This window comes from Roseibium sp. MMSF_3412 (genome assembly GCF_030733265.1).
Taxonomy (GTDB): domain Bacteria; phylum Pseudomonadota; class Alphaproteobacteria; order Rhizobiales; family Stappiaceae; genus Roseibium.
This window is the reverse complement of sequence record NZ_JASHJI010000005.1, coordinates 57,672-114,377: the sequence shown is the minus strand read 5'-3', so window position 1 is coordinate 114,377 and position 56,706 is coordinate 57,672. Positions and strand designations below refer to the sequence as shown.

General features: G+C 57.7%; 55 protein-coding genes and 1 tRNA gene (2 of these 56 running past the window's edge). 36 read left to right on the top strand and 20 right to left on the bottom strand.

What is annotated here, in order from left to right; translation table 11 throughout:
• Both RBB49_RS11330 and RBB49_RS11325 read left to right on the top strand, forming a co-directional pair.
• Positions 1–220, top strand: partial view of a DUF3291 domain-containing protein gene (locus RBB49_RS11330; RefSeq protein WP_306142895.1) — the 3' portion only. 131 nt of this gene lie to the left of the window's left edge; 220 of the gene's 351 nt are visible here — the last part of the coding sequence; its start codon lies off the left edge, out of view; its stop codon occupies positions 218–220.
• A 133-nt stretch (positions 221–353) separates the two neighbouring features.
• Positions 354–962, top strand: coding sequence for an MliC family protein (locus tag RBB49_RS11325; RefSeq protein ID WP_306142894.1), 609 nt, complete (start codon positions 354–356; stop codon positions 960–962).
• Positions 963–1,025: 63 nt separating this feature from the next.
• Here the strand turns inward: RBB49_RS11325 and RBB49_RS11320 are convergent, their stop codons facing one another.
• The gene (locus RBB49_RS11320) at positions 1,026–1,505 is read right to left on the bottom strand and encodes an ester cyclase (protein ID WP_306142893.1); all 480 of its coding nucleotides are present in this window, start codon (positions 1,503–1,505) and stop codon (positions 1,026–1,028) included.
• Positions 1,506–1,596: 91 nt separating this feature from the next.
• Between RBB49_RS11320 and RBB49_RS11315 the strand changes: the two genes are divergently transcribed.
• The gene (locus RBB49_RS11315) at positions 1,597–2,538 is read left to right on the top strand and encodes a LysR family transcriptional regulator (protein WP_306142892.1); all 942 of its coding nucleotides are present in this window, start codon (positions 1,597–1,599) and stop codon (positions 2,536–2,538) included.
• Here the strand turns inward: RBB49_RS11315 and RBB49_RS11310 are convergent.
• The 5 genes from RBB49_RS11310 to RBB49_RS11290 form a co-directional block, all read right to left on the bottom strand.
• Complete coding sequence (locus tag RBB49_RS11310) at positions 2,483–3,106, bottom strand: LysE family translocator (protein ID WP_306142891.1); 624 nt, start codon at positions 3,104–3,106, stop codon at positions 2,483–2,485. The genes RBB49_RS11315 and RBB49_RS11310 overlap by 56 nt on opposite strands.
• A 53-nt stretch (positions 3,107–3,159) precedes the next feature.
• Complete coding sequence (locus tag RBB49_RS11305; RefSeq protein WP_306142890.1) at positions 3,160–3,744, bottom strand: HD family hydrolase; 585 nt, start codon at positions 3,742–3,744, stop codon at positions 3,160–3,162.
• On the bottom strand, positions 3,745–4,494 hold the full coding sequence (locus RBB49_RS11300; RefSeq protein WP_306142889.1) for a pyridoxine 5'-phosphate synthase: 750 nt from the start codon (positions 4,492–4,494) through the stop codon (positions 3,745–3,747). It abuts the gene before it with no gap.
• 136 nt (positions 4,495–4,630) lie between these two features.
• Positions 4,631–5,236: a DUF4166 domain-containing protein gene (locus tag RBB49_RS11295; protein WP_306142888.1), complete on the bottom strand. Its 606-nt coding sequence runs from the start codon at positions 5,234–5,236 to the stop codon at positions 4,631–4,633.
• Positions 5,229–5,636 carry a thiol-disulfide oxidoreductase DCC family protein gene (locus tag RBB49_RS11290; RefSeq protein ID WP_306142887.1) on the bottom strand — a complete coding sequence of 136 codons (408 nt, stop codon included), beginning with the start codon at positions 5,634–5,636 and terminating at the stop codon, positions 5,229–5,231. Before RBB49_RS11290 ends, RBB49_RS11295 begins: the two co-directional genes overlap by 8 nt.
• Before the next feature lie 229 nt (positions 5,637–5,865).
• On the opposite strand from RBB49_RS11290, the gene RBB49_RS11285 reads away from it, so the two are divergent.
• Together RBB49_RS11285 and RBB49_RS11280 are read left to right on the top strand one after the other, a co-directional pair.
• A complete protein-coding gene (locus RBB49_RS11285; protein WP_306142886.1) occupies positions 5,866–7,080 on the top strand; it encodes a GTP-binding protein in 1,215 nt (404 codons plus the stop codon).
• The gene (locus tag RBB49_RS11280; RefSeq protein ID WP_306142885.1) at positions 7,077–7,700 is read left to right on the top strand and encodes a DUF1826 domain-containing protein; all 624 of its coding nucleotides are present in this window, start codon (positions 7,077–7,079) and stop codon (positions 7,698–7,700) included. The genes RBB49_RS11285 and RBB49_RS11280 overlap by 4 nt, the downstream gene beginning before the upstream one ends.
• Before the next feature lie 38 nt (positions 7,701–7,738).
• On the opposite strand, the gene RBB49_RS11275 is transcribed toward RBB49_RS11280, so the two are convergent.
• The gene (locus RBB49_RS11275) at positions 7,739–8,587 is read right to left on the bottom strand and encodes a hypothetical protein (RefSeq protein WP_306142884.1); all 849 of its coding nucleotides are present in this window, start codon (positions 8,585–8,587) and stop codon (positions 7,739–7,741) included.
• Between the two features lie 132 nt (positions 8,588–8,719).
• Between RBB49_RS11275 and RBB49_RS11270 the strand changes: the two genes are divergently transcribed.
• The gene (locus RBB49_RS11270) at positions 8,720–9,160 is read left to right on the top strand and encodes a hypothetical protein (protein ID WP_306142883.1); all 441 of its coding nucleotides are present in this window, start codon (positions 8,720–8,722) and stop codon (positions 9,158–9,160) included.
• 46 nt (positions 9,161–9,206) lie between these two features.
• On the opposite strand, the gene RBB49_RS11265 is transcribed toward RBB49_RS11270, so the two are convergent.
• Both RBB49_RS11265 and serA read right to left on the bottom strand, forming a co-directional pair.
• Entirely contained in the window at positions 9,207–9,518 is a 312-nt protein-coding gene (locus RBB49_RS11265) for a multidrug efflux SMR transporter (protein ID WP_306142882.1), read from the bottom strand.
• A 165-nt stretch (positions 9,519–9,683) separates the two neighbouring features.
• Complete coding sequence (gene serA / locus RBB49_RS11260; protein ID WP_306142881.1) at positions 9,684–10,928, bottom strand: phosphoglycerate dehydrogenase; 1,245 nt, start codon at positions 10,926–10,928, stop codon at positions 9,684–9,686.
• Between the two features lie 284 nt (positions 10,929–11,212).
• Between serA and RBB49_RS11255 the strand changes: the two genes are divergently transcribed.
• On the top strand, positions 11,213–11,956 hold the full coding sequence (locus tag RBB49_RS11255) for a hypothetical protein (RefSeq protein ID WP_306142880.1): 744 nt from the start codon (positions 11,213–11,215) through the stop codon (positions 11,954–11,956).
• Positions 11,957–11,980: 24 nt separating this feature from the next.
• Here RBB49_RS11255 and RBB49_RS11250 read toward each other — a convergent pair whose 3' ends face one another.
• The 3 genes from RBB49_RS11250 to RBB49_RS11240 all read right to left on the bottom strand — a co-directional run bounded on the left by RBB49_RS11250 (position 11,981) and on the right by RBB49_RS11240 (position 15,623).
• Positions 11,981–12,787, bottom strand: coding sequence for an arylamine N-acetyltransferase (locus tag RBB49_RS11250; RefSeq protein ID WP_306142879.1), 807 nt, complete (start codon positions 12,785–12,787; stop codon positions 11,981–11,983).
• A 462-nt stretch (positions 12,788–13,249) separates the two neighbouring features.
• A complete protein-coding gene (gene ilvN / locus RBB49_RS11245) occupies positions 13,250–13,822 on the bottom strand; it encodes an acetolactate synthase small subunit (protein WP_306142878.1) in 573 nt (190 codons plus the stop codon).
• 25 nt (positions 13,823–13,847) lie between these two features.
• Entirely contained in the window at positions 13,848–15,623 is a 1,776-nt protein-coding gene (locus RBB49_RS11240) for an acetolactate synthase 3 large subunit (RefSeq protein ID WP_306142877.1), read from the bottom strand.
• 609 nt (positions 15,624–16,232) lie between these two features.
• On the opposite strand from RBB49_RS11240, the gene RBB49_RS11235 reads away from it, so the two are divergent.
• Positions 16,233–16,308 (top strand) — tRNA-Lys (locus RBB49_RS11235).
• 56 nt (positions 16,309–16,364) lie between these two features.
• On the opposite strand, the gene RBB49_RS11230 is transcribed toward RBB49_RS11235, so the two are convergent.
• Positions 16,365–16,694, bottom strand: a complete 330-nt coding sequence (locus RBB49_RS11230; RefSeq protein ID WP_306142876.1) for a hypothetical protein — start codon at positions 16,692–16,694, stop codon at positions 16,365–16,367.
• A gap of 54 nt (positions 16,695–16,748) precedes the next feature.
• Positions 16,749–17,012, bottom strand: coding sequence for a hypothetical protein (locus RBB49_RS11225; RefSeq protein ID WP_306142875.1), 264 nt, complete (start codon positions 17,010–17,012; stop codon positions 16,749–16,751).
• Positions 17,013–17,447: 435 nt separating this feature from the next.
• On the opposite strand from RBB49_RS11225, the gene RBB49_RS11220 reads away from it, so the two are divergent.
• From RBB49_RS11220 to RBB49_RS11195, 6 genes are all read left to right on the top strand, one after another.
• Complete coding sequence (locus RBB49_RS11220) at positions 17,448–18,755, top strand: ABC transporter substrate-binding protein (RefSeq protein ID WP_306142874.1); 1,308 nt, start codon at positions 17,448–17,450, stop codon at positions 18,753–18,755.
• 126 nt (positions 18,756–18,881) lie between these two features.
• Entirely contained in the window at positions 18,882–19,769 is an 888-nt protein-coding gene (locus RBB49_RS11215; RefSeq protein WP_306142873.1) for a carbohydrate ABC transporter permease, read from the top strand.
• Positions 19,770–20,582 carry a carbohydrate ABC transporter permease gene (locus RBB49_RS11210; RefSeq protein WP_306142872.1) on the top strand — a complete coding sequence of 271 codons (813 nt, stop codon included), beginning with the start codon at positions 19,770–19,772 and terminating at the stop codon, positions 20,580–20,582.
• On the top strand, positions 20,579–21,625 hold the full coding sequence (locus RBB49_RS11205; RefSeq protein WP_306142871.1) for an NAD(P)-dependent oxidoreductase: 1,047 nt from the start codon (positions 20,579–20,581) through the stop codon (positions 21,623–21,625). The genes RBB49_RS11210 and RBB49_RS11205 overlap by 4 nt, the downstream gene beginning before the upstream one ends.
• 11 nt (positions 21,626–21,636) lie before the next feature.
• Positions 21,637–22,641 carry an ABC transporter ATP-binding protein gene (locus tag RBB49_RS11200; RefSeq protein ID WP_306142869.1) on the top strand — a complete coding sequence of 335 codons (1,005 nt, stop codon included), beginning with the start codon at positions 21,637–21,639 and terminating at the stop codon, positions 22,639–22,641.
• Positions 22,642–22,661: 20 nt separating this feature from the next.
• Positions 22,662–23,687, top strand: a complete 1,026-nt coding sequence (locus RBB49_RS11195) for a LacI family DNA-binding transcriptional regulator (protein WP_306142868.1) — start codon at positions 22,662–22,664, stop codon at positions 23,685–23,687.
• A gap of 15 nt (positions 23,688–23,702) precedes the next feature.
• Here the strand turns inward: RBB49_RS11195 and RBB49_RS11190 are convergent, their stop codons facing one another.
• From RBB49_RS11190 to RBB49_RS11165, 6 genes are all read right to left on the bottom strand, one after another.
• Positions 23,703–24,686, bottom strand: a complete 984-nt coding sequence (locus RBB49_RS11190) for a LacI family DNA-binding transcriptional regulator (protein ID WP_306142867.1) — start codon at positions 24,684–24,686, stop codon at positions 23,703–23,705.
• Positions 24,687–24,753: 67 nt separating this feature from the next.
• Positions 24,754–25,686 carry a ribokinase gene (locus tag RBB49_RS11185; RefSeq protein ID WP_306142866.1) on the bottom strand — a complete coding sequence of 311 codons (933 nt, stop codon included), beginning with the start codon at positions 25,684–25,686 and terminating at the stop codon, positions 24,754–24,756.
• Entirely contained in the window at positions 25,683–26,093 is a 411-nt protein-coding gene (gene rbsD, locus RBB49_RS11180; protein WP_306142865.1) for a D-ribose pyranase, read from the bottom strand. The genes RBB49_RS11185 and rbsD overlap by 4 nt, the downstream gene beginning before the upstream one ends.
• A complete protein-coding gene (locus tag RBB49_RS11175) occupies positions 26,090–27,088 on the bottom strand; it encodes an ABC transporter permease (RefSeq protein WP_306142864.1) in 999 nt (332 codons plus the stop codon). The genes rbsD and RBB49_RS11175 overlap by 4 nt, the downstream gene beginning before the upstream one ends.
• Positions 27,085–28,653 carry a sugar ABC transporter ATP-binding protein gene (locus RBB49_RS11170; RefSeq protein ID WP_306142863.1) on the bottom strand — a complete coding sequence of 523 codons (1,569 nt, stop codon included), beginning with the start codon at positions 28,651–28,653 and terminating at the stop codon, positions 27,085–27,087. Before RBB49_RS11170 ends, RBB49_RS11175 begins: the two co-directional genes overlap by 4 nt.
• Positions 28,654–28,733: 80 nt before the next feature.
• Entirely contained in the window at positions 28,734–29,654 is a 921-nt protein-coding gene (locus tag RBB49_RS11165; RefSeq protein WP_306142862.1) for a sugar ABC transporter substrate-binding protein, read from the bottom strand.
• A 461-nt stretch (positions 29,655–30,115) separates the two neighbouring features.
• Here RBB49_RS11165 and RBB49_RS11160 point away from each other — a divergent pair, with 461 nt between their 5' ends.
• The 22 genes from RBB49_RS11160 to RBB49_RS11055 all read left to right on the top strand — a co-directional run.
• Positions 30,116–31,882, top strand: a complete 1,767-nt coding sequence (locus tag RBB49_RS11160) for a substrate-binding domain-containing protein (protein ID WP_306142861.1) — start codon at positions 30,116–30,118, stop codon at positions 31,880–31,882.
• Between the two features lie 27 nt (positions 31,883–31,909).
• Positions 31,910–33,124, top strand: coding sequence for an ABC transporter substrate-binding protein (locus tag RBB49_RS11155; RefSeq protein WP_306142860.1), 1,215 nt, complete (start codon positions 31,910–31,912; stop codon positions 33,122–33,124).
• A gap of 74 nt (positions 33,125–33,198) precedes the next feature.
• The gene (locus tag RBB49_RS11150; protein ID WP_306142859.1) at positions 33,199–34,086 is read left to right on the top strand and encodes a carbohydrate ABC transporter permease; all 888 of its coding nucleotides are present in this window, start codon (positions 33,199–33,201) and stop codon (positions 34,084–34,086) included.
• Complete coding sequence (locus RBB49_RS11145; protein ID WP_306142858.1) at positions 34,083–34,910, top strand: carbohydrate ABC transporter permease; 828 nt, start codon at positions 34,083–34,085, stop codon at positions 34,908–34,910. Before RBB49_RS11150 ends, RBB49_RS11145 begins: the two co-directional genes overlap by 4 nt.
• A 64-nt stretch (positions 34,911–34,974) precedes the next feature.
• Positions 34,975–35,754 (top strand): enoyl-CoA hydratase/isomerase family protein, encoded by a 780-nt coding sequence (locus tag RBB49_RS11140; protein ID WP_306142857.1) that lies wholly within the window; start codon positions 34,975–34,977, stop codon positions 35,752–35,754.
• Between the two features lie 3 nt (positions 35,755–35,757).
• Positions 35,758–36,516: an SDR family NAD(P)-dependent oxidoreductase gene (locus tag RBB49_RS11135; RefSeq protein WP_306142856.1), complete on the top strand. Its 759-nt coding sequence runs from the start codon at positions 35,758–35,760 to the stop codon at positions 36,514–36,516.
• Positions 36,516–37,619: a hypothetical protein gene (locus RBB49_RS11130; protein ID WP_306142855.1), complete on the top strand. Its 1,104-nt coding sequence runs from the start codon at positions 36,516–36,518 to the stop codon at positions 37,617–37,619. Before RBB49_RS11135 ends, RBB49_RS11130 begins: the two co-directional genes overlap by 1 nt.
• Positions 37,606–38,652, top strand: coding sequence for an ABC transporter ATP-binding protein (locus tag RBB49_RS11125; protein WP_306142854.1), 1,047 nt, complete (start codon positions 37,606–37,608; stop codon positions 38,650–38,652). Before RBB49_RS11130 ends, RBB49_RS11125 begins: the two co-directional genes overlap by 14 nt.
• 2 nt (positions 38,653–38,654) lie before the next feature.
• A complete protein-coding gene (locus RBB49_RS11120) occupies positions 38,655–39,536 on the top strand; it encodes an SMP-30/gluconolactonase/LRE family protein (protein ID WP_306142853.1) in 882 nt (293 codons plus the stop codon).
• Positions 39,533–40,687, top strand: a complete 1,155-nt coding sequence (locus tag RBB49_RS11115) for an extracellular solute-binding protein (protein ID WP_306142852.1) — start codon at positions 39,533–39,535, stop codon at positions 40,685–40,687. The genes RBB49_RS11120 and RBB49_RS11115 overlap by 4 nt, the downstream gene beginning before the upstream one ends.
• Complete coding sequence (locus RBB49_RS11110) at positions 40,684–41,886, top strand: CaiB/BaiF CoA-transferase family protein (protein WP_306142851.1); 1,203 nt, start codon at positions 40,684–40,686, stop codon at positions 41,884–41,886. The genes RBB49_RS11115 and RBB49_RS11110 overlap by 4 nt, the downstream gene beginning before the upstream one ends.
• Before the next feature lie 1,340 nt (positions 41,887–43,226).
• Positions 43,227–44,207 (top strand): LysM peptidoglycan-binding domain-containing protein, encoded by a 981-nt coding sequence (locus tag RBB49_RS11105; RefSeq protein WP_306142850.1) that lies wholly within the window; start codon positions 43,227–43,229, stop codon positions 44,205–44,207.
• 3 nt (positions 44,208–44,210) lie between these two features.
• Positions 44,211–44,597, top strand: coding sequence for a hypothetical protein (locus RBB49_RS11100; RefSeq protein WP_306142849.1), 387 nt, complete (start codon positions 44,211–44,213; stop codon positions 44,595–44,597).
• 1,218 nt (positions 44,598–45,815) lie between these two features.
• Positions 45,816–46,910 carry a sugar transferase gene (locus tag RBB49_RS11095; RefSeq protein WP_306142848.1) on the top strand — a complete coding sequence of 365 codons (1,095 nt, stop codon included), beginning with the start codon at positions 45,816–45,818 and terminating at the stop codon, positions 46,908–46,910.
• Positions 46,911–47,244: 334 nt separating this feature from the next.
• Positions 47,245–48,510 carry a lipopolysaccharide biosynthesis protein gene (locus RBB49_RS11090; RefSeq protein ID WP_306142847.1) on the top strand — a complete coding sequence of 422 codons (1,266 nt, stop codon included), beginning with the start codon at positions 47,245–47,247 and terminating at the stop codon, positions 48,508–48,510.
• A 13-nt stretch (positions 48,511–48,523) separates the two neighbouring features.
• The gene (locus RBB49_RS11085) at positions 48,524–49,417 is read left to right on the top strand and encodes a glycosyltransferase family 2 protein (RefSeq protein ID WP_306142846.1); all 894 of its coding nucleotides are present in this window, start codon (positions 48,524–48,526) and stop codon (positions 49,415–49,417) included.
• Positions 49,414–51,552 carry a hypothetical protein gene (locus tag RBB49_RS11080; protein WP_306142844.1) on the top strand — a complete coding sequence of 713 codons (2,139 nt, stop codon included), beginning with the start codon at positions 49,414–49,416 and terminating at the stop codon, positions 51,550–51,552. The genes RBB49_RS11085 and RBB49_RS11080 overlap by 4 nt, the downstream gene beginning before the upstream one ends.
• Positions 51,540–52,835: an O-antigen ligase gene (locus RBB49_RS11075; RefSeq protein ID WP_306142843.1), complete on the top strand. Its 1,296-nt coding sequence runs from the start codon at positions 51,540–51,542 to the stop codon at positions 52,833–52,835. Before RBB49_RS11080 ends, RBB49_RS11075 begins: the two co-directional genes overlap by 13 nt.
• Positions 52,832–53,629, top strand: a complete 798-nt coding sequence (locus tag RBB49_RS11070; RefSeq protein ID WP_306142842.1) for a polysaccharide lyase — start codon at positions 52,832–52,834, stop codon at positions 53,627–53,629. Before RBB49_RS11075 ends, RBB49_RS11070 begins: the two co-directional genes overlap by 4 nt.
• A 134-nt stretch (positions 53,630–53,763) precedes the next feature.
• Positions 53,764–54,909, top strand: a complete 1,146-nt coding sequence (locus RBB49_RS11065) for a hypothetical protein (protein WP_306142841.1) — start codon at positions 53,764–53,766, stop codon at positions 54,907–54,909.
• Entirely contained in the window at positions 54,906–56,075 is a 1,170-nt protein-coding gene (locus RBB49_RS11060) for a glycosyltransferase (protein ID WP_306142839.1), read from the top strand. Before RBB49_RS11065 ends, RBB49_RS11060 begins: the two co-directional genes overlap by 4 nt.
• Positions 56,072–56,706, top strand: partial view of a glycosyltransferase family 4 protein gene (locus RBB49_RS11055; protein ID WP_306142837.1) — the 5' portion only. The gene runs 496 nt beyond the window's last position; the window shows 635 of its 1,131 coding nt (coding positions 1–635); it begins with the start codon at positions 56,072–56,074; the stop codon falls past the right edge of the window. Before RBB49_RS11060 ends, RBB49_RS11055 begins: the two co-directional genes overlap by 4 nt.

Here is a 56,706-nt window from a genome sequence, read left to right as displayed (position 1 = left end):
GCTCAAACGCAATGGTGTTCACCACACGCTGACAGTCTGGGAGAGCGAGACGGCCATGAAGCGCTTTCTTTATCGAGGCGCACATCGAAAGGCGATCAAGGCGTTTCCGAAAATCGCGACGGGAACGACCTGGAGTTATGCTTCGGACGAGATACCCTCCTGGCCGGATGCGTTGGCCCAGCTTGAGAGGCATGGCAAAATCTACTCGGCGCCAAAATAGCGTGACGGTTGCTCTCGCGCCGGACGCTTCGCTGTTCTTGGAGATCATGGCAGGTATCAGGTCTCGTAAGACCTGCCAATTGACCGCAAAACCGCACGTGTGAAAATGCCGATCAATTGGAGGAGATTTACAAATGCGCCTGTCATTTTGGGGACCCGTTCTTGCCGCTTTGATTTTGCCAGCGGGTGCATCCCTTGCCGCCGAGCCTGCCTTTGATTGCGCCAAGGCGGAAAGCTCGGCGGAAGAACTGATCTGCTCCAACGAGGATCTGGCAGAACTCGACCGGAGCCTTGCCGATGTCTACGGCAAGGCGGTTGCGGCGATCGAAACCTTTGCGGACAAGGATACAGCACTCAAGGAGTTCAAGGCGTATCAGCGCGGCTGGATCAAGGGCCGCGACGAATGCTGGAAAGCGGAAGATGAACTGGCCTGCATCAAATCGGATTACGAATTCAGAATTGCCGAGATCACGGCGAAATACGGGCTGATCGAGGGGCAGAAGCCGGTCTTTTACATGTGCAACGACAACCCGGCAGACGAGATCGTCGCAACATATTTCCCGACAACACCGCCTTCCGCACGTCTGGAACGCGGCGACAGCACCGAAATTGTTGTCGAAGGACCAACGGGATCGGGCGCACGCTACCTCGGCAATTTCGGTATCGTTTTCTGGATCAAGGGTGACGAGGCCATGGTGGAATGGCCGCAGGGTACCTCATTCGACTGCAAAGTGCGCAGCTGACAAAAGCTGATTGTGGAACGGGCGGCCACGCACGATCTGGCGCGGCCGCCGGATGCATTTCGCCTAGTCGGCCTTCAACTGGCGAATTGCGGTGGCCCACTCTTCCACGTGGTAAGACTTCACGATCTTTCCGCTTTCGACCGTGTGTATGTCGATCGACATGATTTCAAAGCTCTTGCCCGTTGCCGGATCGATCCCGAAAAACGCACCCTGCGGCGTTCCCGTGGCCTTGCCGCGCACGATGAAACGGTTGCCGTCCTGAAGGATCTCCTGCGGCTCCCATTTCAGGTCGGGAATGATCGCGCCGAAACCTTTCAGCGTCTTGTGAAATCCTTCTGCACCGGCGCCACCACGCGGCGTCGGAACAGATACCCAGTCTTCCGAGACGACAGAGCGCACCTGGTCGGCGGTCACGTCGGCGGGTGTTGTCAGCAGTTCGGAATAGAATGACTTGACGACGTCCAGATCGTCGGCAGCAGCTGCCGCAGAAAGGATTGCGAGAAAACCCGCAGCGAGGGTGGCCTTGAAAGAGGTTGTGAGCATGTTGTGCATCCTTCAAATGTGAGAATGCTTGCAATCTGGGTGCAATCGATATTATTCGGTAGAGTAGAAAAAACGAATTGAATATTAGATTATGCCGAATAAAAATAATCTGCCGTCCGCACAGACCCTGCGCCGCATGACCTATTTCGCGGCGATTGCCGAAGCGGGCTCCATTCGTGGAGCGGCAGAGCAACTCAACGTTTCCGTTCCGGTTGTTTCAGAAGCTCTGTCCGATCTTGAAGACGAACTCGACGTGACGCTGGCCGTGCGGACGACGCGCAAGCTGCAACTGACGCAGACGGGCGTGGAGCTTTACGCTGCAGTGACAGAAATGCTGTCGGCGGCGCGCAAGGCCCTCGACACTGTCGCACAGGACCGGCCTGTCTCCGGAAAAATCTCAATCACGCTTCCTGTCGAACTGGCGGCGCATTGGCTGCCGGATCGCATCGCGTCGTTTCAGCAGGTGCATCCGGAGGTCGCGTTCAAAATCGAGGCCAACGATCAGGTCACCGGTCTGAAAGGAAGTTCTTTCGACATGGCAGTGCGCGCCGCTTACGCACCACCGGGCAGAACCGAACCTGGTTTTGAGCAGCTGCCGCTGGTTGCCGTCGCCAGAACCGTTCCGCAGATCAGCAGCGAAGCCGGCGTCAAACGCGTGATCTCTCTTCCGTTTCTGAAAGCCTATGGCGTTGAGAGGATCGACATTGAGGATGCGGATAGCGGGCAAATGTTCCAGCTCATCTCGGAACAGGTCATCGAGATCAACAATCGCGATGCGGCCATCGCCATGGCGCGGAAAGGGCTTGGTTTCGCCCTTGTCACGCGAGCGGCTGTTGCAGAAGATCTTGCGCCCGGCAGGCTCTTGAATATCCTTCCGGGCGCAGATTTCGGGCAGGTTGCGTTGCGCTGTCTGATGCGGGACCGTTTACCGTCGCCAGCAGCCGAGGCCTTCCGGGAATTTCTGACGGGTCCGCACCCTAGCGGCTCGCGGTCGCCAACGCGGACCCGAAACCGACAAACAAGCCGCCGGTGATGCGCCGGACCCATCTTGCGCGGTTCGCAGACGTCAGGAACCGGCGCAGGTGTCCGCCGGCGAAAGCGATAAACGCATGGTTGGCAAAGCACAGGATTGCATAGGTGAACGACAGGATGCTGATTTCCAGCAGGTCGATCCTTCCCGAACGCATGAATTGCGGAAAGAGGGCGGTGATCACAAGGATCGCCTTCGGGTTGGTGACGGAGACAAGCAAAGCTTCCAGGAACAGTTTCCACCCGCTCGTGCCGATTGCCTGGCCGGTGTCAGTTACGTGGAAGCCTGATTTGTCGCGCCAGATCTTCAGACCGAGATAGATCAGGTAGGCCGCACCGATGAATTTCAGCACGGTGAATGCCAGTGCAGACGTCGCCATCAGCGCGCCGAAGCCGAAGGCAACCGCATAGCCGATGATAACGAGGCCTGCGGCATTGCCCGTCGCCGAGGCAAGTGTCGCATTTCTTCCAAAGCGCAGCGTGTTGCTGATGGCGAGCATGACGCCCGGGCCTGGACTGATGGCAGGTAAAAGAGAGACGGCTATGAAAACAAGCCAGAGTTCAAACGACATTATGGTAGTCCTCTATCAGGCGGGACCGCTTCAAGCGGCAGTCGAGGAGCGGATCAAGGCAGCAGCCGGCCGGCTTTCACGGCTTGATCCAGAAGGCTCTGGGCATAGTCCCAGAGCTGCGGGAAGGGACTGAGACGGGCTTCCTTGGTTTCGCGCAAGTCAGCCACGGAAATCGGAGCATGGGTCGGGTCATCAAGGCCCGATGCGAACACCAGAACCATCGGATGGAGGGCGTCCATCGCATTTGCAAAACGCGCTTCGGCCGTTTCATTGGCTTCAAATTCAAGCCAGAGATGTTTGAATTCCGACCCTTGTGTCTCCGGGAGCAGCGCGAACAGGCGTTCGGCCGCCGCGTGTTCCCGAGACTTGACGGCTTCGTAGTTGGTGTCGTCCACCCAGTGATCTCCCGCATCGATCTCGACGAGGTCGTGAACGGTCAGGAGCTTGAGCACATGGTGAATGTCGGTGCCGTCCGGGGCGTGATCCGCGAAAGTCAGCGTCTGGAGGATGACGTGCCAGCAATGCTCAGCCGTACCTTCCCTTCGCGTGCCGCTGGCAAGCTGGTTGAGACGAACGACGTCCTTCAGTTTGTCGGCTTCAAGCAGGAAGGCGACCTGACGGGCAAGCGCATCGGGCATTCAGACTTCACCCATTGCTTTGCGGAACCTCTTGACGCTCTCGGCAAACCCGTAAATCAGAGCTTCGGCGGTAAAGCCGTGTCCGATCGACATTTCCCGGATAAACGGCGCCCTGGCAATGAGGGCGGGGATGTTCTCAACGGTCAGGTCGTGACCGGCATTCACGCCGAGCCCGCATTCGCGGGCGGCGGACGCCGTCAGCGCGATGCGGTCCAGTTCCCGTTCCGCCGTGACCTTGTCATCGTAACAAGCTCCATAAGGGCCGGTGTAGATCTCGATCCGTTCCGCACCGACCCGTGCAGCATGTTCGGGAACAGCCGGATCAGGGTCGCAGAACAAGGAAACGCTGATGGCCCATTCTTTTGACGCTGCGATCGCCGTCTCAAGAAGGCCGATGTCACCGCTGAAATCCCACCCGTGATCGGAGGTCGACTGCTCCGGGTCGTCCGGAACGAAAAGGACCTGTTCAGGCCTTGCTTCTTCCACAAGCCGCATAAAGTCCTCGGATGGGTATCCCTCAAGGCACAGCTCCTTGTTCGGGAAGCGATCCTCGATCAGTTCGGCCAGATCAAAGACGTCGCCCTTGCGGATATGCCGTTCGTCGGGACGCGGGTGGACCGTGATGCCTTTTGCTCCGGCCTCCATCGCAATGGCGGCAAGCCCCGTCACGCTCGGCCACGGCAGGTCCCGCCTGTTGCGCAGCATAGCAATGGCGTTGACATTGACAGACAGGCGAGAGACGGCAGACATGGCTGAAGTTCCGGTTGAAACGGTTCACAATTTGATTCAGGGAGTTGGGTCGAGGATGCAGAATTGTTGCAAAAGCTATTGAAGTCAAACAGGAAATTGTCTCTAGAGACAATGTAATTTACCCGGCCGCTTGCAATCAGACGTCAGATTGCACCGGACTCAGGTGCCCCTGATAGCGCACCAGAACCCCAACGCCCGGCAAGGAGACCTGGACGTCGAAGTGGAAATGGCCGTCGGTTTCGAATTCACTTGCCTGACTGACCGGTAGAACCGCCCTTGGCATCGGTAGCCCCAGGATCCGGCCACGCGAGACGGGAAAGTGCAGCCGCCCGTCCTCCAGTTGCAGGTCAATGTCGAAGGCCATGACACCGAAACGTTCGGTGATATGACCGCGTTGTTCGGTGTCCCGCAGGCACAGGACGGACTTGAACGCGTTGCCGCCGAAATCACGGCACCAGACCTCCGTGTGGCCCCGGCGCTCGATCGTCACGGAGACCGGAATGTCGACTGCTTCGGGAGGAAACCCGACGATGCGGCAGATCAGGCTGCCGATCCCCGACTTTCCGCGTGTCACGCTTGCGCGGCCCTGCCAACGCTTCTCGTCCGTGATCGTGTGAAGGTCGCGAACGGCTTGCGGCAGGTCATCGAAACGCGCTCCGAGTGCCCGATGAAACAGGCACGGCGTATCATCGGCGTCTGTGCCGGAAGCGAAAGTCAGAGCCGCAGCGGTTCGGTCAGTCAATAAACCGGTCCTTCAGTTCGCTGGAGGGGAGCGGACAGGATCTTTTGCCGAAGGCATAGCGGTTTCGCGCGATCCGGTCGTAGATCCAGTTCGCCAGGGAAACCGGCAAGAGGTTCACAATGGCAAGAAGCGACCAGGGTGTGCCGAGGCTTCTCATGGACGCGGCGAACGAGGCCATTTTCGTATAGGCCTGGCCATCCAGAACCACGATGTTCGTCTCTAGCGCATCGGGGTCGAGGCCGTGTTTCACATACAGCCTTTGTCCCAGGTCGGATCGGGCGCTTACAAAGCGGAATTCTGCCTGCTTGTCATGCTTTGCCATGAACCGGGCAAAGCCGGAGCAAAAGATGCAGTCGGCGTCGAAAATGATCAGATTTGCTTCGTCCGAAAGGTCTGCCAAGCGGTTTGCTCCCGTAGCGATGCTCACCCTGTTTCATGGTCGACGGCACAGTGGCGCAATTCGGAAGCTGCATCCACAAGCGTTTCGTCGCAGACGTCATTCCCTGTGGTTTTCCACCGGGCCGCTTCGCAGTTTTCCAATCCCGGCAAACGTGACTTGTACGAGATCCAAATCTGGCTATGTTGTCCAGTAATGTTATTACATTACTGATATCGAGCCAGGAGCTTCCATGCCAGATACCCGTTTGCCGGTCACCGTTCTCTCCGGATTTCTCGGAGCGGGAAAGACCACCTTGCTCAACCGTGTTCTGAACAACCGGGACAATCTCAAGGTCGCTGTCATCGTCAACGACATGTCCGAGGTCAACATTGACGCCGATCTTGTGCGATCCGGTGGTGCGGAACTCAGCCACACGGACGAAACGCTGGTCGAGATGTCCAATGGCTGCATCTGCTGCACGTTGCGGGACGATCTCCTTCAAGAGGTGCGCCGGCTGTCGCAGGAAGGCAAGTTCGACTACCTGCTGATCGAGTCCACGGGGATCTCCGAACCGCTTCCCGTTGCCGCGACGTTCGACTTCCGGGACGAGGACGGCGAGAGCCTGTCGGACGTTGCGCGCCTTGATACGATGGTCACTGTCGTTGATGCGGTTAACCTGCTCAAGGACTTTTCAAGCCATGACTTCCTGCATGACCGGGGAGAGACGCTGGGTGAAGAGGATGAGCGCACGCTTGTCCATCTTCTGACAGACCAGATCGAGTTTTCCGACGTGGTCGTTCTGAACAAGGTCAGCGCGGCCACGTCCGGTCAGGTGGATGCGGCGCGGAAGATCATTCGCAGCCTGAACGGGGATGCGCGTATTCTTGAGACCGACTATAGCGAAGTCGCGCCGGCGGAAATCCTGAACACGGGCCTGTTCGATTTCGAAAAGGCGCATGAACATCCGATGTGGGCCAAGGAGCTTTACGGTTTTGCCGACCATGTACCGGAAACCGAGGAATATGGCGTTGCCTCTTTCGTCTATCGTGCGCGCAGGCCCTTCTATCCGGACAAGATCCATGGGCTTCTCAACGGGGCTCTGCCCGGCGTTATCCGGGCCAAGGGTCATTTCTGGATCGGCAGCCGTCCGCAGTTTGTTATGGAGTTTTCGCTTGCAGGCGCCCTGTCCGGCGTCGCTCCGATCGGGACATGGTGGGCATCGGTGCCGCCGAACCGCTGGCCGCAGGACCAGCGCGCCATCGAATATGCCAGGTCGCACTGGGTTGAGCCCTTTGGCGACCGGCGGCAGGAGATCGTGTTTATCGGTGCCGGCATCGACTGGCCGGCCCTGAAATGCCGTCTCGACGAATGCCTGATCGCCGAAGAAGACGGCGATGACCTCAGCCAGTTCAAAAATCTGCCGGATCCCTTTCCGGAGTATCGGTTGGCGGAGAGAGCGGCATGAGTCTGGCGCAGACAAGCTACCAGCCGCAGCTTCACGCGCGCGATGTTCTTATGGGGCGGGAGCCGGAAATTCTGGAAGACATCAACCGGCCTGGCATCGCAGCGTCGATCTGGACGCGAACCTGCAACCAAGACTTTCAGGATTGGGTTGACAGCCTGCCGATGGAACAGCTGCCGGAGTTGCGCACGGTTGTTCCCGTCCATCTTGCCGAAGCCGCCGCGATTGCCGCCTGCGAACAGGCTCAACTCTCGCCTTCGCCGGAACGGGACATGCTCACCGGCGATGTCGGTGCGCTGGCCCTGATCGTTTCGAAAGCTCTCGACGTGCAGCAAGTCCGGATCAGGCTCGATGTTTCGGATGAGGTCATGTGTCCGAAGTTTCACGTCGACAACGTACCGGCGCGGCTGTTGTGCACCTATCGCGGGGCGGGAACGGAGTATGTTCCGGCGGGCGCGGAAGAGGACGCTCGGCAAATCAGCAAGGTCAAGCGCGGTGCAGTTGGCCTTTTCCGGGGCGGTGCCTGGCCCGGGGACGAACGCACCGGGCTCTTGCACCGCTCTCCCGATCCGGCGGCCGGTGGGGGAGCGCGCCTGCTTCTCGTGATCGATCCGGTTGATTAGAGACCTGCGACGGATGACTGCCTTGCTCCCTGCGGTGTCTATTTGGTCATCCGGCCGCCGCTCAGGGCGTCCGGATCGGCACAACCGATGATCGCGTGAGGCCCGGGGGCAAGGGCCATACGGGCGCAAACGGCTTCGGACGGCGCGTTGCCGGGTTCCACGCCTGTCATGAAATTGCTGAAACCAAAATTGCCGTGCATCTCCAATACCACATGCGCACCCAAAATCAGCGAGAGGTGGCGTCCGCGATGTGCGGGGGCCGTTGCCAGCATGCCCCACCAGGCCTGATGCGCGAGCGTTGAGTGGTTTTCATGCGCAAACGCACAGGATGATGCACAGGATACAACGTTTTCGTCGGAGTCGATCGCAAGGAGGCAGATTGCTGGCCTCAGCAGTCCCCGCAAAACCTCGCCGCTGGGCGGCAGAACTCCGCAACTCAGAGCCAGTTCTGCCATCGACGCCATCAGTGGTCCCGAGGTTGACGCATCGATCTTTGCAATGTGGAGATCATCCGGCAGCGAAAATGCATCCAGGACAGCACGCGCAGCAGAAAGAACAGGCGACGCGCCTTCCCACTTTGCGTAGTGCATCGGTATAAGGCCGCGGGATCTCAACGCGCCTTCAACTGCCTCCGTTTCGGACAGGGAAACGGCAGCGTAATTCGAATTGCCCTGAACCTTTGCCAGCGCGGCGAGCTGATCAAGATCGCCATCATCCGGTGTGACAAGTCCGACGGTACGTCCGTAGTAGCTGTATTTCGGATCTTTGCCGAGCAATTCCGCCATCGCGCGCCCGCGTTTGAGAACAGCGCGCTGGTCATCATTTCCGAAAAACTCGTCCCTCATCATCCTGCGCACCCACCGCCATGCCTTTGTGTTTCGGATCAAGACTTGCCTTTTCCTGCCCGGATGTCCAAGGCAAAGTGGCTGGATGGTGGTGGCCAGGTTCGGCAACAGGTGACTCGGAATGCGCAAAGATGCTTTCTGGACATTTCGTGGCGCAACGCTAGGTCAAATAGAATGACCACTCATATGCTGCGAATATTCGTCTTCTTGTTGCTGTCCACCTCGTCCGCGTTCGCGTGGGAGGCCAAGCTGGGCCGGATCTGCGAGTTGATCCACGACGGCGACACGGCGTCCGTCCGTGTCACCTTTGACCCGGCGATCCCGGAATACGCCATTTCGATCACGCCGAAAGGCGCCTGGCAGCAGGGACCGCTTTTCGCCATGCGCTTCGACGGGCCGCGCGGGCTGACCATCACGACCGACCGGCATGTGCTGTCCGGAGGCGGCGCGACCCTGACCGTAACGGACAGAGGCTTCGGTAATGTGCTTAACGGGCTTGAGTTCAACCACACGGCAACAGCGCTTCTGGGAGACCGGTCGGTTGCCGTCCCACTGGCCGGTGCCGCTCCGGCGGTGCAGGAGTTTCGCGCCTGTTCCGCCGGATTGAACGCCTGACCGGCACCTGAACGGATCTGCTGCCGGCAAGGGCGCCGGCTGCAGTTCAGGCCAGTTTCATCGTGACGATGCCTGCGACGATCAGCAGCGCGGCGACAGCGCGCTGCACGCTCACCGTTTCTCCCAGGAACCAGTACCCGACGACAAAGGCACCAACCGCGCCGATCCCGGTCCAGATCATGTAGCTGGTCCCAAGAGGTAGGGTGCGCATGGACAGCGACAACAGTCCGAAGGAGGCCACCATCGCGGCCAGCATGACCAGGGTCGGGACAAACCTTGTGAAACCATGCGATTCCTTCATCGCAAAGGCCCAGACGATTTCAAGAAGACCGGCGGCAAACAGGAATATCCATGCCATGGCTATTCTCCACTGCGGGCCGTCCCGACTTGTTGTTTGAGAGTAAGTGGAGGCCGTCCCCCATCCCTCAGATGGGAGAGCGAAATGCCGATGCAAATGAAACATCGGTAAGCTTGACCGTTCAGCCCCGGTGTCGACCGGGGCCATTGTCGCGACGGTCCGGGCTCAAACCCGGTTGAGCAGCCTTGCGCGGATGGTGTTCGGCAGGGCGCGGATTTCCTCCAGGATGCGGACCGGGTCCTCGACGGGGCTGTCGACATCGAGAACCACATAACCGATGTCGAGATGCGACTGCATGAACTGGGCGTGGATGTTCAGGTTGTGCCGTGTGAACAGGTCGTTGAGGGTGCGCATCGCGCCCGGTGCATTATGGTGCACCTGAATGAAGCGGGTCGCGTCGGTGCCCTTGGGAAGCTGAACCTGCGGGAACTCAACGGCACCGATGGTCGAGCCGACATCGGAATATTCGACCAGCCGCTTGGAGACCTCTTCGCCGATCCGGGCCTGGGCTTCTTCCGTGGAACCTCCGACATGGGGTGTCAGGATGACGTTGTCGATGCCACGCAGGGGCGAGGTGAACTCGTCCTTGTTTGATTTCGGTTCTACCGGGAAGACGTCGATCGCCGCACCTGCCAGATGACCCGACCTGAGCGCCTGTGCCAACGCCTCGATATCGATGACCTTTCCGCGTGCGTTGTTGATCAGAAACGCGCCCTTTTTCATCTTGGCGATTTCTTCGGCGCGGAACATGTTGCGTGTTTCCGGCGTATCGGGAACGTGCAGCGACACGACATCAGCCTGGCCCAGCAAGGCATCCAGGCTTTCCGCCGGTGCGACGTTGCCGTGCTGCAGCTTGTCGACCATGTCGTAATAGATGACGCGCATGCCCATGGCCTCGGCCAGGTTGGAAAGCTGTGTGCCGATGTTGCCGTAGCCGACAATGCCAAGGGTCTTGCCGCGGATCTCGTGAGACCCGGCAGCACTTTTCAGCCAGCGCCCCTCGTGGGCGGCCGCCGACTTTGTGAAGACACCGCGCAGCAGCATGACGATTTCGGCAATCGTCAGCTCCGCAACCGAGCGCGTGTTGGAGAAGGGGGCGTTGAACACCGGAATGCCCCGGTTCAGGGTGCCGGCGAGATCGACCTGGTTGGTGCCGACGGAAAAACAGCCGACCGCGACAAGGCTCTTGGCAGCTTCCAGAACCTCCTCCGTGACCTGGGTGCGTGAACGGATGCCAAGGATCTGCACGTCCTGCAGCTTTTCGATCAGAGCGTCCTTTTCCAGTGCGCCGGGCAGCACTTCCACGTTAACGTAGCCTGCCTTTTCAAGAACGGCGCGGGCAGTTGGCGAAATCCCCTCCAGCAAAAGCCAGCGGATTTGGTTTTTCGGCCGGGACAGACCGTGGATCATGGGCTTGAAGCCTTCTTCTGAAATCGGGATGCTTTCAGCGCCCGCGAGGCGGGTAGCGCCGGTGTCGTATACGCGCTGATCCGTGTCGCGTCTAGGCCGTCGGCGCCAAGAATTGTTCCCGCATTGCCGATGTGATCAAGGACGTATGACGGGGGTACACCCGCCAGTTCAAAAGGGTGCCTGTTTCGGTTTTGTGTGGGCAGTGCAACGCTAAAGTTGCAACAAATCCGGCTGCATTGTAGGAGTGTCTCATTCTTCGGCAGGCATGAAAGGTGCATGTCCGTATGCTACGTTTTGATCACGCTGTTTTCGACTACGAACCCTATCCGATCTGTTATTCGACAGACATTCTCGACGCGCAGACCTATGAGCGGCTCGTGGAAACCTATCCCGATCGGGAGCTTTTCGAATACAAGCCGAACCTTGGGCACAAATACTCGCTTTCCGAGGTCAACAACCCGGTCAACTACCAGGATTTCCTGGACAACAGTCCGGTCTGGAAAGACTTTTATCAGCACGTGAAATCTCCGGGATTTGTCGGCAACATTCTCGCGATGCTTGCTGCCAACAACATCGATCTCGGCTTGAGACGCATTCGTGTCCTGCGCGGAAAAAGCAAACGAAAAGCCAGTCTTCTGAGCCGTATCCGGCGGCAAACAGAGTTGAATGCCCGGTTCGAATTCTCGATGATGCCCGCAGACGGTGGCCAGATCGTTCCGCATACCGATGCGCCGGACAAGCTCATCACGTTGGTGATTTCGATGATGGAACCCGGCGAGTGGGACATGGGCTGGGGCGGAGGGACCTCGGTCTGTCTGCCGAGCGACAGGACCCGTGTCTTCAATCATATGAACAAGGCCTTGCGTTTCGATCAGGTGGACACGCTGAAAACGTTTCCGTTCGAACCCAATCAATGCGTCCTGTTCGTCAAGACATACAACTCCTGGCACCATGTTGCGCCGATGAGCGGGCCGAAAGACTCACCCTTGCGGAAAACCCTGACGATCAACATAGAAAGCCGCGTGTGAGGGCGGAGCGAGCAGACCGGATGCTCAGAAAAGCGACCTCAGCCGGTCCGCGATCGCCTGAATGGCCGGATCGTCGTAACCGAGCCCGAGATCGGTCTTCATGAAGTCCCTCAACTCGGCTTCTTCCCGGATCTGCCACTCGCGGCTTTCGCCGCCGTCGACGCAACGGGCGCGGCCGTTCAGAAAGCTGAAGAAACCCGTCTGCGTAAGCCGGTAGAATTTCAGGCTGCCGGCAAAGGACTGCATCGGTGACAGCGCGCACACAAAGTTGGCGGCCTCGATATCCTCGCGGCGCACGTCGACACGGTCGAAACCATAGAGCGGAAACCAGCCTGTCTCCGTCTTTCTCTCCAGGACGTGTTCCCCGGAGTGGTCTTCGAAGCGGATGCGATAGATCTGGTCCCTGATCGGCTGCTCTTCATGCGGCACGATCTTCACGGGGGCGGCCGGAGCCTGGCCGCCAAAACCGGCATCAACGAGCCACTCGTCTCCATCAAGCGGTACCACGAAGGCCAGGTGCGTTCTGGCGCCGCCCCTGGGTTCACCCATGCGCACACGCGCGAGCACCTGACGATTTGGAAAACCAAGGGCGTTCAGCGCCTGCCCAAGCAGGGAGTTTACCTCAAAGCAATAGCCGCCGCATTTTGCCCGCACCAGCTTCTGCCACAGGACGTCGGGATCGAGATCCGGCACCTTTCCTGAAAAGGGCAGGACGTTTTCAAACGGAATGGAGCTGATCTGGGCTGTCTGCAGTTTCTTAAGCCCGCTGAGATCTGCCGGGCATTTCTCAAGTCCGATGCGGTCCAGGTAGGTGGCAAGATCAAAGGGCATGGCGCGATCCGGAATAATCAAAAAGCTTGCTGGATGTAGGGAACCGGTTGGTGAAGGTAAAGGGGTGGTGTGCAACGGCTGTTGCGTGCTGGTGCGGGGTCCCGGATCAAGACCGGGACGGCGCCCCACGTGCGACCATGCATACCCAACTCAAAAAGCAAAGCAGGCAGGACGTACTTATTGACTTGGATGATGACATGAACTGAAGACCTCAGCTTAAGGAAGCGCGAACGCGAGTCTCGAAGTAACTCTGTTTACGCAGCCCCAGCTTGCCGAATTTTACCGCTCTCTGAGCGGGAGAGGGAACAACTGCGGCGGCAAGTCCGTTTTCAATCCACCAACCTCGTCCTGAGGAGCACGAAAGCGCGGCTCGAAGGACGGGGCCGATGCATTTCTCGAGTTCGCAAAAAAAGACCCGCCGGTTGGTCGCGGCGGGTCCGGGGAATTTTCACGATGGCGAACCTAGAGCCCTTCCGGTCCGCGCTGGACGGCGGCGACACCGGTGCGGGAAACCTCGACGAGGCCGAGCGGTTTCATGATTGCGATGAACTGTTCGATCTTCGATGTCCGTCCGGTGATTTCAAAGACGAAGTGCTCCGTCGTGGCGTCAATCACGGTCGCACGGAAGGCGTCGCCCAGGCGCAGCGCCTCCAGGCGCTTGTCGCCGTCGCCGGCCACCTTGATGAGGGCAAGCTCCCGCTCGAGCGGTTTGTCCTGATGCGCCCGGCGCGCGCGCACGGTCAGGTCGGTCACGCGATGGACCGGCACCAGCCGGTCGAGCTGATGGCGGATCTGCTCGATGATCATCGGTGTGCCCGTGGTCACGATCGTAATCCGCGACAGGTGCCGTTCATGTTCGGTTTCCGACACCGTCAGGCTGTCGATGTTGTAGCCGCGGCCGGAAAACAGCCCGATCACGCGCGCAAGCACACCCGGTTCGTTGTCGACGAGTAGCGATAGGGTGTGGGTCTCGATTTCGTTGCTGACTTCGGCCAGGAAATAGGCGGAAGGCGCATCCACATTCTGAGCGTTCATTTCAATATGTCCTTCTTGCCTGACGTTAGACGAGCGATTTGCCTTCGGCGCTGATCGCGTTGGCGACAGCCTCGTCATTGGCTTCGTCCGGCAGCAGCATTTCGTTGTGGGCCTTGCCCGAGGGGATCATCGGGAAACAGTTGGCGAGATTGGCCACGCGGCAATCGAACAGGACCGGTCTGTCGACGGAAATCATTTCCTCAATCGCGCCGTCCAGATCGCCCGGCTTCTCCACCCGGATACCGACGCCGCCATAGGCATCCGCCAGCTTGACGAAGTCAGGCAGGCTGTCGGTGTAGGAATGGGACAGGCGGTTGCCATGCAGCAATTGCTGCCACTGGCGGACCATGCCCATGTACTGGTTGTTGAGGATGAACACCTTCACGGGCAGACCGAACTGCACCGCGGTCGACATTTCCTGGATGTTCATCAGGATGGAAGCGTCGCCGGCAATGTCGATGCAGAGCGCATCGCGGTGGGCGACCTGCGCCCCGATGGCGGCGGGCAGACCGTAGCCCATCGTGCCAAGGCCGCCGGAGGTCAGCCAGCGGTTGGGCTCCTCGAAGCCGTAGAACTGGGCCGCCCACATCTGGTGCTGGCCGACTTCGGTTGAAACGAAGGTCTTGCGGTGCTTGGTCAGTTCGTAAAGCCGCTGGATCGCATATTGCGGCATGATGACGTCCTGGTTCGGCTTGTAGGCCAGCGAATTGCGCGCACGCCATGCGTCGATCTGCTGCCACCAGGCCTTCATGCCGGCTGCGTCGGCTTTGAGCGAGGAGGAGCGCCAAATGCGCACCAGGTCTTCCAGCACATGGCCGACATCGCCGATGATCGGCAGGTCGACATTGATGGTCTTGTTGATCGAGGACGGGTCGATATCGATGTGGATCTTGCGCGAGTTCGGGGAAAACGCATCGGTGCGGCCGGTGATGCGGTCGTCAAAGCGGGCACCGATATTGATCATGAGATCGCAGTCATGCATGGCCATGTTGGCCTCGAACGTGCCGTGCATGCCCAGCATGCCGAGCCAGTTTTCGCCGGAGGCCGGATAAGCACCCAGACCCATCAGCGTGGAGGTGATGGGAAAGCCGGTCAGCGAGACCAGTTCGCGCAGCAGCTGGCACGCGTGCGGCCCGGAGTTGATCACGCCTCCGCCGGTATAAAGGACAGGCTTCTTGGCGGCCGCCATCAACTCTGCGGCCTGGCGGATCGATGCCGCGTCACCCTTGACCTGGGGCCGGTAGCTCTTGTGGGCGGCTGCCGGGTTCGGTGTCGGGCCCTGGTAGGTGCCGGTCGCGAACTGCACGTCCTTGGGAATGTCGACCACGACCGGACCCGGACGGCCGGACGTTGCGACATAGAAAGCCTCATGCAGGACGCGGGGCAGGTCCTCGACATCGCGCACCAGCCAGTTGTGCTTGGTACAGGGGCGGGTGATGCCGACGGTGTCGCATTCCTGGAACGCATCGTTGCCGATCAGGTGGGTCGGTACCTGGCCGGATATGCAGACGAGCGGAATGGAATCGAGCATGGCATCCGTCAGCGCGGTGACCATGTTGGTGGCTCCCGGGCCGGAGGTGACGAGGGCGACACCCGGCTTGCCTGTGGAGCGCGCATAGCCCTCGGCCGCGTGTCCGGCACCCTGTTCGTGGCGCACGAGAATATGCTCCAGGCCTTCCTGCTGAATGATCTCGTCATAAATGGGAAGCACTGCACCACCCGGGTAGCCGAAGATCGTATCAACTCCCTGGTCTTTCAGCGCCTGTATGACCATTTCGGCGCCGGTCATTTCCCGTGTCATTTTCTCGTCCTTGCATATCGCGGCCCGAATTTGGGCCATGGCTCGTTATTGTGTTCTGTCTTTTGTCCGCCCTGCGGCATCGAAGATACGGGTGGAGGGCAGCGCTATCAGGAGACGGGTACAAAAAAAGGCCCCTTGGGGAGCCTTGGTCGCGCGCCATCCTGTCCAAGCGGGTCTTATCCCGCCCTGGAGGCGCGCTTTCCTACCACTACTAGAATGAGCGACATCATCTTGTCGTCCCGGTCCTTCGATACTGCAGGTCGTGAAGACCTTTACTGGTTACGGCTTCAAAAGCAAGCCTTTCCGGTCCTGCCTGGAGACGTTGCGCCAGACCATCCGGCCTTGACGCGGCGCACACTAGTGAGGCGGGTCGAACCGGTCAACCCTAAATTTCGATTATTGCGTGAAAGATGCGCAATGTTTTTGAATGTTGCCCGGGATGCAGGGCCGCCTTTGCATTTCAGCCGCCGGATCAATGCCTTCGGCCCGACGGCAAAAACGTCATGGCATGAACGTGCGAAAAATGGCAAACTGACTGTTGCAAGCAGCTGCCGCGTCCTATATACGGCGCTCTTCGCACGCGCCGCATTTTTCGCGGCCGGCCTTGATGGGTGTGTAGCTCAGTTGGTAGAGCAGCTGACTCTTAATCAGCGGGTCTGGGGTTCGAGCCCCCACTCACCCACCAAAACAAGATCAATCGTCCAAACATCAATCGGTGAACAACCTTCCTGGTTTCCACACCTAGAGACCGGTGTCGTAACCGGTCAGCCGGAAGCCGCCGGGCTTGACCAGCATTCCCATCACAGCGAATTCGTCTTTCCAGCTCTGTGCTTGTGCGTTCAACGCTTTCATGTCGCGGCGGTTGGTCCAGTAGTTGACGCAAAGCCACGCGCCGTCCTCCCCTTGACCGACCGTTCGGTACAAGAGCGTGTCGTTCTGGTTCATCTTCTGCTTGATGGCTTCGAAGAAGGCACGGACTTCGTCCGGATCAGCGCCCTCGGCCTGCTCGAACAAGACAATCTCGACATGTTTCGGGACACGGAGATCATCCGCACCGACCTTTTGCGTCAAACCGCCCTTTGCGCGTCGAAGCGGCATCTGCAAGGCGGTTGGCCGATCATCAGGCTAAGCCAGCGCCTGACCGTCAATCGGGCGCGCTCCAAAGTAGAGATGGCCTGCCGAAACGTGAAGCACTTCGTAGTCCGTGACAGGCGAGTTGGCGGCCACTCCCATGACAGAGCATCCTGTCTGAAACACATCCTGTTCCGCGCCGACTGACCATTCCTGACCACTGCAGGTTCCCGTCTCGGCACCGTTCAGAAACGCTGCAAATCCGTCCATGCGAGGCGTAACGGTCAGATAGTCGTTGATAATCAAGTCTACGTTCATCGCTCCCGGAGCCACAGCCGAGGGTTCCAAAAGGCGCAAGTCGCCGCCGATATCTGTTCCCTGTCGAGCGACACGCCAGCCCGGAGACTGCTGCCAAAGCGTTGGACGTTATCGAGCGACCGTGTTCAGCGCGAAAATTGAGCGAGCGTCATGTGACCGCAACTCAACCAGCAACCGTTTCTGCAATGCCGGCAAACGCCAGAAACATGTCGAGTCGTTAATCGTCAGAATGCGATGCATCCTGATGCACGAAAGTCTCACTTGCCGGAGACGGTTCGACGCGCGCCTGCCCACCGGTACGGAAGTGTGGGCTTGGGTCTTCGTTTTCTCAAAACATGCGATTTGTACCATGAAACAGCTTATGTATACGTTTACATAAGCTATGTAATCGTATACAGTTCCCGAAAGTCATGTTTCTTTGGGAGGAGAACTAAGATGAAGAATCTCGCCGCAATTGCCGTATTCGGCGCTTTGGCCACGTTGCCTGGCACGTTGTTTGCGCAAACGGAGATCGTCGTCTGGGTTGCAGGAGAGCCCGGGCAAACCACGATTTATGACGAGCTTGCCGAAGCGTTCAATTCCGACAATCCGGATGCCAAGATCACAGTTGTCAAGAATTCCTCTGATCTGTTTAATCCTGCACTCGTTCCTGCCTTGTCGGCCGGTGAGGGGCCTGATCTTTTCACGTTCGGCACCGGTCCGGGACAGCCGGCCGCGCTTATCGCAGGTGGTCTGGTTGCCGATCTGACGGATTCATACTTCGAGCACAACTGGGCGAACACGATCCCGGAAGGGATTGTCATCCAGACGTCGAGCGACGGAAAGCTCTGGGCTTTCGGCAACGAAGTCGAGACCACCGGCATGTTCTACAACAAGGCGATCTTTGCCGAGCACGGGATTGAGGTGCCGACGACCTGGGCAGAAATGGAGACGGCAGTCTCAAAACTCCAGGAGGCCGGATACGACACGCCGATCGGCCTTGGTGCCGCCGACAAATGGCCCATCTCCCACTGGCAATCAATGATGTTCGGCAGATATGCGGGCCCCGACGGCATCGAAGACGTCCTGTTCGGTGACGGCGAATGGACCGATGCACCGTTCGTGGCTGCGTCGGCGAAGCTTCAGGACATGGGCAAGAAAGGCTGGTTCGGACCAACGCCCGTGGCCATCGGCTATGGGGAACTGATGGACCGGTTCTGGGCCGGTGAGGTGCCAATGACGTTCACCGGGCCGTGGGTGATTGGCGGCGGTATCGAGGCTGCGGGAGACAGGATCGGCGATTTCAGCGTCTTTGCAGTCCCGCCATTCGAAGAAGGACAGAAAATCCACCCGACCAATTCCATTGGCAGCGGCTGGTACATCCGCAACGGTTCGGAAGGTGCCGATGTTGCCGTCCGTTTCCTGAACAGCATGTTTCTGGAGACTGAGGGGCGTGTTGCTCTCCTGAATGCCGGTACGGTTCCTGTCGGTCCCCTGGACGATGCCCTGGCACAGGCGGAGATGTCACCCCTGGCTGTCGATATCTGGAAAACGTCGGATGATCATGCGGCAAACGGAACCGTCCCGGCGTTTCTCGATACGATCACGCCCGGTAGCCTGACGACGGTCTCATATGACGGACTTCAGGCGTTGCTGTTGGATGTCATGACGCCCGAGGAGTTCACGTCCGAAATGCAGAATGCCTGGGCTTCGTCCAAAGAGGCGGGTGAAATCATGCTCCCCGGCGGGATTACCGCACGCTAGTTCTGTTCAGATATGCAGCAACGCTGTTCCTGCGCTGAGTGCATGCGTGGGGACAGCCGGACTGCACCCGGTTTCCGCATCATCGAATGCGGAAAAGCCTACCACCTGACACTCGGGAGCGGCTTGATGTTTCTCGACCCGGACTCGAAATGGGCTCACAGGCTGAACCCTGTCCTGTTTCTTCTGCCAGCGCTGACGATTTACATCGTCTTCGCCATCTATCCGACCCTTTCGGTCATCGAGTACTCCTTCACCAGTTGGGACGGTATTAGCCCCGAGCGTGAATATGTCGGCCTTGCCAACTACACGCGGCTGTTCACGGACAAGATTTTCTGGGAAGCATTCCGCAATACCTTTGTCTGGTCCGGTGTCATCATCGTCATCAATGTTGGCCTGGGTCTCGTCATTGCCGCCATGCTGGCAAGGGTCTGGAAAGCGCGCCTGCTGATCCAGACATGCATCGTCCTTCCAGTGGTCATTTCGCCGATGGCCGTCGCGACGATCTGGCGATGGATGTATCAGCCTTCGGGCGTGATCAACCAGATGCTCGAAACGATCGGACTCGGCGGCCTTGCCACGCCGTGGCTCGGCAGTCCCGACGTTGTTCTCTACGCCCTGGCGCTGGCGCACAGCTGGTCGACGATCGGTCTCAGCGTGATTATCTTCCTTGCCGGTCTGCAGGCCGTTGACGAAGACCTCTACGAAGCTGCGAAAGTCGACGGTGCAACGCCGGTGCAGGCATTCCGCTATGTGACGCTCCCTGCTCTTCGCCCGGTGACCGCCGTCGTCTTTATCCTGACGCTGACACAGTCATTCAAGGTGTTTGATCTCGTCTGGGCAACGACGAAAGGCGGCCCCATCCGCTTCAGTGAAATCCTGTCGACCTACATGTACAAGCGCGGCGCACTTGAAAACCAGTACGGGTACGGCTCGGCAATCGGTGTCTCACTTCTCGTGATCGTAAGCGCGGCGACCGTCATCTACATGCAAATTCAGAACAGGGAGGACCGCTAGATGTACGGCCGCTGGATCCTTCTGTTTGTTCTGGGCGTCATTGCCGTTTTGATGGCATCGCCGCTCATCCTGACGCTCTTCACGTCGCTCAAACCGACGACCGAACTGGTGAACCCGGCCTGGTATCCGCCATTGAGCGTGACCTTCGAGCACTATATCCGCGTCTGGACGGACGGAGGCTTCAGCCGGTACTTTTTCAACACGCTCCTGATCTCCGTGATCGATGCGGTCGTCATGATCGTGATTGCGTCGCTGGCCGCCTATGCGATGGTGTTCATCGATTTCAGGGGTAAACTCGCGCTGCAGATCCTTTTCCTTGTCGGTCTCATGATCCCGGTAACGGCGATCGTTCTTCCGCTCTTCCAGATCGTACGGTCTTTCGGGCTTTTGAACACGCATTTCGGGGTCATCGTTGCCGACCTGGCGCTCGCCGTTTCCGTTTTCGTATTCATGTTCACCTCCTATTTCGTTGGCGTGCCGAAGGCTCTTCACGAAGCTGCGCGGATCGATGGTGCGACGGAATTCCAGATCTACCGCCGCGTGATCATGCCAATTGCCATGCCCGCCGTCGTGACGACAGCCCTGCTTGAATTCCTCTGGAGCTGGAACGACCTGCTTCTGCGCCTCCTGCTGCTGACGCAGGACGAGATGCGCACCTTGTCGGTGGGGTTGCTCAATTTCCAGGGCACCATGACACGCGACGTGACCGGACTTTCGAGCGGCACTGTCATCATGGCGATCCCCGTTGTCATCCTGTTCCTGTTTTTTCAGCGGCACTTCGTCCGCGGCATGACAGCAGGTGCTGTCAAATGAGCCAGAGTATCGAGATGTCCAAACCCCTTCTTCTGATGGATCAGCATTTCAGGCAGGTCGAGGAGTTGTTCCGGCCGCACGCCTATGCGTCCCTGGAATCGCGCTGCCGGATTTTCGGGGGCGTCAACTGGCAGATGGCGCGCAAGGATTTCCGGGACAATCTGCCGGATGCCGAATTCGTCGTAGCAGCAAGGCCGGAGCTTGATCTTGCGGACATCGAGGCCGCCGCGAAGCTGCGTGCGGTGATCGAGGTCTCGGGCACGTTTCAATCGGGGCTGGATTACGAGGCGTGTTTCGAGCGCGGCATCGAAGTGCTCTCCTGTTCCCCCGGGTTCCAACACTCGGTGGCGGAAATGACGCTTGGACTGATGCTCGCAGGCGCAAGGGGCATCGTGGAAGAACACGAGCGTTTCCGGCAGGGGTCGGAACGGTGGCTAAACGACAATATCGGAACCGATTTCTCGCTTTACGATCAGACCATCGGGTTTGTCGGCTTCGGTTCCATTGCGCGCGAGTGCGCGCGTCTGCTCGAACCGTTTTCTCCCGTCATCAAAGCGTTTGATCCCTGGATTCGAGCCGGGGCTGGAGACTACGGTGCAGTCGAATTTTGTGACCTGGAAGACGTGGTGACGACGTCCCGCTGCGTCGTCGTTGCAGCGACACCGACCGAGGAGAACTACAAGCTGGTCTCAAGGGCGCTAATCGAGAAAATGCCACCTGGAACACTCGTTGTCGTCATCAGCCGTGCGCATCTTGTCGATTTCGACGCACTCGTAGAGGCCGCCGAGCAGGGTCGCATCCGGTTGGCGAGCGACGTCTTTCCCAGGGAACCCCTGCCCAGGCGTGATTTGCTCCGTCAGGCGGGCAATGTCATCTGGTCGCCACACAGGGCGGCGGCGGTCGAAGGCGGCCGGCACCCGATCGGCGACATGATCCTTCACGACATTCGTGCAATTTTGGACGGCCTGCCGGAGCGGCGATTGCAGCCTGCCTCACCGGACACCGTGAGAAAGATCATTCGCGCACCACTGGTTGCGGGTTAAGGGAGGTATCAATGGCTGGGCTGGAACTCAAGAACCTGTCGAAGGCCTACGGGCAGGTTGAAGTGCTGCACGACATCAATCTAGCGATTGCCGATGGCGAGTTCGTCGTATTCGTGGGGCCTTCTGGATGCGGAAAATCCACGCTTCTGCGCATGATCGCAGGCCTTGAGAAAATTACGGGCGGTGACCTCCTGATCGGAGGCAATCGCTCGAATGACCTGTCGCCGAGGCAGCGCAACATTGCCATGGTGTTTCAGTCATACGCGCTTTATCCGCAGATGACCGTTGCACAGAACATGGGTTTCTCGCTCAGCCTGGAGCGGCGTCCCAAGGCAGAAATCGCCCAAAAGGTGCAGGAAGCGGCGGATTCCCTGAAGCTGGGGCCTTATCTCGACCGCAAGCCGGGTCAGCTCTCCGGCGGTCAGCGTCAGCGCGTTGCCATTGGCCGCGCGATCGTTCGCAGTCCGCAAGTGTTTCTTCTCGACGAACCCTTGTCGAACCTGGATGCGGCTCTCCGCTCCGAGACGCGCGTGGAAATCAGCGAACTTCACCAGCGCATGGAAACAACGATGATCTATGTGACCCACGACCAGGTCGAAGCGATGACCATGGCGGACCGGATCGTGGTTCTGAACGGTGGTTACATCGAGCAGGTTGGCAGCCCGATGGAGCTGTACAACCATCCGGCAACGGAGTTCGTCGCCGGCTTCATCGGGTCGCCAAAAATGAACTTCGTTAAGGGCAGGTTCGCAGACACTGTCGGCGCAACGACGCTCGGTGTACGCCCGGAACATTTCGCCGTCGGCAAGGCGGATGACAGCTGGCAGGGGACCGTGACCCTCGTCGAGCGATTGGGCCACGACACGATATTGTATGTGAAGGTTCCCGATGCCGGCGTGCTGACAGTAAGTCTCAACGGGCAACACGACCAGAATGTCGGTGACACAATATACTTGCGGCCATTGCAGGAATTCATCCATAAATTCAATGATGCGGGGCGGCCGATCGCCGCCTGATGGACAAAAACAAAGTGTAGATGAACACCAAACGACCGACATCGCGAGACGTGGCGAGGGAAGCGGGTGTCTCCGTGGCGACCGTTTCGCGCACCATTACACGCCCGGAAGATGTCAATGCCGAAACCCGCGAACATGTGCTCGACGTCATGCAGCGCATGGGGTATCGGGCAAACCGCGCGGCCGCCGACCTCAGACGTGGAAGCAGCAAGACCCTCCTTGTTCTGGTGTCGGATATAACCAACGCGTTTTTTGCCGAGTTTTTCAAGGGGATCGAGGAGGAAGCCCGGCAGCATGGCTATGTCGTCCTGATCGGTGACACATCCGAAGTGGCGAGTACGGAACGCGTCTATTCGAACATGCTTCTGATGAACCAGGCAGGCGGCCTGATCCTCAATACCTATGATTTTCCGATGGACCTGATGCCAAACCAGGGAGACGGGAGCTACAACGGGCCGCCACTGGTTTCTTGTGCCGGGCACAAGGATGTGGATGTTGCCTCCGTTCGCACGGACGATGCGCTTGGTGGGCGGTTAGCCGCAGAACACCTGATCGGCATGGGGCATACGGACATCATTCAGATCTGCGGCCCACTTCAGGTTCACGGATTTGAACGCAGGTTTTTCGGATTTCGACAGGCGTTGAAGCGCGCCGGCATCGATATCCAGGAGGATCGGATCATCTCGGGACAATTGTCCGTCCAGTTCGGGATCGACACCGCGCAGAAACTCGTCGATGACGGCAACCTCCCGTCCGCTGTTTTCATTCACAACGATGAAACGGCAACGGGTTTCCTGCACGGGCTGGCAAACAACGGCGTCCGGGTACCTGAAGACATTTCCGTTGTGGGTTACGACGACATGCCTTACGCAGCGGTTTTCAATCCGGGACTGACAACAATTCACTTGCCGCGCAGACTTTGGGGCCGGTTGGCCTGCCGGAAGCTGGTTGCCGTTCTGGAAGGGGAGCCGGGCTCGCATGAACCGGTGATCATCCCGCCCAGCTTGGTTGTGCGCGGCAGTACTTGCTTTCGCGAAAGTCGGTAGCTGCCAATGCCAACACTATTTCGGAGCTGTTGACTCGCGCTTCACGATGTCGCCCGCGATTGCCTTGTCTTTTGATGCAGAATTTGTTTCGAAGATCTGCTCGACGGCAGAAAGCGCGAGCGCTTCTATGGGCTGTCGTAGCGTTGTCAGACGCGGCACAACGAGCGACGCCAGCGCGATGTCGTCGAACCCGGCAACGGACAGTTCTCCAGGCACGTCGAGCTTCAGATCACGTGCGCACCGCAAGACGCCGATGGCCTGCTGGTCACTGGCCGCGGCAATTGCCGTCGGGCGTTCGGTTGCCGGCGTTTGGGTCAGGATTTTCCTGCCGAGTTCTTCTCCAGCGTCGTAGTCGAACTGACCTTCAAGGACTGTGAGTTCAATCGGATCCCGCGGTGTGGAGAGGGCCTCAATGCGGTTCACGAAACCCTCCCTCCGGCTTTGCGCGACATCCATGCTCAGCGGACCGGCGATATAGGCGATCCGACGGTGGCCGAGGGCATGAAGGTGGTCAGCAATCTTCTGAGACCCGTCATAGTGATCCGTGGCAATCAGGGGAAAGTTCCCAAACCGGCGGTCAAGGGAAACGATCGGCACATCGGTTGTCTCGAGACCGCGCCCGTCAGCCGTTGCCACCACGATGATCCCGCGGACGGCGCGATCGAGAAGCGCTGCGATCTGTGTCTTTTCCGTATCGGTGTCGTCATGCGAGTTGGCAATCATCACGGAGTGGCTTCGTTTGGCCGCCTCCATTTCGACATTCTTGACAAGCTGCGCAAAGAAGGGGTTGGTGATGTCCGGTACAACGAGACCGATGACATCGATGCTGTTGGTCCGCAACGCACGCGCGGCAAGGTTGGGCTTGTAGTCAAGCTCCTTCATCGCGGCCTGCACTTTCAGCTTGAGCGGATGCTTGACGGTTTCGTTCTTGGCCAAAACACGCGAAACAGTACCAACGGACACCCCGGCTTTCCTGGCGACGTCTTTGATCGTTGGCATGTCCCGCAGCACTCCTTAACCCCTTCTTTCCTTGAAGCATTCCTGAGCCTGCCAATCAAGCGCCGCCTTAACTTAAGGCGAAGACGGGGTTCTGCGGGTTGTCGAGCTCCGCACGGGTCGGAAGCGAGAGCGATGCACCCTTGCGCGTTGTTGCGATCGCCGCCGCGCGCAAGGCAAATGCGATTGCATCGCGCATGGTTTCTCCTTCCGCGAGGCCTGTTGCCAACGCACCGTTGAAACAGTCTCCGGCGGCAACGGTATCGATGCTTTCTACCTTTGGTGCGGGCAGTGATCCCTGGTCGTCATCAAAAGACCAGGCAACGCCTATATCTCCCATTGTCACGATCGCACCGCGCAGCCCGAAATTCCGGAGCGAACCCGCTGCTTTTTCACCGTCTTCAAGCGTTGCCGGGACTTTCCCCAACAACGTTCCGGCTTCGTGTGCATTCGGGGTCAGAATGTCAAAGGCGCGAAAAACGTCCGGTTTCCAGGCTGGGTCCGGGGCCGGGGCCGGGTCCATGATGACGAGACCACCGGCAGCGCGCGCGGTCCTGGCGGCCTCAAGTGAGGCCGGCAATCCGATTTCGTTTTGCAGCAGGAGCACGCCGCAGTTGCGGATGACCTCTGCATGAAGCGCCACATGTGCCGCAGAAACGGACAGATTGGCTCCACCCGATAGGCGGATCAGGTTGTTCCCGTCTGGTCCGACATCAATGAACGCGAGTCCGGTTGACCCATTCGGGATCTCACTCAGGCGCGACTGGACACAGGACCGGTTGAGTTGTTCTCTCGCATCGAGAGCAAAGCTGTCGCTGCCGACTGCCCCGACAAGGGTCACATCGGCACCAAGCCGCGCGGCTGCGACAGCCTGATTGGCGCCCTTGCCGCCGAGCGAAGATCTTGTTTCCCGCACCGCGATGGTCTCACCGGGCGTGGGCCAGCGGTCAAGGTAGCTGACCAGATCGATGTTGATGCTGCCGACGCTTGCTACAGGTTTCAAAACGGCACCCCGCTTTGCAGAAGTATGTTTGCATATGGCGTGAATTCGCCGGTGCGGATGATTGCGCGGACGTGCTCCGACCTGCGCTTGAACTCGGCGTGGGACAACCGCGATGTCGTGATATCCCGAGCGGTCTGCCTGGACCACAGATCGACCTCTTCCTGCATGACAGCCGACAAATCAACAGACGCCTCTTCGGCCCAGGCGGCGCTCTCGATAACGAGTTCGCTGCGCAACGCCTTGAGGAGATCCCGAATTCCGGGCACGCCGTCGCTGACCGCGAGATCGATCACCCCGACACCCTTTGGAACCGGCAGGCCCGCGTCGGCAACAATGATTTCATCCATATGTCCGAGCGAGGCAGTCAGCTCGCTCAGATGCCGGTTCAGGAGTGACGTCCGTTTCATTTCGACGCGTACTTTGCACGATAATGGTCGAGAACGACGGCGACGATGATGACAACACCTGTAATCATCTGCCGCATGAAATCGGACAGGCCGATCAGGATCAGTCCGTTTGCCAGAACGCCAATGATAAACGCGCCAAGCAGGGTGCCGATCACGGATCCGCGTCCACCGCTCAAGCTTGTTCCGCCGATAATCACCGCGGCAATGGCGTTGAGTTCAAAACCGATCCCGGCGATCGGGCTGGAGATGTTCAGCCGGGCCATATAGACGATTGCGGCGATCCCCGCGGTAAAGCCGCAGATCGTGAAGGCGGCGACCTTGTACCAGTAGACTGAATGGCCGGCGAGGCGCACCGCTTCCTCGTTGTTGCCGATGCCGTAAAGAAGCCGACCGAACACTGTGAAGTTCAGGACGAACCAGGCAACAAGAACCAGCAAAAGCGCAACCAGAAACACCACCGGTACGCCGTAGATCATGGCAGAGCCAAATTCCTCGAAGGCATACGGAAACGAGTAGATCGTCTGGGCCTCGGAAACCTGCAGTGCCGCTCCGCGCGCGATGTTGAGCATCCCGAGAGTGATGATAAAGGACGGCAGGGCCCAATAAGCGCTGATGACGCCGTTGATCATCCCGCAGGCAACGCCAGTCAGCGTCGCTGCAACAACTGCCAGCGCAATCGCCTCTGCCGGTCCGAAACCCGGCAGCGTGATTGCCTTGCCGGCGACAACCGCGGCGAACGCCATCACCGATCCGACGGAAAGATCAATTCCGCCGATGAGGATGACGAAGGTCATCCCGACCGCGAGCACAAGGTTGATGGTGATCTGGGTCAGAATGTTGGTGATGTTGTTCGGCGTCAGGAAGTGCTCCGTAAACACCGAGAAGAACAGAATGAGCGCCAGGAGGGCAAGGCCGATGCCTGCGTTCTGCAGCGCGGTCCGCACGGAAAATCTCGTTGCATTTGGCATGGTTTCAGAAAGTACCTGCGTTGTCATTGCGTCTGTCCTCCGGCCTGCCGAACCTGGCCATAAGCCAGCTTCAGGATGTTTTCTTCCGAGAATTCTGGACGCGTCAGCTCGCCCTGGATCTCGTGCTCTGCAAGAACGAGAATCCGGTCTGCAAGCGTCATCAGCTCCGGCATCTCAGACGACACCACAAGCAACGCGACGCCATCGCGCGCCAAATCTTTCAGGATTGCGTAAATCTCCGCTTTCGCACCGACATCGACGCCGCGCGTCGGCTCGTCCAGCAACAGCACTTTGGGATTGCGCCCCAGCCACTTCGCAAGAACGACCTTCTGCTGGTTTCCGCCCGACAGGCTGGACACCGCATCGGAGATTTTGCCGTATTTGAGTTTCAGCCGGGCGCCACCTTCACGCGTCCGCCGGTTCTCTTCTGAGAATTGCAGCAATCCGGTTCTGGAAATCGCACGCATGTTGGCCAACGACATGTTCGCGGCAATCGGCATGTCCAGGATCAGGCCTTCGTCTTTGCGATCCTCGGTGACAAAGCCGATGCCGGCAGCTATCGCATCCCGCGGTCCGGCGAACCGGATTTCGGTTCCCGCTTGCAGAATACGACCCGACCTGAGCGGATCGACCCCGAAAATGCCTCTCAGGATTTCCGTTCGACCGGCGCCGACAAGGCCTGCAATGCCGACGATTTCGCCATATCTGAGATCAAACGAAACGCCCTTGTCTTTCGGGTTCGCCTGCGTGCAAATCGCATCCAGGCGGAGTGCAACTTCGCCAGGTGTTCTTTTAGGATCAGCTTCGTTTGCAGTCGCGGCCAGCTGCCGGCCGACCATTTTCCGTACGACACCGTCGGGCGTTGTCTCGGAAATGCGATCTGTGCCAATGGAGATCCCGTTTCTGAAAACGGTCACCCGGTCGCAGATTGCAAAAACCTCTTCCAGGTGATGAGACACGAAAACGATGGTCACGCCGTCTGCCCTGATCGATTCAATAATGTCAAAGAGACGTCTGGTTTCGCGTTCGGTCAGCGTGGCGGTCGGTTCGTCGAGGATGAGGATCCGGCTCTTGCTCTGCAACGCTCGCGAAATCTCGACCAGTTGCCGGTGCGCGATCCCGAGCGAACTCACCGGTGCCTTCACATCGACGTCGGTGAGCCCGACCGCATCGAGAGCCAGTCGCGCGCGCCGGTTCATCTCCTGCCTGTCCAGGAGGCCGAGGCGAGTGGTGGGCATGCGCTCCACGGAAATGTTCTCCGCGATGCTCAAGTGATCGAGAAGATTGAATTCCTGGTGCACCACCTGCACGCCGAGTTCTTTTGCGACATGGGGATTTGCGGGCCGGTACTCCTCGCCGGCGAGCGAGATGCTGCCGGAATCGTAGGGGAAAACGCCGGACAAGATCTTGATGAGCGTGGACTTGCCGGCCCCGTTTTCGCCGACAAGGGCATGAACTTCGCCTTTCAGGAGCGAGAAGCTGACGCCATCCAGCGCCTTCACGCCGCCAAAGTGTTTCTTCAGTCCCTGTACGGACAGGAATGCCGGGCTTTCAGTCGTCTGGGGCATGATTGCAAGCGATGCGGCTGCCATGATGTGTCCAATCAACTTGCCTGGGAAAGAGAGACGCCCCCGCCTCAGGTCCGATTAATGCGGGGGCGCATGGAGGTCGCTCAATTGGCGACAACCAACTCGATCGGCGTCTTGACCCAGCCTTCAAGCTGCGGTCCGCCCTTGACCACTTCCAGGGCGAGGTCGATGGAATTCGCAGCCATGTCGGTCCCGAACTGATCGACGGTGGCGAGCATACGTCCGTCGGAGATCATTGGGCTGACTGCCGGAATGTTGTCGAAGCCGACCACGATGATGTCGTCGCGTCCTGCGCTTTCCAGCGCCTTGACGACACCGATCGCCATGGAGTCGTTGGCTGCCATGACACCCTGGATGTCCGGATGCGCCGTCAGCATGTTGGAGAACACCGTATTTGCTTCTTCCGTTTCCCAATGAGCAGTGCGGCTGTCGAGCAGTTCAAGTTCAAATTCTGCGACGGAATCCTCAAATCCGAGGCGTCGTTCGTTCGCGTTGTCGGCTCCGGGATTTCCTTCGATGATGACGACCTTGCCGCCAGCGCCAAGCTTCTTGCCCAGGGCGTCGCCGGCCAGTTTCGCACCGCCTCGGTTATCCGGCCCGACAAAGGCCAGTTCGATGTTCTGCTGCTTCTTCGCCTCTGCATCGAGGGCGACGTCGAAGTTGACAACGACAATACCGGCTTCCATCGCCTTCTTCAGAGGACGGACCATCGCACGGGAATCGGCAGGTGCGACCACGATCGCATCGACACCCTGGGTAATGAAGTTTTCGACCGCGTTGATCTGCGATTCAAAGTCCGTCTCATTCTGCATTCCGACGGCCAGGAGTTTATAGTCTCCCCGCTTTTCTTCGTGAGCCTGTGCACCGGCCATCATGTTCTGAAAGAACTCGTTGGCAAGTGATTTCATGATGAGGCCTACCACCGGCTTGTCGTCGGCCTGGGCGGTTCCAGCAAGCAAAGCGAGACCGGTCGCTGCCGCGGCAGCGATTTTCAATAACTTCATGATTTTCCTCCCAAAAAAGGTAACGCCTTTTCACGTCGAGCTGCTGAGGTGAAGTGGCTGATTAAGCAAAACACGGGATATGGAACACGTCAATATGAAACGTTTCATTTTTTTGAATGCATTCATATTTAGCTTGTTTTTTTGTCTTCAGGTTACTGAAAACGCTGCCGAATACGGCGCCAAAAAAAATCTGTCTCCAGGGCCAGCATGCCTGGAAGAACGCCGTCCGACACCATACGCGGTTCAAAATCGCCTTGGTGAAACGCGCTGTTTCAGGTTGCGAATTACGGTGTGAACCGGCCAGTCACGCCCATATGCGTCGCCACAAATCGCATTAGCACCGGTTCAAATTATTCATTTGATCGAAATTGATCATTTGAGGTCGTTTTTGATCATTTCTTGCATTATTCCTCTATCAATTTGATCAAACCGAGTGATATCGGATGAATGCAGGAGGAAAAATGATCAAGAAGCAACGTCAAAAGCGCATACTTGATATTCTTCGCAAGGAAGGTGTTCTGGATCTGAATGATCTGTCGCGGACCTTGCCGGAAGTGTCCAAAGTGACGCTTCGCAGGGATGTTGCTGAGCTGGCGGACGCCGGTGCCTTGAAGAAGACACATGGCGGAGCCGTTTTTCCCGATGCGGACCTGGTCGGTGCCAACAAGGCGCCCGTTGAAACGCCCGAGAGTGAATTCGCATCTCTCGTAGATCGTCTTGACGCGATCATCCTTCCCCCGATCACAGGGCGTGGAGCGGACGCGTTGCGCCGCCAAGTCATCCGGCGCGGCATTCCGTTCGTCGCTGAAAGCGCTCTCCAACTGGGCGGTGCCTATCTTGGACCCGACAATCGAAAAGCTGCCATGGAACTCGGCATTGAAGCCGCCGGGCATCTGACGGACAGCGAAGTTTCTCTGCTCATTGTCGGGCAGCCTGAACTGACCAACACCAGAGACCGTGCACAAGGGTTTGAAGATGGTCTCAAAAAACGGTTCGAAAGGGGCGTCAAAACCGTTCATGTGAACGGTCAGGGCACGTACAAAACGGCCTACCGGGTGGCCCTGGATGCCTTGAAGGCACACGAGGACATATCCGTTGTCTTTGCCGTAAACGATCATTCAGCCGTCGCGGCGATTGAAGCTGCAGACGCATTGGACCGCCGGATATCGGTCTATTCGACCGGCGGTGAATCGGCGGATTTTCTGAAAAGGCTAGCTCCGGACGGGCCACTGAAAGCAGTCGCAGCTTTCTTCCCGGAAATCGTTGGTGCAATCGCCATTCGAAACATCATTGCCGATGCCACAGGTATGGGGTCGCTGAAGCCGACGCAAACGCCGCACGCGACGCTGACCGCTGCCAACGTCTCATCCTTCTACGATACGGGGACATCGGCGCTGCTTCCGGCCCGCCGGGATGAATTTCTGTTGCAAGAACAAGGCCCCCGCGCTTTGCCGAAGGCAAACCTCAAGATCGGTTTCCTGCCGCATTATCCGGCCCACGACTGGTACCGGATCATGATCCAGTCCATGCGGGAGACTGCCGCGCTTCACGGCTGTGAGCTGGTGATTGCGCCGCCGCATCACGGGATAGCAGCGGAATTGACCCGATTGCGGCGCGAAATCGCAACGCAGGCAGCAGACCGTATTGAAAGCGGATCGACCGTCATTCTGGGCGAAGGCGAGGCCACGCTGCTTCTTGCCGAGGAAATACGCTCCCGCAGCCATCACCAAAGCGAAACCCTCTCGGGTCTTACCATCATCACCAACTCTCTGGATGTCATGCACTGCCTGCAAGGCGTGACTTCCCTCAAGATCATCATGACGTCCGGTGAATACCAGGCCGCGGATCGCTGCCTTGTCGGCCCAAGTCTCGGCGCGCTGTTTGAACTCATGCGTGCGGACGCCGCGTTTCTGTCCGTATCGGGCGTGTCCCCTGACTTCGGAATTACCCAGGTCGATGAACGTCTGGCGCTGGTGGGGTCCCGCTTTGTCAAGGCGGCGCGCCGGACGATCGTCCTGGCCGATCACACGCTTGTCGGCAGTGACGCAAACTATCGGATCGTGGGAACGGCACAGATCCACGAAGTTATCACCGATGACGGCGCCCTTCTGGACGACCGCCAGCGGCTCAGGGCTGTCGGTGTCGAGGTTCTCATAGCCGGAGAAGAAACCGAGGATCCGACGCAACCAGCATCTCAACCGGATCTTCGCGCGGTTCAACGCGGATAGGTCTTTCAATCAACCGGGAGGAACGAAATGAAACAAGCACTCTTTGCCGCCGTTGCAGGTTTTGCACTGCTCGCCGGAACGACAAGTCAGGCGGAAGAAGTCACGCTGAAGTTCTGGGACAACCAGCAGACCGAGAGCGGGCTCTCGGAGTTTCAGCAGGAAGCCGTAGACCGTTTCATGGCCGAGAATCCGGATATCAAGGTGGAAGTCACGACCATCCCCTATCCGGAATACCAGCAACGTTTGCTGACTGCGGTCCAGGGCGGCAACGCTCCCGATATTGCAACGCTTGACCAGATCTGGGTTGCTGCCTTCGCTGAAGCGGGTGCCGTGAGTGATCTGACGGACAAGGCCAGGGAAAGCGGTCTCGACCGCGGCCAATTCTTCGGTGGTGCCTGGGATTCCGCTGTCTATGAGAATGCGCTTTATGGCGTTCCTTTCAATGTCGACGTCTGGCAATTCAGCTTTTACAACAAGGACCTGCTCGACGGCGCGGGTATCGAGCCGCAGAGCCTGTCAACATGGGAAGGGCTGAGGGCTGCTGCCGAGCAACTCTCCGGCGATGGCAAATTCGGCGTCGGTCTTTTCGGACACCGCGGCGAAGACACCGTCGTGGTCGTCAATTCCTTTATCTTCTCCAACGGCGGCGAGGTGCTAGATGCAGCCGGAAAATGTGCGCTGAACCAGCCGCCCGCGGTCGAAGCCATGACCTATTTGCAAGATCTTGCACAATTTGCGCCGGAGGGCATCCTGAATGCGAATTCGGGCAATATGCGCGAACTCTTCCTCAACGGCTCGCTGGCTGTCGAGTTCTGGCCGGCGCTTGAGCAGCCGACCCTTCAGAAATCGAATCTCAACTGGGGCTTCGTGAACGGGACCGCTCCGGAGGGCAAGCAGCCAATTGGAACCTATGGTGGCTGGAACCTGGCGCTGTTTGAATCGTCTGAGCACAAGGATGCCGCCTGGAAGTTCATCGAATTCATGGTGCGGGAAGATGTCAATGGCGACGTCGTCGACTTGATCCCGGCCAACAAGGCTGCTGCGGAAAAATTCCTGAACGAAAACCGCGAGGGCCCTCAGCAAATCATTGAACACCTGTCGCTCGCAAAGCCACGCCCACTGTCGGCCCGTTATCTTGAAGTGGCGGAGATAGAGATGACGCTTTTCCAGGACGTTTTCGCCGGTAAAGATGTTCAGGAAGCGGCCAATGCCGCCTGTTCTGAAATCGATGCCTTGAACTGATCAGCCGCAACCATTGGCGTCCGGCGGCTCGCGCCGCCGGCGTCCTGTCAGATCCTGAAGTTTGAAAGTTCATCATGACCAGTTCGGACCAGCGGCTCGTTTGGGCCTTTCTTGCTCCGACCCTGCTGCTCCTGGGTGTATTTCTCTATTACCCCATGATCGGTACGGTGATTGAAAGCTTTTACGACACGTCCTTCATTTCGCCGGAGCCGCGGTTTGTCGGGTGGTCCGTGTATGAAAAGGTCCTGTCTTCGCGCGCATTTCCGGAAGTGGTCTGGAACTCCATCGTCTGGACGCTCGGCGTCGTGCTCCTGCAAAACCTGCTCGGCTTTTTCACCGCAATGCTCCTGAACCAGGGATTACCCGCCCAGGGATTGACGCGTGCGCTGGTGCTGTTGCCGTTCGTTCTGCCGGGTGTTGTCACCGCAATCTTGTGGCGGTTCATGTACGATCCGCAGCTCGGGCTGATCAATTCACTGCTGATCCGCCTCGGCGTTCTCCAGGAGAATGCGGCTTGGCTGGCGTCCTCCGACACCGCCATGGCAGCCGTCATTTTCGTCGCGGTGTGGAAGGGGTTCCCGTTCTCGATGCTGATCTACCTGGCGGCCCTTCAAAATGTCGACAAAAGCCAGCTCGAAGCCGCGACGCTTGACGGGGCCGGTCCAGTCAGACGACTGATCGATGTCACGTTGCCTGCCATCAAGGACGTTGTTCTCGTCAACATCGTTCTCACATTGATCCTGACCTTCAATTACTTCGATATCGTTTGGGTCATGACACGAGGCGGCCCACAAAACGCGACCCATATCTTCCCGACCAAGATTTTCGAAACGGGCTTCGGCCAGTTCCGTTTCGGTGAGGCGGCAACCTATGGCGTTTTCTCGATCCTGGTCCTTACCGTTCTTGTTGCAATCTACATCATCGTGCAGCGCTCGGCTGCGGCACGGAGGCCGGCCGGATGACGCAAAGCGCCACCACACGCTGGATCCTGATCGGCTTTCAGCTCCTGCTTGCACTCTTTGTGCTGCTGCCGTTTTTCTGGATGGTGTCGGTCAGCCTGAAACCGGCGACGGAACCCTTTGCGATACCGGCGAGGCTCTGGCCACAGGCACCGACCCTGGAGAATTACGTCACCGCATTTCGTCCGGAATTCAGAACCTACTTCATGAATTCGCTGATCGTCTCCGGCGCGTCCGTGCTGATCACGGTGTCGCTTGGTCTGCTTGCCGCTTATTCGTTCACACGGGGGCGGCTGCTCGTCATAACTGCCCTGATGGGCCTCGTTGTTCTGGCGCAGATGTTTCCGCATTCCGCCATCATCATCCCGTTCTACAAATTGATGCGCAGTGTCGATCTTCTCAACACCTATGCCAGTCTCATTCTGGCGTATGTTTCGGTCACGCTGCCGGTGGCGGTGTGGATGCTGCGTGGATTTCTGCAGAAGCTGCCGGTTTCCCTTGAAGAGGCGGCGGCGATCGACGGGGCTGCCCCGTTGCGCATCTTCTGGGAGATTGTGGTTCCGCTTGCCCGGCCGGGCATCATCGCGACATCCGTTTATGTCCTGATCGTCACCTGGCAGGAATTTCTGTTTGCCCTGTCATTCACCTCGACAAAGGACATGCGGACACTGCCGGTCGGGCTCAATGATTTCATCGGTCAATATGGCATTCGCTACGGCGAATTGATGGCGTCTTCGGTCATGGTCTCGGTGCCGGTGATCGCCGTCTTCTTCTTCCTTCAGCGCTATTTCGTCGCCGGCCTCACTGCCGGCGCAGTGAAGGGGTGAATGCATTGCTCCATGTGGGAAAATGGTCGCAAAGACCCGGTTTCAAACAGGATTGGGAGGCAAGATGTCCTTGATCGAAAAAGAAGAACTCGCTCCAGGCGTCGTCCAGCTGCTGTTCAATCGCCCCGACAAGCTTAATGCCCTGTCGACCCCTCTGATGGCGGAGTTCGACACGGCCCTGGACGATTTGGTGCGAGATCCGGAAGTCCGAGTTCTGGTCCTGCGAGGCGCAGGCGGCAAAGCCTTTGTCGCCGGTGCGGACATTGCCGAATACCAGGGGGACAAACGGAAGGAATTCATTGCCTATCAGATGAATTCGCGCCGTGTATTCGACAAGCTCGAGCGACTGCCAAAGCCGGTCATTTGTGCCATCGACGGCTTTGCGCTTGGTGGTGGTTTCGAGATTGCACTTTGCTGCGACATTCTGATTGTCTCGGAAACGGCGCAGCTTGGCTTGCCCGAAGGGCGCCTCGGTCTGTCTCCCGGTGGTGGCGGAACCCAAAGGCTTGTGCGCGCGGTCGGCAAGTACGCCGCATCCGATCTGATGCTCGCAGGCTGGCGCATGACCGGCCGGCGGGCTTTCGAACTGGGGCTGGCCGCCGAGGTGGTTGCACAAGAGGAACTCGGCGACGCCGTTTTGAAGCGCGCCCGGGCCTGTCTCAAGGTTGCCCCCCTTGCCCAGTCCGAGATGAAGCGGCTGATGCGGGAAGGTTTCGATGCTCCTGTCGAGAGCGCCAAGAGTTACGAGCAGGAAGTTCTTTTCCGCCTTTATTCGACTGCGGACGGCGAGGAGGGCATCAACGCCTTCCTTGAAAAACGCGATCCCCGGTTCAAGGGAGCCTGAGACATGGAATTTGAAGGAAGGGTTGCCGTCATCACGGGAGCGGCCAATGGGATCGGAAGGTCCTGCGCAGAGTTGTTTATCGAGCGCGGCGGTTCGCTTGTCCTGGGCGACATCGATCTGGACGAGGGCCTGAAGCTCCAGGCTGAACTGGGCGACAGGGCACTTTTTCTTGAAGCCAATGTGCGTGACCTCGCTGCCATCCAGGCCTTGGCTGCTAAAGCTGTGAACCACTTTGGAGGGCTTGATATACTCGTCAACAACGCCGCCGTTGCCTTGAACGGCGCCGTCGATGAAATAGACGAGGATCGCTGGCAGACGGTCATCGACACCAACCTCACTGGTTTCTGGCGTGCAATGAAGGCTTGTGTTCCGCATATGCGCGAACGAGGGGGCGGATCGATCGTGAACATGTCGTCCGTACAGGGGCTGCGCGCCTTCAAGGGCTGGCCTGCCTATGCCGCAGCGAAGGGCGCCATCAATGCGCTGACGGTGCAAACGGCTGCCGATCTTGCTCCGGCCGGCATTCGCGTCAACGCGGTTGCCCCCGGCACGATCATGACGCCGATGAACGAGAAGATCTTTGCGGCGATGGACGATCCCAGCGAATTGATCGACCGGTGGAACAAGGCGCATCCCATCGGCCGTTTCGGCTATCCGAACGAAGTCGCCGAAACAGTCGCTTTTCTTGCTTCCGATCGGTCCAGCTTCATTACCGGCGAAATCCTTCGCGTTGACGGCGGTCTCGCTATCAAGGGGGACTGATGCACGCTGACGCGTTCATAAAGCTGGAGTCGGATTGCGGTTCGCTGATGTTCGATCCGTCGATCGGGAATCTGCCGTCTCTCCGATTCCGGACAGACGGAAACGACATTTTTCCGCTGCACACCGCAGGCTGGGTTGGAACCCCGGAAGCTGAGTCGGACCCTGACATGACGCCGTCTTTGAAGCGCTTGTCCGGAGACTTTTTCTGCGCACCATTCGGCGCAAGTGATCTGGAAGACGGCCCGGCGCATGGCTTGAGTGCAAATTCCCGCTGGATGCTTGAGTGGCAAAGTGCCAAGGACGCCATGTTCCGGCTCGAGCGGCCGGTCATGGGGGCTACCTTAAGAAAGAAAATCCGTCTTTGTGAACGGGCTCCGGTTCTTTACCAGACCCATTGGCTTGAAGGCGGTGAGGGAGGTGTAACCTGCGCTCATCACCCAATGATCCGACTGTCAGGCAAAGGCCGTTTCTTTGCTTCTGCGAAACGAAAAGTCTTGACCACGGACGAAGCGCTCGAGCCCGGACGAAACAGGCTCGCCTGTCCGGGTGAAAGTGACACTATTTTCTCGTTCCCCGCCAGTTGCGGCTCTGACATTGATTTGTCGCACCTTCCTATCGGCGATGCACATGAAGACTTCGTCACGCTTGTTGAAGAAGATCCGGCTTCGATCGGCTGGTCAGCCATCCTGCGTGAAGAGGAGGAAGATATCGTCTTTTTCCTCAAGGACAGCTCCGTTCTTCCGATCACCATGTTGTGGCACTCGAATGGGGGGCGTGACTACTGGCCCTGGAACGGGTCCCACAAGGGTGTTCTCGGTGTGGAAGACGGCAGAGCGGCCGGTGCGGCGGGACATCGTGCCGCGCTTCGCGACAATCCGGTCGCCCGCTGCGGGGTTCCGACGTTCTTTCCGCTCGAGAGCGGAACGAGCCATCGCATCGCCCATGTCTGCGGGGCAATAAAAACACCACCGGGCTGGGTCGAGATTTCAAACATACAGCTGGGCAGTGGTGAGTTGCACATTCTGGAACGCAGCGGCGCCCGCGTGACGTTTCCTTTCGACACCGAATTCTTTCAGCGAGACGAGACCCATGGCAACCGTTGAACTCAAGAACCTTCGAAAAAACTTCGGCAGTTTCGTTGCGCTCGAAGGATTGAACCTGTCGATCGAAGATGGCGAATTTCTGGTGCTTCTCGGACCGTCAGGTTGCGGAAAGTCGACGACCATGCGGCTTGTGGCGGGTCTTGAAGACCCGTCAGGCGGAGACATTCTGATTGGCGGCAGCAGGGTCAACGAAATCCCGGCGCGCGATCGTGATCTTGCGATGGTGTTCCAGAACTATGCGCTCTATCCGCACATGACCGTGGGAGAGAACATCAGTTACCCGCTCAAGATCGCCCGGGTTCCGAAAACCGAACGGCTGCGCCGGGCAAAGGATGCCGCTGCGAAAGTCGAGATGGACCATCTGCTGACCCGCCGCCCGGCAGAGCTCTCCGGTGGGCAGCGTCAGCGGGTTGCCCTTGCCCGTGCGATTGTCCGCACGCCGCGCCTTTTCCTCATGGACGAACCGCTTTCAAACCTCGATGCCAAGCTGCGCACCGTGATGCGCGCGGAGTTGAAGCATCTGCAAAAGGAGCTGTCCACGACAACGATCTACGTCACGCATGACCAGGTGGAAGCGATGACGTTGGCGGATCGGATTGTCATCCTAAACAATGCGGTGATCCAGCAAATGGGCACGCCTGCCGAAATCTATGCCAGGCCCGCCAACACATTCGTCGCCGGATTTATCGGATCGCCACCGATGAACCTCATCAGCGGAGCGGTCAGTGGCGGAATGTTCACCCACAAGGGCGGGACCATGCAGGTCGGCACTGCAGACGGAGCGGTGACACTCGGCGTTCGCCCGGAGGATATCGCGCTCTCACATGGCGATGCCGACATTATGGGCAAGGTCTATTCCTCTGAGCTTCTCGGCGATTGCACGCTGGTCAATGTGCGTGTCGGCGACAGCCTCGTGGCAGCCAAAGTCGGCGCCGACGAGGGCATGGAAATGGACACGCCGGTCGGGTTGAAGCTTCGCCAGGAACGCCTGCACTTTTTCGACACCGACAGCGGCAACCGACGGGAGACGTGAGTATGCCGTTCCAGTTCTCCACGTCCCACAATCCGGTCCTTCCGTTGGAGAGGGCTTCGGTGCTCTTTGACGGGATTTTTTCAACGCCGAAACTCAGCCACCCGGAAGGGGTGGCGATCGGCCCAGACGGCTGGATCTGGGCAGGCAATCAGGATGGTGATATCTGCCGCATCGCGCCGGATGGGTCACGAATGGAAAAGGTTGCTTCCACCGGGGGGTTTGTCCTCGGCCTGGCCTTTTACCGTGCACACGCACTGTTTGTCTGCGACCTGAAGCATGCTGCCGTTTTCCGGCTGGACCTTGCGACGGGCGACCTTGTCCGTTTCACTGAGCCCGGCGTAAAGATCCCAAACTATCCTCTTGTTGATACCGTTCGAGATCGGCTGTTCGTTTCGGACAGCCACGCCTCCGGCACGCCGGGGCCGGGGATCTGGAGCTATGACCTTGCCTCCGGTGAGGGCGGGCTCTGGTATGGCAAAGACCTTGATTTTGCCAACGGACTTGCAAAGCGCGACGGCGACGATGCGCTCTATGTCTGCGAAACCTTCGCACCTTCCATCACCCGCATAGCCATTGAACCCGACGGATCTGCAGGGGCAGCTGAAACGTTCGCCGAGGATCTGCCCGGCCTGCCGGACGGCATTGCGTTTGACAGCGAAGGCAATCTGATCGTCGGGTGTTACGAACCGTCCCGCCTTTTGCGCGTCTCCCGAGACGGCACTCAAACCGACGTTCTGATCGAAGACCCGACGGCTCATGTCCTGTGTCATCCAACCAACATCGCCTTTGCCGGTGACCGGCTCTATGCGGCAAATCTTGGCCGTTGGCACATTAGCGAAGTTTCGATGGACATAGGTGCCGATCCGCTGTGGAGCGCCGCATGACCTTTCTCGGCCTGACCTGGGATCATCCACGCGGATACGACGCGCTCGCGGAAGCCGCGCGCCAGGTCAATTCCGGCCGAGCGTCGCCGCTGATCCACTGGGAAAAGCAACCGCTGGAAGGATTTGAAAGCGCTCCGATCGCGGAGTTGGCGGCCGGCCACGATCTGCTTGTTCTGGATCACCCGCATATCGGTGAGGCGGTCGCGGAGGGCTGCCTTGTCCCGCTTGAAGATCTTTTTTCTCGGGAAACGCTCGAAGCGTGGGAAAAGCAATCTGTTGGCCCCTCGCTCGCGTCCTACCGGTGGCAGGAAAAGACCTGGGCGCTGCCGCTCGATGTCGCGACACAGGTGATGGTCAGGCGAGCGGACCGGCTCGCGGCTCCACCGGTAGACTGGGACGCCATTTCGGACCTGGCAAAAACGCATCCGGTTGCCCAATCGCTCGCCGGCCCTCACGCTTTCCTGACCCTGATCTCGATGGCAGCCGGGGAGGGCGCCTGGGCGAAAGGAGACATGCTTCTGCCTGGCGAGATTGCCGAAGCCCAGCTGGAAGTCATGCAAAAGTTGTTCGAGCTGAGGCCACGCGGATCGGAAACCCTGAACCCGATTGCGCTTTCCGAGACGATGTCTGCGACGGAAGACGTAATCCTGGTGCCGCTGATATTCGGATATGTGACCTATGCGCAGTCCCGTCCCGGAGGCGCTCCATTGGCATTTTCCGACACCTTGCGGAAGCCGGACGGTGCCGGTGGCGTCTTGGGAGGAACAGGTATTGGTTTCACGCGTCGTCGTGCGCCGGATCGGGCGCTGCTCGCGCATATCGCGTGGCTGATGAAGCCGGACACGCAGAGCGGCATGATTCCGAATTTCGGCGGGCAGCCCTCTGCGCGGTCCGCCTGGCAAGATCCTGCTGTCGATGCTGCCTGGGGTGCCTTCTACTCAGGGACGCTTGCAACCGCCGAAAATGCCCTGCTGCGTCCGAGATTTGACGGTTACATTGCCTTTCAAACAAAAGCTGCCGAAATCATCCGCCAGGCTCTTGCGGATCGACAGGACCCATCAAACACACTCAACGCCCTGAGGCAGGTCTGGCGCGCGGCACGCGCCGGTGCAAGGGGTGATCTCGACGATAGGAGAGGACCTCACCGATGAGCGAGAATGCGCTTTCAGGCGTCACCATCCTGGATTTTTCCCACTTGTTGCAAGGCCCGTTCGCCACACAACTGCTGGCTGATCTGGGGGCTGACGTGATCAAGATCGAACGGCCAGGCTCGGGAGACCTGTTCCGCTCGCTCACGTTCCGCAACAAGTGGGTTGGCGGCAGCGAGAGCCCGAACTTCCTTGCCTGGAACCGCAACAAGCGCAGTCTTGCCCTCAATCTAAAGGCGCTTGAGGCGCGCGCGATTATCATGAAGCTGGCCGAAACCGCCGATGTCGTTGTGCAGAATTTCCGTCCCGGTGTCATGGAGCGGCTCGGTTACGGCTATGCAGATTTCAGCACGGTGAATCCGCGTATCGTCTATTGCTCCGGCTCCGGATACGGAGAAGACGGGCCGTATGTGTCCCGGCCTGGTCAGGACATGCTGGTGCAGGGACTGACGGGCATCATGGCCGCGACCGGGCAGGCCAGCAATCCGCCGACGCCCGTCGGGGCCGGCTTTTCCGATCAGGTCGGGGCCATGAACATGGTCTACGGCATCCTCGCTGCCCTGTTGTGGCGGGAGACGTCCGGCAAAGGCCAGGAAGTCAAGATCAACCTGCTTGCCGGGATGCTTGCGCACCAGAACCAGGAAATGGTGATGGCGATGAATTTCAACGAAGACTTTCAGCGTCCCGACTCCGGCATCGGCCATCCTGGCATGGATGCCCCCTTCGGGACCTACCCGACACTGGACGGCTGGGTAACGATCGCCATGAGCCCGTTCAAAACCTTGGTCTCGGTTCTCGGCAACGACGGACTGCTCTCCTATGACGACCCGGAAACGCTGTTCGAAAAGCGCGACGAGGTCTGGCGCAAACTGGCTGCCGAGACGGGAAAGTGGACGACGCGGGACCTGATTGCAGCTCTGCTTGATGCGGATGTCTGGTGCGGCGAGGTCAAGACCCACCTGGAAGCCGCTTCGGACCCCCAGGTTGAGCATCTTGGACTTATCCAGAGCTACAGGCATCCAAAGGCGGGAGATGTGAAAGTCGTCGGCCCGGCAATCGGCATGAGCGAAACCCCGCCTGCAATCAGGCGGCCCGCCCCGTCGGTCGGGGAACATACGCGCGAGATTCTCGGGGATCAGGGGTGGTCCACCACAGAGGTCGACCGTCTCATTGAAAAAGGGGTCGCCGGTGAGGATGCCTAGAGCATCGGGCGGTAAGTCTGCACGTGCTTCCAGGTGAAAGCCGGGAGTGGGTAGACTTGAACGTTTGGGCAAGGTGGTCGGAATCGGTGCCGATCAATCCAGGTGCAGGTAGTCGCGTCCGAGGCTGCTGGTGCACACCTTCCTCTGGTTGTGAAGATTTCAACTCAACTTCCGTACATCCCCCGCAATCGGGATTGCACTGTCCTCGTGAGACAGATCTGGCAGGAAAAAGCCCTGTTTGAAGTTGCTGCATTCCGATACGGCGTCGCACGGTGTCACAATACGTTGCTGCGCCAGGCGTGGGTGCCGTGGATGGATTAATACTGTGAGTTGAAAGTAAACGGGCAGCGGTGATATTTGCGGCATCGTGGTAAAACGGTTTCAAAATTTAAGCTTATTTTAAGAATTTGAATTAATGGCTATACAACCAAGTATCACTAGATGAAGCTCAGTCAAAATACAAATAAATATAACCATTTTCTCATGATCTTGGAGTTAAATTGAATTTTTATTTTTTCTGACCTAAAGTAAGAATGAAAAAAACTTGACAACGAAATAAATTCGAAGGTTTACTAATATGCGCAAGTTTCAACAATAGGTTGAACTCTTGGCGAGAAACGGTGTGGACTAGCATTCACCGTGTCGGGGAAACATGTTTAGTGTTGGTGGCTTAAAGCAGATTTCATGTAATTTTTGTCGATGAAATTTTTGCCAGCATAATTTTGCTTGTGATGCTTCCTCGGGGGTGGAGGACAAGTATTTATGGGGGAGGGCAATATGTTATCTTTGAAACTTTTTTCAGCCATTGGCATTTCTGCTTTGGTTCTTACCGGCTGCGCGGCACCGCTAACGACCGGTTCAATTGGTACCACCAATGAAGGTGCGGCAAGCGATCCGATAAATGATCCCCGTGCCCGAGACAACGATAACGGTGGTGGCGGCAGCAGCGGCGGCGGTAGCAGCGGCGGCGGCAGCAGCGGCGGCGGTAGCAGCGGCGGCGGCAGCAGCGGCGGCGGCAGCAGCGGTGGCGGCAGCAGCGGCGGTGGCAGCAGTGGCGGTGGCAGCAGTGGCGGAGGCGGCAGCGGAGGCGGCAGCGGCGGCGGCGGTGACGACGGTGGCGGTCCTGGTGGCGGCGACTCCGGACCTTGGGGATAACTAACCGCGGGGAGCTGTCTTGAGAGTGCAGTGCTGACGGGACGTGCAAAATCCGGGTCTCTTCAGCGCTTGCACCGCGGACTGGGAAAATGTGAGATCATGATCGGACAGCTGACTGGGTTCGCTATGCTCGGCCAAGAGCTTGGCCTGGTATTTTTTGTTTTTTGAAATGAAAGCTGAATTGCATGGAGAAGTTTAAATCTACGCCGTTGTTCTGTACCGCGGATGGATATGAGATTTTATATGCCGTCAAACGAGGCGACACGCTGACGGGAATTGTCCGGGAGCAATACAACCTGTTTGGATCGGCGGCTGCGCCGGTGGTTCAGCGCATCCTGGAAAACAATCAGGAGATAAAGTCCGCAGACCTGATCTACTCCGGCCAGTTGCTGGTGCTGCGATTTCCCTGGGATGCTCCGGAGATACGCACGGCTGAACAGGATGAACTCAGGCAGACGAAAAAGCACTGGAATGGCTTGGATAAGCCATTGCAGGAAACAATGGCGGACCTTGCTTACATAGATACCATCTCGGGGATTCTTCATGCGGGTGGTGGTGGAGCGACTGGCGCGGGTCTGCTGATCCAGTCGAATTTGAAGCCCATGAAGGACATTGTCGGCAAATACGAGGACTACAGAGCCGGAAAGATAACAAGAAGCGTTTACGGGCACTATCGAAGTGACCAGATAAAGCAATTGCAGAAACGGATCGGCCGCCCGGCAGAAAGCCTGCTGTTCAAGGGAAAGAAGGCAAATGAAGCCCTTCGCATGAAACCCGGGGGAGGGCCGAATGCCACTCGGCCGTATCTCGGACAGGTCAATCGTCTGCAGAAAATTGCCGGTAAAGCCTCCAAGGGCGGATTTGTTCTGGCGGCTGCCGGCTTGGGGTTGTCATGCTATGAGATCGCTCATACCGACAGTGTTGTCGAGAAAGACAAGATTGCGGTCGAGGCCATTGCCGGGACAGCTGCCGGTCTCGGGGTGGGCATTTTGGTCGGACTTTTCCTCGTCTCCAACCCTATCGGGTGGGGGACGGCAATTATCATCGCAGCTGGCACTGCGGCGGTCGGTTACGCTGCCGGTAACTTTGCTGGCCACGTTTACCACGAGAACCACAGCGACGTGCGCATTGTCGAACCGCTCATGATAGACCGGGTATGCCGTTAGTTCATGATCGAACTTGCCTTTGACATCGTCGGGAAGCTGCTGGTTCTCTATCTTTTGTTCCTGTTCCCTGTGATCCTGCTGCTTCTTTTCTATTCACATTTCAATATCCCTCATGGTCTGAGGGAGGAGATGCTCCGGGAGCCGTTTTTCTCGGCTGAAGAACTCGCTCGAATATCTGCGTTTCCAATGTCGTTGTTGGCGACGCTGGCCGTCGTCAGGACAGCGGCAGCCCCCTCAACGATGCGGAGGCGATTTGGGTCGCATGATTTCTCCGGCAAAGTGCCAACGCACTTCAAATGCACGAGCTTCATTTTTGTTCTGTTCGTGTTGATCGGGGGCGGAATTTGCCTGTTGGCAGCACTTTGTGGCGTTCTTCTCGAGTTCGTATGACTTGCGCGCGGGAATCACGTTGACTTGCTGCACGTGAGACCATTGCCGACCCGTGATCCGACCGGAAGGCTCTCCTTTCGCAGACGTACCAAAGCATCATCGACGATACAAAACGTCTATGGCCGGGGGTTCTGTTCGTTGCCGCCGATGCCTTTTGCGGCACACCGTTGAATAGGGTGGCCACAGAACGCGTTCTGCGGCGTCAGGTTCACAATGGTTGCCAAGGGCAAGGCCTCTTCGGCCGGCATTCTCCCTTTCCGCAGGCGGCCCCCTTTCCAGGTAACAAACCGCGCGGAGGATCCAAACTCGAGCCGCGTGCATCTGCCGTCGATTCGCAAACACATTTGCCCCTTCCGCGCTTGATAATGCCGTGAAGGTGTTTGCTCACCGGAGCAACACCAGTCATCAAACACATGCGTCAAATGGGTATTGGGCTGCTGCCCTACAGACGGTTATCGCAGGGTTTTGCTCAGCCAAAGTAAATAAAAATAGAGTCGAAACGAAAAACATCGCGCCTGTAAAAAATTAGTGATTCTATTCTTACTTTAATCTACTTGCCTAAAATGCAAATCATGCGATTTTTTTTCTAAATTATTTGGATTTCGCATACAGTTTGCCGCTCAGATCCCGACGCGTTCGGTTCAATTAATTCCTCTGCTGCATCGCAGCATGAGATCTTGAATGGGGCCAGAGATGAGTTAAGATTCGCATATCTGGTTTGATTTTGTGCCGAAGATAAAGCGCTTTTCAAGATTAAATTAAGTAAAAAACCCTAGATTTTTCAAGAAAAGTGAACGAAATAAAAAAATAAGCGAAAAAATCGCCTGTTCTGAAGAAAAAACAAACAACATCAACGCTTATACGACATTCTTCGGAAAAAACACGACAAAAATTTAAGCGTAGTTAGCTAAAATATAGGCACTCAGTGGATATGGGATGTAAATTCATCAAAACGTATATTTTTTTGATGAAAATATGATGAATTTGCTTACTAAATTTGCAAAAAAGGCGATACTTGACTATTTTTTTGTCAAATAAGTTATTTAGCTTGCTAAAAAGATCTTCAAATTAAAATTTTTCCGCGAATTTTGCATTGCAGCACACCTTGCTGTTTGATAACCTTAATATAAGTTTAATTTAGAGTTTAAATTTAATTAAACACGACACGCGGATTTATGGGCATACCTCGAGATATTTACTTAGAGGAAGGGCACTGTGTTGAAACATTCAAGGTTCGGCGACAACTATCCTATCCCGCGCTCAGAGATCGAGGGAATTCCTGCCAGCAGTGAATATCCGAGCCGAGCGACTGGATCCCGGACGATTGCGCCGAAGGCGCTGCAACGGAGTTTCGAGCGCGCAGCAGACTGCGCGATATCGCTTGCAGTGATTCTCGCCACGCTTCCGGTCATGCTTCTGATTTACGCAGTGCTTCGGCTTCAGTGCCGCGAAACTCCGCTCGTCGTGCGCGGTGTCAAGCCTCCTTTCGGCTCGCCGATTACCGTGCTGAAATTCCGGACGCGCCACGCAGGCTACCCCCGCAACCCCACTCGGGCCGGAAAATTCCTCTCCGATAGCGGCCTGGAGCGCCTGCCATACCTGTTTTCCGTTTTGAGGGGAGATCTCTCGTTTTTCGGAAATGCGTCCCTGATCCCCGGGTCGGTGGAGCAGTTCGCGACGTCCAGGGCCGAACTGCCGTTCAGCCTCTATGCGAATTTCTTCAAGAGATCCGTGGATGTGCTTCTCGTTCTGCTCGCGTCGCCGATGATACTTTTGGTTGTCGGAACGCTCTATGCCGTGGTCCGTTCAGACGGCGGGGCCGGCTTCTTCGGGCAGCGCCGGGTGGGCCGTTATGGCAAGGAGTTCCTTTGCTGGAAAATCAGGACGATGCAGCCGAATGCAGCCGAAATGCTCAAGCAGCATCTGGCAGAAAATCCTGAGGCTGCGAAGGAATGGGAAGAAAATCGCAAGCTCGCTGATGACCCGCGCATCACCAGGATCGGCAAGATCCTGAGAAAGACCAGCCTCGATGAATTCCCACAGTTCTGGAATGTTCTGAAGGGCGAGATGAGCATTGTGGGGCCTCGTCCCGTGCCCGCAGACGAGTTGCGCAAATACGGGGACAAGGACGTTTTCTACAAGGCCGTGCGCCCCGGAATAACGGGCCTTTGGCAAGTCTCCGGACGTAACGACATCAGCTACGAAGAACGGGTCAGCCTCGATCAGACCTATACGAAATCGGTCGGTTTTTTCAGCGACATGATGATCATCCTCAAGACAGTCGACGCAATGCTGAAACGGACGGGTGGGTAGATCCGACTTTCTGCTTTTGCGGCGTTTCTCAGCGCTTTCATACGAAGTTGCATAACACTTAGGACTTTAGTTTGCTGCCACTTGTTTCGTTGTTCCCGAGCTACGTGCTGAAGACTTTCTTCCGCCGGATTGTCCGCCTGGTTGAGAGCGGTTCGCTGTCATTTGCACGGCATTCAATGTTGGGACGCAAAACCTGTCAGTCAATGTGTTCGCACCTGCTGTCGGTTCGGGATCCGAATGTCCTGCAAATCAGGCCCGTGCCTGTTCGTCTTCGCGCGCAGACGATCACAAAAGGCCTTGCCGGGACGTGTGGGCCCGGCAGATGGGAAAAGACATGAGTTGGCACGCGATCACAGCACGGCTTGACGTCTGGCTCGGAATCCAGATCTCCGGGGTGCTTCGCGTGCTTACCGGGTCGGTGGCGAAACTGGCCATTCAACTGGGTCAGTTCGTCATCGTCGCGCGGCTTCTCGGCCCGGCTGAATTTGGCGAATTTGCCGCGATCGTCGCGCTTTGCGCCGGAACAAGCGCCCTGGTCGGTTGGGGCAGCGCCAATCTCTACGTTCGGGATGTCACCCGCCGAGCTCGATCCGAAAACGATGCCTGGTGGAGACTGGTTGGAATGACCGTGATTTCATTCTGCGTCGTGGCACCTCTGATCGTGGTTGCCTCCGTTGGTGTCTTCGGTCTGAACATCGCGCTTGGGGCGGTGCTTTCCGTCATTCTGGCAGACCTCTTCCTTGCGCGTTTCGTAAACCAGATTTCGTTTGTTCTGCTGACACACAACCACAGTGGTGCAACCGCACTCAACGATGTTGTATTCGCGTTCTCACGTTTGGCCTTTGCGGGGTTGTTTGCGGTTATGCTGACGGAGCATACAGCAAACACGTGGGCTGTCTTTTACGTACTGGCGACTGTCTGCTCCGCCGGGGTTGCCCTGATCAGCGTTCGTTCCGTGCTCAGACCGGTTCGCCTTGCACGCATCACGCGCCAGGAACTGACGGATGGTGCAGCCTTCTCGCTCGGCACGTCGGCGCACATGATGCGGCGGCAGATCGACCGGCCGATATCGCAAGTGATGCTGTCTTCGGAAGCCGCCGGACTTTATGCGAGTGCGGCGCGGCTGAGCGAGGCGGCCATCATGCCGATTGCCGCATTCTTCCGGGTTGCCTACCGGCGCTTCTTCCAAACGGGGTCAGACCAGGGACAAGGCGCGCTTAGGAGCTTTGCATTGCGGGTCGGGACACTGATCCTGCTGGTCAGCCTGAGCACCGCAGGCGCGCTTTGGGTGGCCGCTGATTATCTCCATTACCTGCTTGGCCCGGCTTATCGCGATGCCGGAAGCGTTCTGAAGGTTCTGGCCATTCTGCCTGTCATTCACGCGGTGACCAACCTCTGCGGAGACATCCTGTCGGGCCTCGACAGACAATGGACCCGGTTCAGCGTCGAACTTGTCGCGCTTGCGCTGAAAAGCCTGATTCTCGTCATTCTTGTCCAGAAGGGCGGCAGCACGGTGATGTTTGCCGCGTTCGTCGTTGCTGCCGATGCTCTTGGCGCAATTTTCATGATGTGGCGCAGCTACAGCGGAACCAAGACATGAAGGGCTACCGTCTATGAAAGAACCTGTCAGCGTTGTCATAACCTCCTACAATCGGGTCGAGTTGCTGCGTGAATGCATCCTGCAGATCCAGTCGCAGTCCCGGCCTTGCGAAGTGATTGTATGCGACGACGGTTCCACGGATGGAAGCGTCGAAATGGTCCGGGCTGAATTTCCTGAAGTCGTGCTTGTTTCGAATGAGACAGGCAGCCCGCGATGGGTCGTTACACAAATGGACCTCGGTTATCGCAAAGCATCACACCGTCTGATTCTGTCGATAGATGAAGACCTGATCGTGCCGGATTCTGAGACGGTAGACTGGCTTTGCTCTTTTTTTGAGGATGCTTCGGTTGGAATCGTTGCAATGCCATTCGTTGATGTCTTGCGAGACGAGCGCGTGCAGAACGCGTCAAAAACTCGGGGGCAGGTGAACCAACGGCACTGTCATATTGGTGCAGGTGCGATGATTGACGGGCAAAAGTACCTTGAGGTCGGTGGTTACAGCTTGTGGTTGGAAAACTACAGAGAAGAAGCTGAACTCGGTTTGAAGATGTTCGACGCTGGCTACAAAGTAATAGTTCCTCCGCCTGAGCATGTCGCCCGTCATTTGCGCAGGCAAGGCGGCTTGAGCGAAGTCGCTTCTTTCAGGTCCGCCAGAAACGATGTCCTCTTTTATTGGCGCTATACGCCTGGCCGCATGTGGCCAATCTACGTCACGGCGACGATCCTAAGAAACTTGGTCGATGGATTTAAAGAACGAACAGTTGCTGCGCGGATACGTGGTTTGTTTGCAGCCTTGCCTCATTCACTTCGCCATTCAATCGCCCGACAGCCAGTAACAACGCAAGCCTTTGCGAAGTTTCGCGCACTGAAATCGACTGGGCCGCAGCCTGTGGAGAAGTTTACATGACGGACATGTCCGCTGTTTCTCGCCTTCGTTCGGACAGCCAGGCTTTGAAGCTGCTCGTTCAAAAGCTGGTCGTGCACGTTCGCATTCATATGGCACCGATCATCGTGATTGCGGCGCTCGTGTTCGTGGCAGTCGCTCTTGTGCAGAAATTGCAGCCGCCTGAATACCCAGCGCAGGCTCTCTTGCGCGTCGGCGATACGGCCGTGGACGAGGCGGTTCTGAAGCTTCGCCCAGGAGCGCAGAACGTGCAGGCCGTGCTCACGCAGGCACGTGCAATCTCGGCTCCTGCCGTCATTCTAGGCGCTATCCGCGATGCGGACCTGTCGAACGACGCTCAACTAATCGATCCGGGGCCGTCCTTGAAAGACCTGGTCTCAATCAGGCTTCTGGGTGAGGACGGGACTTCAATCGCTCAAAAGCGGATCGACGAACAGAAAGCTGCGATCGAGACACAGGCAGCCGAATTGGGTGAAAGTCGCGCGCGCGTCCGGGAGCAGCACATCCTTGACCAGATCCAGAAGAAGCTGCGCGTCGCGCCCTACGGAACTTCCAGCATCGTCGAGGTATCCTACACGTCGCTTGACCCGCAAACGGCCGCACGCGTCGTGAACGCGGTGGTGGCATCCTACTTTAGGCAACAGGCTGAGGCAGGGCAGAAGAAGCTCGACAGCGCGATCGCGCTTTACGACAAGCGGGCGATTGACTTGCGGGAGCGGCTGCAGGCGTTGCGCAAATCCCTTGAAGAAAAACGCGGCGAGAGAGCCAGCCAGGGTTTGAGCACCGAAGCCCTCAAGACGGTTGCCTCGTCCCTTATTGCCGACATAGGCCGAACGGAAACCCGGGTGCGCAAGGATCGCGCCGCCCTGGAAGAGTTGAGCACGGCCGAAGAACTGGCGGCGATCTCGATGGCGCTAAAAGATCTCGACGGTGCGTATCTGCAGAACCTCGTCGATCTGGCCGTCACGCAGGAGCAGCGCGCCAGTTTCACCGTGTCAGGTACGTCTGCCACGGTGTCCCGCGAAAGAGAGGCGCTTGATGCGGCCATTCAGACATTTGTCGCGGCAAAACGCAGGCAGTTGACAGCGATGGAGCGCAATGTTGCGCGCGCGAAAATCAATCTCAACCATACGCTCTCCGAGATTTCCCGTGTCGAGGCCGCCATTGCCGAGGATGCGCTACTCGAAGAAGACATTCGTATTGCCGGCGAGTTGTTCGAAAGCACCACTTCACGGGCCGACGAATTGCGGGCGACCGCAGCCCTGTTCGGCGATCAGTTTTCATTGGTTTCAGCGGCAGAGCCGGTTCTGGATGGAGAGAGCGTCGGGGCGGCCTCCATCTTGCTCAAGTCAATCGCAAGTGCCGTCCTGGCAGCCTTGGCTCTTTTTGCGCTGAAGATGATTTTCGACGGCACATACCGGTTTTCGAAGGAACTGGAGGAAGACACCAAATTCAGGTCACTTCCGGCGCTTCCGGCGAACCCCGACCGCCCCGCATCACTGCGTGGAGCGCTCTACAACCGTCTCGTGGCGTCGGTGCTTCGGTTGATGGATATGCCGCGATCGGAGGAGAGGCCTTCCTGCCTCGTCATCTGTGCATCGGGTAAGGTCGGAGGCGGACTTGTGCAGGCGCTGGGCAACTCCATGGCCGATCTGCAGCGCGGGCGAGGGGTAACCGCGGTCTGCAAGCCGCTTGATCGTGTTGACCTGCGCGTTTCACAGCCGGCCAATGATGCGTCCACACAGGACGATGTCGACGATGATGCAACCCGGGAGCTCCTGTTTGATCCTGACGATCCTGAAGATTTTATGTCACGTGCCCGCGCATTGATCGTGAACTGCTCCAACACGCACGATCTGGTTGTGTTCTGTTTTGAACGGCCCGAGGACATACCAACCGCGCTTGCGACAGAAAATATGTGCCAGGCTATTGTCATGCTCGCCGAGTGGGGAGGAACGACACGCAAGTCAGTGCGGTCGGTGCCGGAATTGTCACTGCGAGGCCTTCCGGATGCCTTTGCTCCGAAGACCAGGAATGACGGCAAGAAACCGTGTTCTTTGTATTCGATGGTTGTTTCGGCTCCGGACTACATCTGCGACTTTGAAAAACAGACCTATGAGGGAGCGTGGGCGGCGTGATCACTCCGGGACTTGCACTGCACACCGGTCGAATGTCCGCGGGGAAACTGGCTGTCGTCGACAATGGTGTCGTGCTCTTTCTGGTCCTCATCAGCGCGTTTGTTTTCGGCACGGATCTGATCATCAAGGATTATCTGCCGTCAGGCGTTGGCAGTCTGCTGGAGTCGGCATTTAGATGGCTTCCGGCATTTGGTCTGATTATTCTGAGTCTGCTCTTCGGTGCGCCTCTGGGGATATTCAATGCCCCGCTCATCGGCGTTTTTTTCCTTTTGCTCTTGCAGGCGGTGCTCAGATCCGAAAACGAAGCCCGCTCATTTATCGAGTTGCTGCGCGAGACGCCTGTTTATCTTATGGCGCTGGTCCTTGTCACTGGTCGTTTATCTGAACGAGCATTCTGGATTGCGGTCTTGGCGGGCGGGATTGGTTTGTGTTTGCTCTCCTTGGGGGCAGCGCTTTTAAATCCGTCGGTGGCCTACACAGGCTACGAATGGGGAGCGAATGTGCGCCGGTTGGAGGGTGTTGCGCCTCAAGCCGTGAGCCTTGGATTCGTCGCTTCCCTGTGTTTCCTGATAGCAATCAACGAGACTTTGTTAAAAACGCCTGAACATCCTGTCTCGGCAAGCGTGTTCCTGATTTTTGCCATCTTGGCATTTTGGTGTCTTGTTCAGAGTCAGTCTCGTGGGCCGACGCTCAGTCTTTTCGTAGCGTTTCTGATTTTGTTTTCTTTGAACGTACCAAGAATTTGGTCCAAATCAACTGTTTTGCTTACTGTTGTTCTGCTGTTTATATTTCCGCTAATTGTCGGCCTGACGTATGCTATACTCCGACTTACTCCACTGGATACACTTCTGTCTTTTGCAATGTCTTTTGGCGACGACAGGATGATGACACTGGCGCAACGTGCGCTGATCTGGGATGCGGGAAAACAGGACATCGTCGCGCACCCGCTCTTTGGTCAAAGTTACCGGCTCGATTTTCATATCGACCATTTCTTGGCAGACGAGGACGGAATCTATCCGAGCTACCACGCAGCGTTTCTCGGCCTGTGGCGGGATGCCGGCGTCTTTGCGGCCTTGTGTGCGCTCGCAATCGTGGTGACCGGCTACTGGAAAAGCGTGGTCCAGGCCCTGACGCGCAGCGATGCTGCCTATGCGCCCCTTCGTGCCGGCATCATGGCGTATATCCTGGTTGCAGGTTCGCTCGACAGTTCATTGAGCGGTGGTGTTTTGTTGACCTGCGCTTTCGGTGCCTATGTTTTCAGCCTGAGAGGAGAACGCAGTTGAGCCGAATCCTCTTGTTCGCATTCTTGCTGATTGTCTCGCAGAGTGAGCATTCGTTGGCCGGCCCCTTTTCCTGTGGCGGTGAGTTGCTCTGGAGTGCGCCGGCGAGCAACGGATCGGTGGCGTCCGGATGGCCGCTTACACCAGACGACGAACTTCTGTGGGGTGACGAGAATACGCAGATCGTGGCGGCGGCAACGCCGGTCCTGGTCACATCGTTCCCCGCGGGATCGATCAACCCCAGGAATAGGGTGGCACCAAAGGGCGGCGTTGGTTTTCATGCCCGGTTCGCACCGGCACAAGAGGGTTGCCTTTCCTATGACATTCGTTTCGAGCCCGGTTTTGAGTTCAACAAAGGCGGCAAGTTGCCCGGTCTTTTCGGCGGGAAAAATTTCACGGGCTGCACCCGCGACACCGGAAGTGGTTTCAGCACGAGACTGATGTGGGGCAATAATGGCACCGCTTTTCTCTACGCGTATTTTGCCGACAGAACGACCAAGTGCGGCGAGGTTATCGGAAGCGGCATCGTGTATTTTGAGCCCGGCCGGTGGCACCGGGTGCAGCAATGGGTGCGCCTGAACGATCCGGGAGTCGCGAACGGATCGGTCTCCTTGAAAATCGATGACACCATCCTTCTCGAGGCGTCGGGGCGGCGTCTTACCTCGGGCGCATCGATCGAAGGCGTTGCATTCGAAACCTTCTTCGGAGGAAGCACGGCCGAATGGGCGTCTCCGAGCAAACAAGTCCTGGAGTTCAGAAACTTCAGGTTTTTCAGCCAGATTGACCGGAAAAAATGAAGTACTTCCTATTTGCCCTTCTGTTGTCGTTGCCTTTTGCCGGGAGCGCTTTTGCCCAGGCTCAGCCAGCCGCGTCAGATCTGACCTGCGGCGCAAAGAAGATCGGGACCCAGTATTTCAGACCCGGAGACAGAATGATCCTCGGTGTTCTGGGATCTCCCGAACTGGAGCTTGATATCTGGGTCTCCGAAACTGGAATAGTGTCGATCGCCGGCGTACAGACGATAAGCGTCGACGGGCTTGATGCTGATGGTCTTTTGAATGCGAGCCGAGACATAGTCGCGCGGTTGTTCTCGCACGGAACGAATGTGGCAGACGTTGTGAGCCCGTCGCAGATTGTCCTGAAATCTGTCGAATATCGCCCGGTGTACATTCTCGGCGACGTCATCGAAGGCGGCCAGATTGACTACAACCCCGGCATGACGCCGCGCATGTCGATCGCCGTGGCAAAAGGCCTCGCAGAGACGCCCGGTCAGCGCCTGGCGTCCAATTACGACATTGCCCTGCAGGAGAGGGCATACAAGCGAGCGCTGCTCGACGGTTATCGGGCAGAGCTCAAAATAGAAAGCCTTTCAAAGCGGTTGCAGGGCACAACGACAGGCCTTGTACCCTTGCCGCCGTTGCCCGAAAAGCCCGCATCTGAGGCAGTTCTGGCTAATCTCAGGGACCTGGAAACCCAGCGCAGAAAGACGGCAGAACTGGCCATTGCCTCTGAGGAGGAAGCCTCCGAGCGACTTTTGCGGCTCATCCGCAGCCGCCGGACGGTGCTTGAGACCCGCCTGAAGAACGAACAGGAGCTTTTGAAGCTGGTCGCTGATCGCCTGAAACTGTTGGAAAAGACATTGACCGACGGGCTGACGACAGCAAGGCGCATCGACGACATTCGCCGTGACTACTACGACGCAAAGTCATCCGTGCTCGTGCTTGAGGCGGAACTGGCCGCACTTGAAATCCGGGAACACGACGAACGCACGCGATTGGAGACAGCAATCGCTGAGCGGCAGGACAGGTGGCGACGGGAGCTTCAGGACGCGATTTCCGAACGGGAAGAAGCAGGTGTCCTGATCGAGTCTTTCCTTGATCAGAATATGTCTTCCGTCGACGAACTTGAGAAACTGGAGATAACGGTAAGCCGAAGTTGCGATGGCGAAATCGTCAATCTGCCGATCTCGATCGATGACGAACTGTGGCCCGGCGACATTGTGACGATAAGCCTGGAGCCGATCTCGTCTGTAAGCCAAGCCTTTTATCAAACAAATCAAAGTCTGGACAAAAAGTGACCACTCTTGTTTTCCTGGCAGCGATCCTTTTTGCGTTTCTCGCAATGCACCCTTTTTCCACCTACCCGTTTTCTCTTTTCCTGCTGGCAAAGATACGCAAGCGTTCCGTGGAGAAAAACGATCAGCTACGGCCTCGCTCGGTCTCGGTGCTCATCAGCGCGCGCAACGAAGCTGCGGTCATTTCCAAGAAGATTGCGTCCGTTAAGACCGCGCTAGATCGACTGTCCGGCGTGCGATCCGAGATCCTCATCTACGCCGATGGCTGCAGTGATACAACGGCCTCCATCGCGACCGAGCTTCTGGGCGCAGCGTCCGTCGTGGACGGTGGCCGTGATGCGATTGGAAAGTCGCGTGCAATGAACGCGCTTGTCGACCTGGCCCAAGGCGACATTCTTGTTTTGACGGACGCCAACGCAATGCTGGCTGAAGACGCATTGGAAAAGTTGCTTGATCCGTTCGCTTCCGCAGATGTCGGGTGTGTTCTTGGCAAATCAAATCTGCTTTTGCCCGCAAAAAAGAACGGTATTGCGAAGATTGTTTCGAACTACTGGCAATTTGAAGAAATGCTGCGCCGTCTGGAAACCGAAACAGGATCGACAATCGGCGGAGATGGCGCACTCTACGGCATTCGCAAACGGCTGTGGCCGTTTCCCAGCGAGAGCACGATCGACGACTTCTTTGTTCCCATGTGGACACTGATCAGCGGCTACCGGGTCGTGTTTGAGAACGAAGCTGTTGTGAGCGAACCGGCGACCACGCAGCTTAAAGACGAAGCCAGGCGCAAATACAGGATCGCCGTTCGCGGAATGAGTGCACATCTCCAGTTGTCGCCCAGCCTGAAACAGCTGGATCTGCTGCACCGCTACAAATACTACTCCCACAAGTATCTCAAATGGATGGTCGGGCTCACCGCGACAACTTCATCGGCACTGTTCTTGCTGACTGCTTTCATAAGCGGCCTTCTTGGGCCCGTTTCGCTCCTTGCACTTGTCTTCACTGCCGCAGCCGCGATTGTTTTGGGTCGTGCGGGAGTGCCGGGCTTCTCTCAGGGCACAAACATTCTGACCTCACTGCTCCAGGTAACACGAGGTGTCATCTTCGCCTTGCGTGGAGGGCAAATTTCAAACTGGAAACCACCGGTTTCCGATCGGAAGGTTTCCCCATGAACATTGCTGTGCTCCAACCTGACGAACTCGACGTGGTCCACTTGTCGACAGTGCATCAATGGAACGATCCCCGCGTCCTGACCAAAGAATGCGCATCGGCCGCCAAGGCGGGTTACAAGGTCGGACTGATCGTTACGGAACCGCCGGAAAACACGTATCTCGGCGTCAAGCTTATCGGTATCAAGCGCCGCTCCTCCAGGATTGGAAGAATGACACTTGGTGTGGCGACGTGTTTCGTCGAAGCCTTGAAAAGCCGCGCGCCGATTGTCCACTTTCACGACCCGGAACTGATCCCGGCGGGCGGACTGTTGCGGCTGTTCGGACGCAAAGTCATTTTCGATGTTCACGAGGACTACATTACGTCCATCAAGATCGTTTCGAAAAACATTCCAGCACCGCTGAAGAAGATCTTGTCGTTCTGTTATCGCGCGTCCGTGCCGGTTCAAAGAGCCCTGTTTTCGATTATCATCGCCGAAAAATACTACAGCGAGCACTATCCGAAAGCTGTCCCGGTACTGAACTATCCCGACTTGACCCTTTTTGAGAAGTTTCAGTCTCAGGAGCGCATGCCTCCGCAAAAACCGAGACTTCTCTATACGGGCAATGTCACCAAAGTGAGGGGGGCCCTCAA

Coding starts and splice junctions, on each gene's coding strand:
- RBB49_RS11240 (WP_306142877.1), bottom strand. CDS start 15,623: ATGACACGGGAAATGACCGGCGCCGAAATGGTCATACAGGCGCTGAAA.
- RBB49_RS11135 (WP_306142856.1), top strand. CDS start 35,758: ATGGAATTTGAAGGAAGGGTTGCCGTCATCACGGGAGCGGCCAATGGG.
- RBB49_RS11320 (WP_306142893.1), bottom strand. CDS start 1,505: ATGCTCACAACCTCTTTCAAGGCCACCCTCGCTGCGGGTTTTCTCGCA.
- RBB49_RS11165 (WP_306142862.1), bottom strand. CDS start 29,654: ATGAAGTTATTGAAAATCGCTGCCGCGGCAGCGACCGGTCTCGCTTTG.
- RBB49_RS11300 (WP_306142889.1), bottom strand. CDS start 4,494: ATGTCTGCCGTCTCTCGCCTGTCTGTCAATGTCAACGCCATTGCTATG.
- serA (WP_306142881.1), bottom strand. CDS start 10,928: ATGATCCACGGTCTGTCCCGGCCGAAAAACCAAATCCGCTGGCTTTTG.
- RBB49_RS11190 (WP_306142867.1), bottom strand. CDS start 24,686: ATGCCAACGATCAAAGACGTCGCCAGGAAAGCCGGGGTGTCCGTTGGT.
- RBB49_RS11155 (WP_306142860.1), top strand. CDS start 31,910: ATGAAACAAGCACTCTTTGCCGCCGTTGCAGGTTTTGCACTGCTCGCC.
- RBB49_RS11265 (WP_306142882.1), bottom strand. CDS start 9,518: ATGGCATGGATATTCCTGTTTGCCGCCGGTCTTCTTGAAATCGTCTGG.
- RBB49_RS11270 (WP_306142883.1), top strand. CDS start 8,720: ATGACCACTCATATGCTGCGAATATTCGTCTTCTTGTTGCTGTCCACC.
- RBB49_RS11255 (WP_306142880.1), top strand. CDS start 11,213: ATGCTACGTTTTGATCACGCTGTTTTCGACTACGAACCCTATCCGATC.
- rbsD (WP_306142865.1), bottom strand. CDS start 26,093: ATGAAACGGACGTCACTCCTGAACCGGCATCTGAGCGAGCTGACTGCC.
- ilvN (WP_306142878.1), bottom strand. CDS start 13,822: ATGAACGCTCAGAATGTGGATGCGCCTTCCGCCTATTTCCTGGCCGAA.
- RBB49_RS11310 (WP_306142891.1), bottom strand. CDS start 3,106: ATGTCGTTTGAACTCTGGCTTGTTTTCATAGCCGTCTCTCTTTTACCT.
- RBB49_RS11250 (WP_306142879.1), bottom strand. CDS start 12,787: ATGCCCTTTGATCTTGCCACCTACCTGGACCGCATCGGACTTGAGAAA.
- RBB49_RS11285 (WP_306142886.1), top strand. CDS start 5,866: ATGCCAGATACCCGTTTGCCGGTCACCGTTCTCTCCGGATTTCTCGGA.
- RBB49_RS11160 (WP_306142861.1), top strand. CDS start 30,116: ATGATCAAGAAGCAACGTCAAAAGCGCATACTTGATATTCTTCGCAAG.
- RBB49_RS11115 (WP_306142852.1), top strand. CDS start 39,533: ATGACCTTTCTCGGCCTGACCTGGGATCATCCACGCGGATACGACGCG.
- RBB49_RS11100 (WP_306142849.1), top strand. CDS start 44,211: ATGATCGAACTTGCCTTTGACATCGTCGGGAAGCTGCTGGTTCTCTAT.
- RBB49_RS11305 (WP_306142890.1), bottom strand. CDS start 3,744: ATGCCCGATGCGCTTGCCCGTCAGGTCGCCTTCCTGCTTGAAGCCGAC.
- RBB49_RS11080 (WP_306142844.1), top strand. CDS start 49,414: ATGACGGACATGTCCGCTGTTTCTCGCCTTCGTTCGGACAGCCAGGCT.
- RBB49_RS11195 (WP_306142868.1), top strand. CDS start 22,662: ATGAACACCAAACGACCGACATCGCGAGACGTGGCGAGGGAAGCGGGT.
- RBB49_RS11170 (WP_306142863.1), bottom strand. CDS start 28,653: ATGGCAGCCGCATCGCTTGCAATCATGCCCCAGACGACTGAAAGCCCG.
- RBB49_RS11205 (WP_306142871.1), top strand. CDS start 20,579: ATGAGCCAGAGTATCGAGATGTCCAAACCCCTTCTTCTGATGGATCAG.
- RBB49_RS11145 (WP_306142858.1), top strand. CDS start 34,083: ATGACGCAAAGCGCCACCACACGCTGGATCCTGATCGGCTTTCAGCTC.
- RBB49_RS11090 (WP_306142847.1), top strand. CDS start 47,245: ATGAGTTGGCACGCGATCACAGCACGGCTTGACGTCTGGCTCGGAATC.
- RBB49_RS11105 (WP_306142850.1), top strand. CDS start 43,227: ATGGAGAAGTTTAAATCTACGCCGTTGTTCTGTACCGCGGATGGATAT.
- RBB49_RS11130 (WP_306142855.1), top strand. CDS start 36,516: ATGCACGCTGACGCGTTCATAAAGCTGGAGTCGGATTGCGGTTCGCTG.
- RBB49_RS11110 (WP_306142851.1), top strand. CDS start 40,684: ATGAGCGAGAATGCGCTTTCAGGCGTCACCATCCTGGATTTTTCCCAC.
- RBB49_RS11280 (WP_306142885.1), top strand. CDS start 7,077: ATGAGTCTGGCGCAGACAAGCTACCAGCCGCAGCTTCACGCGCGCGAT.
- RBB49_RS11200 (WP_306142869.1), top strand. CDS start 21,637: ATGGCTGGGCTGGAACTCAAGAACCTGTCGAAGGCCTACGGGCAGGTT.
- RBB49_RS11215 (WP_306142873.1), top strand. CDS start 18,882: ATGTTTCTCGACCCGGACTCGAAATGGGCTCACAGGCTGAACCCTGTC.
- RBB49_RS11140 (WP_306142857.1), top strand. CDS start 34,975: ATGTCCTTGATCGAAAAAGAAGAACTCGCTCCAGGCGTCGTCCAGCTG.
- RBB49_RS11120 (WP_306142853.1), top strand. CDS start 38,655: ATGCCGTTCCAGTTCTCCACGTCCCACAATCCGGTCCTTCCGTTGGAG.
- RBB49_RS11325 (WP_306142894.1), top strand. CDS start 354: ATGCGCCTGTCATTTTGGGGACCCGTTCTTGCCGCTTTGATTTTGCCA.
- RBB49_RS11315 (WP_306142892.1), top strand. CDS start 1,597: ATGCCGAATAAAAATAATCTGCCGTCCGCACAGACCCTGCGCCGCATG.
- RBB49_RS11220 (WP_306142874.1), top strand. CDS start 17,448: ATGAAGAATCTCGCCGCAATTGCCGTATTCGGCGCTTTGGCCACGTTG.
- RBB49_RS11210 (WP_306142872.1), top strand. CDS start 19,770: ATGTACGGCCGCTGGATCCTTCTGTTTGTTCTGGGCGTCATTGCCGTT.
- RBB49_RS11085 (WP_306142846.1), top strand. CDS start 48,524: ATGAAAGAACCTGTCAGCGTTGTCATAACCTCCTACAATCGGGTCGAG.
- RBB49_RS11175 (WP_306142864.1), bottom strand. CDS start 27,088: ATGACAACGCAGGTACTTTCTGAAACCATGCCAAATGCAACGAGATTT.
- RBB49_RS11065 (WP_306142841.1), top strand. CDS start 53,764: ATGATCCTCGGTGTTCTGGGATCTCCCGAACTGGAGCTTGATATCTGG.
- RBB49_RS11150 (WP_306142859.1), top strand. CDS start 33,199: ATGACCAGTTCGGACCAGCGGCTCGTTTGGGCCTTTCTTGCTCCGACC.
- RBB49_RS11125 (WP_306142854.1), top strand. CDS start 37,606: ATGGCAACCGTTGAACTCAAGAACCTTCGAAAAAACTTCGGCAGTTTC.
- RBB49_RS11225 (WP_306142875.1), bottom strand. CDS start 17,012: ATGAACGTAGACTTGATTATCAACGACTATCTGACCGTTACGCCTCGC.